The sequence below is a fragment of the uncultured Maricaulis sp. genome (genome assembly GCF_963975345.1).
Lineage (GTDB): Bacteria > Pseudomonadota > Alphaproteobacteria > Caulobacterales > Maricaulaceae > Maricaulis.
The window spans coordinates 57,672-115,342 of sequence record NZ_CAXBGE010000008.1 but is presented as its reverse complement, the minus strand read 5'-3'; the positions used below and the strand labels follow the sequence as shown (position 1 = coordinate 115,342).

45 protein-coding genes and 3 tRNA genes (2 of these 48 cut by a window edge) are annotated in these 57,671 nt (G+C 61.6%); 35 read left to right on the top strand and 13 right to left on the bottom strand.

Annotated features, from left to right (window positions below; all coding sequences use genetic code 11):
• Together AAC029_RS10260 and AAC029_RS10255 are read right to left on the bottom strand one after the other, a co-directional pair.
• Positions 1 to 1,250: the 5' portion of an NAD(P)/FAD-dependent oxidoreductase gene (locus tag AAC029_RS10260; RefSeq protein ID WP_339747157.1), read on the bottom strand. 100 nt of this gene lie to the left of the window's left edge; 1,250 of the gene's 1,350 nt are visible here — the first part of the coding sequence; its start codon is at positions 1,248 to 1,250; its stop codon lies beyond the left edge, outside the window.
• A gap of 111 nt (positions 1,251 to 1,361) precedes the next feature.
• Positions 1,362 to 1,715 (bottom strand): hypothetical protein, encoded by a 354-nt coding sequence (locus tag AAC029_RS10255; RefSeq protein WP_339747154.1) that lies wholly within the window; start codon positions 1,713 to 1,715, stop codon positions 1,362 to 1,364.
• Positions 1,716 to 1,790: 75 nt separating this feature from the next.
• Here AAC029_RS10255 and AAC029_RS10250 point away from each other — a divergent pair, with 75 nt between their 5' ends.
• Entirely contained in the window at positions 1,791 to 2,177 is a 387-nt protein-coding gene (locus AAC029_RS10250) for a helix-turn-helix domain-containing protein (RefSeq protein WP_339747151.1), read from the top strand.
• Positions 2,178 to 3,088: 911 nt separating this feature from the next.
• Here the strand turns inward: AAC029_RS10250 and parE are convergent.
• The 5 genes from parE to AAC029_RS10225 form a co-directional block, all read right to left on the bottom strand.
• Positions 3,089 to 5,104, bottom strand: coding sequence for a DNA topoisomerase IV subunit B (gene parE / locus AAC029_RS10245; RefSeq protein ID WP_339747148.1), 2,016 nt, complete (start codon positions 5,102 to 5,104; stop codon positions 3,089 to 3,091).
• Between the two features lie 38 nt (positions 5,105 to 5,142).
• Positions 5,143 to 5,745: a hypothetical protein gene (locus tag AAC029_RS10240; RefSeq protein ID WP_339747145.1), complete on the bottom strand. Its 603-nt coding sequence runs from the start codon at positions 5,743 to 5,745 to the stop codon at positions 5,143 to 5,145.
• A gap of 54 nt (positions 5,746 to 5,799) precedes the next feature.
• Positions 5,800 to 8,979 (bottom strand): autotransporter domain-containing protein, encoded by a 3,180-nt coding sequence (locus tag AAC029_RS10235; RefSeq protein ID WP_339747142.1) that lies wholly within the window; start codon positions 8,977 to 8,979, stop codon positions 5,800 to 5,802.
• Positions 8,980 to 9,145: 166 nt separating this feature from the next.
• A complete protein-coding gene (gene glnA / locus AAC029_RS10230; RefSeq protein ID WP_339747139.1) occupies positions 9,146 to 10,549 on the bottom strand; it encodes a type I glutamate--ammonia ligase in 1,404 nt (467 codons plus the stop codon).
• 42 nt (positions 10,550 to 10,591) lie between these two features.
• Positions 10,592 to 10,930 (bottom strand): P-II family nitrogen regulator, encoded by a 339-nt coding sequence (locus AAC029_RS10225; protein WP_339747136.1) that lies wholly within the window; start codon positions 10,928 to 10,930, stop codon positions 10,592 to 10,594.
• 88 nt (positions 10,931 to 11,018) lie between these two features.
• On the opposite strand from AAC029_RS10225, the gene AAC029_RS10220 reads away from it, so the two are divergent.
• From AAC029_RS10220 to AAC029_RS10210, 3 genes are all read left to right on the top strand, one after another.
• Complete coding sequence (locus AAC029_RS10220; RefSeq protein ID WP_339747134.1) at positions 11,019 to 12,578, top strand: NAD(P)H-hydrate dehydratase; 1,560 nt, start codon at positions 11,019 to 11,021, stop codon at positions 12,576 to 12,578.
• Positions 12,579 to 12,649: 71 nt separating this feature from the next.
• Positions 12,650 to 14,929 carry an NADP-dependent malic enzyme gene (locus AAC029_RS10215; protein WP_339747132.1) on the top strand — a complete coding sequence of 760 codons (2,280 nt, stop codon included), beginning with the start codon at positions 12,650 to 12,652 and terminating at the stop codon, positions 14,927 to 14,929.
• 88 nt (positions 14,930 to 15,017) lie between these two features.
• Complete coding sequence (locus AAC029_RS10210) at positions 15,018 to 16,436, top strand: MATE family efflux transporter (protein WP_339747130.1); 1,419 nt, start codon at positions 15,018 to 15,020, stop codon at positions 16,434 to 16,436.
• Here the strand turns inward: AAC029_RS10210 and AAC029_RS10205 are convergent.
• Positions 16,433 to 17,041 carry a methyltransferase domain-containing protein gene (locus AAC029_RS10205; protein WP_339747127.1) on the bottom strand — a complete coding sequence of 203 codons (609 nt, stop codon included), beginning with the start codon at positions 17,039 to 17,041 and terminating at the stop codon, positions 16,433 to 16,435. The two genes, AAC029_RS10210 and AAC029_RS10205, sit on opposite strands and share 4 nt — an antisense overlap.
• 118 nt (positions 17,042 to 17,159) lie before the next feature.
• Between AAC029_RS10205 and AAC029_RS10200 the strand changes: the two genes are divergently transcribed.
• From AAC029_RS10200 to AAC029_RS10160, 9 genes are all read left to right on the top strand, one after another.
• Positions 17,160 to 17,244 (top strand) — tRNA-Leu (locus AAC029_RS10200).
• 310 nt (positions 17,245 to 17,554) lie between these two features.
• Positions 17,555 to 19,084: a trigger factor gene (gene tig, locus AAC029_RS10195; RefSeq protein WP_339747124.1), complete on the top strand. Its 1,530-nt coding sequence runs from the start codon at positions 17,555 to 17,557 to the stop codon at positions 19,082 to 19,084.
• 187 nt (positions 19,085 to 19,271) lie between these two features.
• Positions 19,272 to 19,901, top strand: a complete 630-nt coding sequence (locus AAC029_RS10190) for an ATP-dependent Clp protease proteolytic subunit (RefSeq protein ID WP_339747122.1) — start codon at positions 19,272 to 19,274, stop codon at positions 19,899 to 19,901.
• A 155-nt stretch (positions 19,902 to 20,056) separates the two neighbouring features.
• A complete protein-coding gene (gene clpX, locus AAC029_RS10185; RefSeq protein ID WP_339747120.1) occupies positions 20,057 to 21,328 on the top strand; it encodes an ATP-dependent Clp protease ATP-binding subunit ClpX in 1,272 nt (423 codons plus the stop codon).
• A 145-nt stretch (positions 21,329 to 21,473) separates the two neighbouring features.
• Positions 21,474 to 23,876: an endopeptidase La gene (gene lon, locus AAC029_RS10180; protein WP_339747118.1), complete on the top strand. Its 2,403-nt coding sequence runs from the start codon at positions 21,474 to 21,476 to the stop codon at positions 23,874 to 23,876.
• A 283-nt stretch (positions 23,877 to 24,159) separates the two neighbouring features.
• Complete coding sequence (pheA, locus tag AAC029_RS10175) at positions 24,160 to 25,311, top strand: prephenate dehydratase (protein ID WP_339747115.1); 1,152 nt, start codon at positions 24,160 to 24,162, stop codon at positions 25,309 to 25,311.
• A gap of 90 nt (positions 25,312 to 25,401) precedes the next feature.
• Positions 25,402 to 25,477 (top strand) — tRNA-Val (locus AAC029_RS10170).
• Between the two features lie 382 nt (positions 25,478 to 25,859).
• Complete coding sequence (locus tag AAC029_RS10165; RefSeq protein WP_339747112.1) at positions 25,860 to 26,261, top strand: hypothetical protein; 402 nt, start codon at positions 25,860 to 25,862, stop codon at positions 26,259 to 26,261.
• 35 nt (positions 26,262 to 26,296) lie between these two features.
• A complete protein-coding gene (locus AAC029_RS10160; protein WP_339747110.1) occupies positions 26,297 to 27,058 on the top strand; it encodes a hypothetical protein in 762 nt (253 codons plus the stop codon).
• A gap of 32 nt (positions 27,059 to 27,090) precedes the next feature.
• Here AAC029_RS10160 and bioD read toward each other — a convergent pair whose 3' ends face one another.
• Complete coding sequence (gene bioD, locus AAC029_RS10155) at positions 27,091 to 27,741, bottom strand: dethiobiotin synthase (protein WP_339747107.1); 651 nt, start codon at positions 27,739 to 27,741, stop codon at positions 27,091 to 27,093.
• Positions 27,741 to 28,934, bottom strand: a complete 1,194-nt coding sequence (gene bioF / locus AAC029_RS10150; protein WP_339747105.1) for an 8-amino-7-oxononanoate synthase — start codon at positions 28,932 to 28,934, stop codon at positions 27,741 to 27,743. Before bioF ends, bioD begins: the two co-directional genes overlap by 1 nt.
• Before the next feature lie 44 nt (positions 28,935 to 28,978).
• Between bioF and AAC029_RS10145 the strand changes: the two genes are divergently transcribed.
• The 3 genes from AAC029_RS10145 to AAC029_RS10135 all read left to right on the top strand — a co-directional run bounded on the left by AAC029_RS10145 (position 28,979) and on the right by AAC029_RS10135 (position 30,950).
• Positions 28,979 to 30,262 carry an adenosylmethionine--8-amino-7-oxononanoate transaminase gene (locus tag AAC029_RS10145; protein WP_339747103.1) on the top strand — a complete coding sequence of 428 codons (1,284 nt, stop codon included), beginning with the start codon at positions 28,979 to 28,981 and terminating at the stop codon, positions 30,260 to 30,262.
• A 100-nt stretch (positions 30,263 to 30,362) separates the two neighbouring features.
• Positions 30,363 to 30,439 (top strand) — tRNA-Asp (locus tag AAC029_RS10140).
• A 25-nt stretch (positions 30,440 to 30,464) separates the two neighbouring features.
• On the top strand, positions 30,465 to 30,950 hold the full coding sequence (locus tag AAC029_RS10135; protein ID WP_339747101.1) for a hypothetical protein: 486 nt from the start codon (positions 30,465 to 30,467) through the stop codon (positions 30,948 to 30,950).
• 69 nt (positions 30,951 to 31,019) lie between these two features.
• Here AAC029_RS10135 and AAC029_RS10130 read toward each other — a convergent pair whose 3' ends face one another.
• Complete coding sequence (locus AAC029_RS10130) at positions 31,020 to 31,964, bottom strand: hypothetical protein (RefSeq protein ID WP_339747099.1); 945 nt, start codon at positions 31,962 to 31,964, stop codon at positions 31,020 to 31,022.
• 363 nt (positions 31,965 to 32,327) lie between these two features.
• Between AAC029_RS10130 and AAC029_RS10125 the strand changes: the two genes are divergently transcribed.
• Positions 32,328 to 34,145: a DEAD/DEAH box helicase gene (locus AAC029_RS10125; protein ID WP_339747097.1), complete on the top strand. Its 1,818-nt coding sequence runs from the start codon at positions 32,328 to 32,330 to the stop codon at positions 34,143 to 34,145.
• 87 nt (positions 34,146 to 34,232) lie between these two features.
• Here AAC029_RS10125 and AAC029_RS10120 read toward each other — a convergent pair whose 3' ends face one another.
• Positions 34,233 to 36,539: a patatin-like phospholipase family protein gene (locus AAC029_RS10120; protein WP_339747094.1), complete on the bottom strand. Its 2,307-nt coding sequence runs from the start codon at positions 36,537 to 36,539 to the stop codon at positions 34,233 to 34,235.
• 150 nt (positions 36,540 to 36,689) lie between these two features.
• Between AAC029_RS10120 and AAC029_RS10115 the strand changes: the two genes are divergently transcribed.
• The 3 genes from AAC029_RS10115 to AAC029_RS10105 all read left to right on the top strand — a co-directional run bounded on the left by AAC029_RS10115 (position 36,690) and on the right by AAC029_RS10105 (position 41,388).
• Positions 36,690 to 38,399, top strand: coding sequence for a carboxylesterase family protein (locus AAC029_RS10115; protein ID WP_339747091.1), 1,710 nt, complete (start codon positions 36,690 to 36,692; stop codon positions 38,397 to 38,399).
• 180 nt (positions 38,400 to 38,579) lie between these two features.
• The gene (locus AAC029_RS10110; protein ID WP_339747088.1) at positions 38,580 to 40,460 is read left to right on the top strand and encodes an EAL domain-containing protein; all 1,881 of its coding nucleotides are present in this window, start codon (positions 38,580 to 38,582) and stop codon (positions 40,458 to 40,460) included.
• A gap of 43 nt (positions 40,461 to 40,503) precedes the next feature.
• Positions 40,504 to 41,388: an alpha/beta hydrolase gene (locus AAC029_RS10105; RefSeq protein ID WP_339747085.1), complete on the top strand. Its 885-nt coding sequence runs from the start codon at positions 40,504 to 40,506 to the stop codon at positions 41,386 to 41,388.
• Here AAC029_RS10105 and AAC029_RS10100 read toward each other — a convergent pair.
• Positions 41,385 to 43,475 (bottom strand): TonB-dependent receptor, encoded by a 2,091-nt coding sequence (locus AAC029_RS10100; protein WP_339747081.1) that lies wholly within the window; start codon positions 43,473 to 43,475, stop codon positions 41,385 to 41,387. The genes AAC029_RS10105 and AAC029_RS10100 overlap by 4 nt on opposite strands.
• Before the next feature lie 449 nt (positions 43,476 to 43,924).
• On the opposite strand from AAC029_RS10100, the gene AAC029_RS10095 reads away from it, so the two are divergent.
• From AAC029_RS10095 to nuoN, 15 genes are all read left to right on the top strand, one after another.
• Positions 43,925 to 44,293, top strand: a complete 369-nt coding sequence (locus AAC029_RS10095; protein WP_339747078.1) for an NADH-quinone oxidoreductase subunit A — start codon at positions 43,925 to 43,927, stop codon at positions 44,291 to 44,293.
• 4 nt (positions 44,294 to 44,297) lie between these two features.
• Complete coding sequence (locus AAC029_RS10090) at positions 44,298 to 44,864, top strand: NADH-quinone oxidoreductase subunit B family protein (RefSeq protein WP_339747075.1); 567 nt, start codon at positions 44,298 to 44,300, stop codon at positions 44,862 to 44,864.
• A gap of 11 nt (positions 44,865 to 44,875) precedes the next feature.
• The gene (locus tag AAC029_RS10085) at positions 44,876 to 45,478 is read left to right on the top strand and encodes an NADH-quinone oxidoreductase subunit C (protein ID WP_339747072.1); all 603 of its coding nucleotides are present in this window, start codon (positions 44,876 to 44,878) and stop codon (positions 45,476 to 45,478) included.
• A gap of 3 nt (positions 45,479 to 45,481) precedes the next feature.
• Positions 45,482 to 46,684: an NADH-quinone oxidoreductase subunit D gene (locus tag AAC029_RS10080; protein ID WP_339747069.1), complete on the top strand. Its 1,203-nt coding sequence runs from the start codon at positions 45,482 to 45,484 to the stop codon at positions 46,682 to 46,684.
• Entirely contained in the window at positions 46,681 to 47,352 is a 672-nt protein-coding gene (gene nuoE / locus AAC029_RS10075) for an NADH-quinone oxidoreductase subunit NuoE (protein WP_339747067.1), read from the top strand. Before AAC029_RS10080 ends, nuoE begins: the two co-directional genes overlap by 4 nt.
• Positions 47,349 to 48,659 carry an NADH-quinone oxidoreductase subunit NuoF gene (gene nuoF / locus AAC029_RS10070; RefSeq protein ID WP_339747065.1) on the top strand — a complete coding sequence of 437 codons (1,311 nt, stop codon included), beginning with the start codon at positions 47,349 to 47,351 and terminating at the stop codon, positions 48,657 to 48,659. The genes nuoE and nuoF overlap by 4 nt, the downstream gene beginning before the upstream one ends.
• Positions 48,660 to 48,881: 222 nt before the next feature.
• Entirely contained in the window at positions 48,882 to 50,975 is a 2,094-nt protein-coding gene (gene nuoG / locus AAC029_RS10065) for an NADH-quinone oxidoreductase subunit NuoG (RefSeq protein WP_339747063.1), read from the top strand.
• A 14-nt stretch (positions 50,976 to 50,989) separates the two neighbouring features.
• Positions 50,990 to 51,490: a heme-binding protein gene (locus AAC029_RS10060; RefSeq protein WP_339747061.1), complete on the top strand. Its 501-nt coding sequence runs from the start codon at positions 50,990 to 50,992 to the stop codon at positions 51,488 to 51,490.
• Between the two features lie 4 nt (positions 51,491 to 51,494).
• Complete coding sequence (gene nuoH, locus AAC029_RS10055) at positions 51,495 to 52,574, top strand: NADH-quinone oxidoreductase subunit NuoH (protein WP_339747059.1); 1,080 nt, start codon at positions 51,495 to 51,497, stop codon at positions 52,572 to 52,574.
• 5 nt (positions 52,575 to 52,579) lie between these two features.
• Complete coding sequence (gene nuoI / locus AAC029_RS10050) at positions 52,580 to 53,068, top strand: NADH-quinone oxidoreductase subunit NuoI (protein WP_339747057.1); 489 nt, start codon at positions 52,580 to 52,582, stop codon at positions 53,066 to 53,068.
• Between the two features lie 42 nt (positions 53,069 to 53,110).
• On the top strand, positions 53,111 to 53,722 hold the full coding sequence (locus tag AAC029_RS10045; protein WP_339747054.1) for an NADH-quinone oxidoreductase subunit J: 612 nt from the start codon (positions 53,111 to 53,113) through the stop codon (positions 53,720 to 53,722).
• Positions 53,722 to 54,030 (top strand): NADH-quinone oxidoreductase subunit NuoK, encoded by a 309-nt coding sequence (nuoK, locus tag AAC029_RS10040; protein WP_339747324.1) that lies wholly within the window; start codon positions 53,722 to 53,724, stop codon positions 54,028 to 54,030. The genes AAC029_RS10045 and nuoK overlap by 1 nt, the downstream gene beginning before the upstream one ends.
• Positions 54,031 to 54,037: 7 nt before the next feature.
• Positions 54,038 to 56,134, top strand: a complete 2,097-nt coding sequence (nuoL, locus tag AAC029_RS10035) for an NADH-quinone oxidoreductase subunit L (RefSeq protein WP_339747052.1) — start codon at positions 54,038 to 54,040, stop codon at positions 56,132 to 56,134.
• A 1-nt stretch (position 56,135) separates the two neighbouring features.
• The gene (locus tag AAC029_RS10030) at positions 56,136 to 57,650 is read left to right on the top strand and encodes an NADH-quinone oxidoreductase subunit M (protein ID WP_339747050.1); all 1,515 of its coding nucleotides are present in this window, start codon (positions 56,136 to 56,138) and stop codon (positions 57,648 to 57,650) included.
• Between the two features lie 10 nt (positions 57,651 to 57,660).
• Positions 57,661 to 57,671: the beginning of an NADH-quinone oxidoreductase subunit NuoN gene (gene nuoN, locus AAC029_RS10025; RefSeq protein ID WP_339747048.1), read on the top strand. 1,432 nt of this gene lie beyond the right edge of the window; 11 of the gene's 1,443 nt are visible here — the first part of the coding sequence; it begins with the start codon at positions 57,661 to 57,663; its stop codon lies off the right edge, out of view.

Genomic DNA, 57,671 nt, shown 5'->3' with positions numbered 1-57,671 from the left:
AGGTTGATCTGCTCTTCGGCGCCGGGCCCGATCAGATGTGCGCCCAGAATCTTGCCGCTGCCCTTCTCGACCAGAATTTTGTAACCGGACCATTTCGCGCCGACCCGCATGGATGAATACCACCCGCTCGTGGTTTCGAACCGGGTCTCAAAATCCAGGCCTTTTTCCTGCGCTGCCGCCTCGGACAGGCCGACCATGGCCAGATTCGGCAGGGTGAAGACCACGCTCGGGATCGGTGGGTATGAAACGGCGCGCTCGTCCTTGCCGGCGAGCAGGTTCTTTCCGGCGATGCGGCCCTCATTGGCCGAGACCGGGGTCAGGTTGGGGCCACTATCGGCACAGTCTCCGGCGGCGAAGATCGCCGGGTTGGTGGTTCGCATATAGGCGCTGACCTTGATGCCGCGCCGCGAATAGTCGACGCCGGCGGCTTCAAGGTTCAAATCCTCGATGTTGGGGACCCGGCCGGTCGCATGCACGACGAGATCGCAAGCCACGGTTTGCCGGCCGGACGGTGTTTCATAATCCACTTCGAAAGCCGAGCCCGACTTTCGGATTTCAAGCACTTTGGCCGTCGTTTGCAGGTCGATCCCCAGTTCAGTGGTCGCTTCGACCAGCATCGCGACCAGGTCGGGATCGAAATTGCCCAGTGGGCGATCCATCATCTCCAGCACAGTGACTTCGGCGGCGCCGGCGCGCTTCGAGATATGGGCGAACTCCATTGCAATGAATCCGCCGCCAACGAAGACGATCCTGTCCGGACGTTCCGGAAGCTCGAGAAAATCGGTGCTGGTGATCAGATGCGCCTCGCCGGGAATATTCAGGGTCATCGGCCGGGCACCGGTCGCAATATGGAAATGCCGGGCGCGCAGCGTGTCGCCATTGATTTCGATGGTATCGGGGCCCGTGAAGCGGGCGGTGCCGTGCAGCGTGGTGATGCCGGCCTTTTTCAATCCGGCCTCGATCCGCGGCGGCATCGCATCGGTGAAGGTGCGCTTGAAAGCCATCATGTCTGGCCAATTGACCGAAACCTGCGCCTCCAGACCCTTGCCCGCCATATTGTGCGACCATTCGGCGCCTTCGGTTACGGCGATCAGCATCTTTTTCGGGTCGCACCCGCGCAGGGCACAGGTGCCGCCATAGGGAAGGGCGTCAAGGCTCGCCACCGTCCAGCCTGCGGCTGCAGCCATCCGGGCCACGCCATTGCCGCCGGTGCCGGCCCCGATCACGATCAGATCAAATTCCTTGGTCATTTTGTGGGTACTCCCGATGCGACGAAGACGGCGCGAATGCGCCAATTACTGTTGAAGATCTGTCTGGCAGGCGAGGGCGAGGTTGGCTGGCTTGCCCTGGCCTTGTTCATCTCAACCGCGAACCCATTGCAGCATTTGCAGCTCGTAATTCGGCAGCACGAATGCCGCCGCCAAAAAGACCGCACCGATACCCCACCAGATCCAGAAGGCCCGCGATGGACGCCCGCGCCAGAGCGCCAGGGTCGCCGACAGCGCCAATATTCCGGCGGCAGTCCAGACAAAATACGGTTGCCAACGCGCGAACCAGGCCAGGTGCGCGACCAGGCCGGTGGCGATACCCAGCTGCACGAGCAGGATCGGGATGACGCAGCATGACGCACCGATGAAGGCTGCGATGCCGCCAAGCGCGCCGCTACCGGAAAGCCAAGTCTGCAGACTGGGCGGGGAGGGATTGATCTTGGTCATGGCAGGAGTTTACTCTCTGTAGTCACTACAGGTGCAAGGGCGGATTCCGCCATGCCGATCACAAGGATGAGAGCCATGCTCAAACGCGGCGATGTCGCCCGTCAGCTCGACTGCAACATAGAAACCGTGCGCTATTACGAAGGCATCGGCCTGATCGAGCCGCCGCAGCGTACGCAAAGCGGTCACCGCATCTATGACGGCGATGATGTCGCGCGGCTGCGTTTTGTCTTGCGGCTGCGCGATTTGGGTTTTCCGTTAGAGGATATTCGTGCCCTGTTGGCGACCGTCAAGACCGGTGATTATGCCTGCGCCGACATCGCCGTCATCGCCGAACACCAACTCGCCGAGATACGTCGCAAGATCGTGGACCTGCGGCGCCTGGAGAAGACGCTGATGCGGATGACCGAGCAATGCCATCGCGGCGCCACGCCGGATTGCGCGATTATTGAGGCGTTGAGTTGAGGGGGTGGCTCCAACCTCCAACTCCCAAAAATACTACTTCCCCCGGACCTGTTCCGGGGCCCGCCGGAGCTTGGTTGAACTCGCACCGCCACCGAGGGGCAGACCCCGGAATTCGCTGCGCTCCTCCGGGGGAAGTGGGGTGTTTGATGTTGGCGTGGTGCGTAATTGCCCGCTTATCCCCCACATCTCCCAACTATCCCACGTCATCCTGACGCAAGTCAGGACCTCGACGTGACAGGTGCGGAGCCCGGTCTATCGAGGTCCTGACTTGCGTCAGGATGACGAATTTTGCGCGATCTTATCCCCACCCCCTCGGCCCCCGCCGCTTGGCCCATAATCCCCGCATCGGCTGCCGAGCGGGGCGTTTCTAGACCGTCTGGTGATGTGGTGGCCGTGCGATGCCTCGAGTGGACGGGAAATAACGGTCCCGGACCATGAAAGAGCGGACGAGAGAGACGGCGATCCTGGAGGCTCGCCCACTGACGGTGCCCAGACCCTGATCCCGGCCACGGCCGGACGGTAAAAGAGAAGGGTTTGAACGGGCGGATTGGCGCGACCGGGGGTGACGTCCCGACAGGGCCTTTCTACCCCTCGCGATGGTGGGGTGAGGCCAATTGGCCCACACGGTCGGCAGGCTTAGAAAGCGTTGGACAAGACAAGTCGCGGCGTCTGCAAAAACATCGCGTGCGGGAAGATCCGAAGGATCGGATTTTCACTCAAGCGCTTAATGAGACAAGGGTTCGACGGATCTTCCCGTGCATCCCGCCTGATCAATGCCCATCCCTCCAGCCGGAAACGGCGTGGAGATTGTCGTGCAACGGAAAAAGGGGACAGGTATATTTAACGCGCTCGCACCACGGTGCCCGATAGGCAAACCGCCGCGACTGCGCGTTAAATATACCTGTCCCCTTTTAGATATCGAGCGTGCTGATTTCAGGCGCATGTTCCTGGATATAGGCAAAGCGCAGTTCCGGCTTCTTGCCCATCAGGGTTTCCACCAGCGCCTCGACGGTCGGGATACCGCCCTCGGGGATGATGACTCGGGCGAGGGTCCGGACGCCAGGATCCATCGTGGTGGTCTTCAGCTGGGCCGGGGTCATTTCGCCGAGGCCCTTGAAGCGGCCGATATCGATCTTCGCAGAGCCCTTGAACTCGTCGCGCAGCAGCTGGTCACGATGAATTTCGTCGCGGGCATACAAGGTATGGCTGCCCTGGGTCAGGCGAAAGAGGGGTGGTTGGGCGAGGTAGAGCCGGCCGGCATGGATCAGCTCGGGCATGGCGGTGAAGAAGAAAGTGATTAGCAGGGCCGCGATATGGGCGCCGTCGACATCGGCATCGGTCATGATGACAATGCGCTGATAGCGCAAGTCTTCGAGCTTGAACTTGGAGCCAGTTTGACAGCCCAGCGCGAGCTGGAGATCGCTGATCTCCTGGTTGGCCGCGACCTTGTCGCTGGCCGAGGAGACGACATTGATGATTTTGCCGCGCAGGGGAAGGATGGCCTGCGTCTTGCGATTGCGGGCCTGTTTGGCCGAGCCGCCAGCGGAGTCACCCTCAACCAGGAAAAGCTCGGTCCCATCGGCATCGGCGCGCGAGCAATCGGCCAGCTTGCCGGGCAGGCGCAGGCGGCGCGAGGCGGATTGGCGCTTGACGGTCTTTTCCTTGCGGCGGCGCAGCCGGTCCTCGGCGCGTTCGATCGCCCATTCGACCAGCTTGGTGGCTTCCTTGGGCGAACCGGCGAGCCAGTGATCGAACTGGTCGCGCACGGCGGCCTCGACCAGCTTGGCCGCTTCCGGCGAGGCGAGGCGCTCCTTGGTCTGGCCCTGAAATTCCGGCTCGCTGATGAAGACGGAGACCAATGCGCCAGCGCCGCCGAGCACATCATCGGGTGTGATCAGCGCCGCCTTCTTGGCATTGGCATGGTCGGCATAGGCGCGCAGACCCTTGGTGATCGCAGCGCGGAAACCTTGTTCATGCGTGCCGCCCTGCGGGGTGGGAACGGTGTTGCAATAAGTCTGGCAAAAGCCGTCGGCCTCGCTGCCGAAACCATTATTCGACCAGGCCATCGCCCATTCGACGCCGCCGCTGCCATCGGAACGCTCGACCTTGCCGGTGAAGGCCTCGGTCGTGACGAGGGAGGACTTGCCGGTCATTTCGGTGAGCCGGTCAGCGAGGCCGCCGGGGAAGCACAGCAAGGTTTCGGCCGGGATGTCGCTGCCTTCGACCATCGATTCCGGGCAGCGCCACAGGATTTTGACGCCGCGGCGCAGAAACGCCTTGGAGCGTGCCATTGCATAAACGCGGGCCGGATTGACCCGCATCTTGTCGCCGAAAATTTCGGTGTCAGGCAGGAAGCGGATCTTGGTTCCGCGCCGATTGGCCGTGGCGCCGACCTTGACCAGCGGGCCGAGCGGCAGGCCGCGCGAATAATTCTGCGACCACAGGATTTTCTCCCGGGCCACTTCAACTTCGAGCACCGAGGACAGTGCATTGACGACCGAGATGCCGACGCCGTGCAGGCCGCCGGACGTCTTGTACGCCTTGTCAGAGAATTTGCCGCCCGCGTGCAGGATGGTCAGCACGACTTCCAGCGCGGACTTGTCGGGGAATTTCGGATGCGGATCGACCGGGATGCCGCGGCCATTATCGGTGACGGTGATATAACCGTCCTCGTCGAGGGCCACTTCGATCCGGTCGGCCCAGCCGGCGACGGCTTCGTCCATCGAATTGTCGAGCACTTCGGCGAACAAATGGTGATAGGCGCGCTCATCGGTGCCGCCGATATACATGCCGGGGCGGCGGCGCACAGCCTCCAGCCCTTCGAGCACCTCGATCTGGGCCGCGGAATAGCCGGCCGGTGGCGTCGCATCAGGGATGGGCGCAGGCGAGGCGGAAAACAGGTCGGATTGCGAGCTTGGTGATGACATCGGGTCAACATGCCCGAGTCGGCAGCGCTAGGGGAGATTCAAAACAGCCAAAAGCGGTGGGAAAGTCGCCGCCTGCAGCCATCGATCTGGGTTTGATAGCGCGTGGCATCGCGCGCCACGTCGGCGGCAACATTTACCAGCCAGCGCTTGGAGCGATAGCTGCCGCGATTAAACCCGCCATGGCCTTCATGATAGGAGAGATAAAGGTCGCGAGCATTGTCCGAGGGAATGCCGGACAATTGCCGGCTTTTGGATGCATACCAACCGACGAAATCGACCGCATCGCCGAAATTATTGCGGTTGGCGCCGCCGCGCCCGGTGTCCTCGCGATACCAGTCCCAGGTCTGGTCGAGTGCCTGGGCATAGCCATAGGCGCTGGAAGGGCGACTACCCGGAATGATCCCGAACAGGCGATTGCGAGCCGGCCGGGCATGGGCGTTGAAACTGGATTCGCGCTTGAGGATCGCCAGCTGCACGCCGGGCGGCACGCCCCAACGGCGCTCGGTGCGCTGGATCGCCCGCCACCAGGCGCGATTGTCTTCGAGGATCAGGCAGGCATCGGCGGTCTGTGCCGGCGGCGGCGTCGCGCAGGCTGACAGGCTGGCCAGGGCCAGACAGAGGAGGAGGCCGGCGCGTTTCATGCCGGCCAGTCTGGCGGAGTAGGGTTAATGTAGTCTTGCAGGCATACGGCGCGGTTAGAACACCATCCGCATGACGAGCCGCGCTGTGTGACGGATGAAGTCCTGGCGCAGATCGGCATCATAATCGAGCGAGAACACCGAATAGCCCGAGCCGGCGGAAACGCCGAAGCCGAAGATGAAACCTGTCCCTGGCATTTGTTGCGAGCGCAGGGTGAAGGTGGTGTCGTAATTGACAAACTGCGCGTCGGTCTGTGTTGCCGCGCTGGTGAATTCATTGCGGAAACCGGCCTGGATATGCGGTGCCCACCAGCTGTCATTGGAGGTGAAACGGGCCCCGGCCGTCAGCATCGCTGTCGCTGAAAAACTTGTGGAATCACGATTAGAGACAATCAGGTCGACTCCGGAACCGCCGCCGGTCTCGGTGTAGCCGCTCTCATAGAGTCCGAGATAATCGACCGAAACGGACGGGCGCAGGAAATAGTTTCCGGTGGTGAAGTCCCGGCCGGCGCGCGCCGAACCAGCAAGGTGATAGCCATTCCAAGACGCGGACGGCGAGGCGTCAAAGGCACCGATCAGAACGCGACGATTATGTTCGAAACTGTCAAAGCCGGCAGCGGCATAGACATCGAGATCAACACCGCCCATCCGCGATGCCGTGTAGACGCCGAGCTGGCCGGAAACTGCAGACATCGGTTGGTCGAAACCATCGACCTCCGAAATTTCACTGGCCGAGCCAACGAAATTGACACCGGCCGCATAGAAGGGACCGAAGGGTTGGTCGAAGCCGACCGCGATGCCGATACCATGGCCGCGATAACCTGGACCGAAAGAGGTGCCGGCGCGGTCGGCATAATAGCCAAATTCCTGAACCCACAGCCCGCCAGTATCGTCCGGGCTGCGGCGTACGGCGTCGAGTCGGTTGGCCAAGGCGCCAACGGCGCTGTCATTGGTGGCGAGCGCAAACTGGATCGCGCTGGCAGCATATTCTGGCAATAATTGATCATAGGCTTGGAAAAAGTCGCGCTGGGTCGTCAGCGAGGCCATCGCTGCGCCGAGCTCGGCATTGTCCTGCCAAGTGGCATAGGTCGCCTCATAGGCGCTCGCTTGCCCAGCATTCATCCCCAGCTGCTCGGCGGTGCGCCGTTGCAGCGTCAAGGTCAGGGTGTTGGAATCGTTCGGGTCGAAATTGAGCGCCGCCTCGTAGAGATAGGGGGCCGTGGTGTCTTGCAGAACGCTAAGCGCTTCCTCGATTACCAGGCTGTCGGCGGTCAGGATGACATAGGAAGCGCCTTCGCCAATCAGATTGGTCAGGGTTGAGGTGATCCGTGATCCAGCCTCGAACGTGACCGTGCCTGTCGCATCGACGTGCGCGGCAATATCGAGATCATGGTCAACTTGGAAGCGCAAGACGGCACCGTCGCCAAAGCGGGCTTCGCGGATGGTCGTATTGGTCGCGGAACCCAGTGACAGGGTCGCGTTATCGACACTGATTGCCAAATCGCCGTCTGAATCGCTCAAGGCACCTGAAACGGTGCTCCCGCCGCTGACGATCAGCCGGTCGGCACCGTTACCGAAACTGAGAGCACCCGTCACCGTTCCAGATTCGACTTGAAGCGTATCGTCACCACTTCCGAACAGGACGTCACCGATGATCGACACGGTGTCCGTTTCGGCGGCATTGGCACGGCGATACTGCCGCACCGTGGTATCGGTTGTCGCGTGCGAGAGATCGAGGGCGACAGTTTCGTAAGCGGTCGGGTCGGCTGAAGTCGGCGCCGCATAGAGGGTGGAAATGATGCCGGAGTTGACCACGGATGTCAGGCTTCCGGACAAATCCCGAACCGCGACTGCGCTGGCGCCTGCCAGTGCGTTGGCGAAAATCAGGTTCTCATTGACGAGCGAGGGCATGGAAGCCCCGGATTCGATCAAAAGTCCGCGTGCGACAGCAGCGGTGCCAAAGGCTGAGGCGCGGATATCACCGACATTGCTGAACACCGGAATAATCGCTCCCGACCCAAGACTGACCGAAGTCGCGGTCGCAGCAGCTCCGGGAATGCCATAGGCGACAGAATCAATCAGACCGTCATTGAGCAAGCCGCCAGACAGTGTCGCGGTCGTGCCGGCGCCACCCTCAACCCGGATCGACGTCGCATCAATGCCGTCCAAATCGCCGCTCGATGACACAGTGCCCCGAATAACGAAGCTGTATCCCAGATGTTGGGCTGCCTGGCTTTCATCGACATCAACGGTGTCGGGGTTGTCAGCAATGGCCGGGATCACGACTTCGCCGAGAACGATATCGCTGGCTCCGGCAAGGATGTGAACCGCCGGCGCATCGCCGCGAACGTTAATCTGTGCGTTGGCAACGCCTGGCGTGTCAGTCGTCGGGCCGGCAATGTAGAGACCGCCAGCGGCGCTGCCGCTAAGTCGGAAGGCCGAGCCGCCGAGGCGCAGATCGTCGGCATCGAGCTGCAATAAATATTCCGCTGAAGGGCGCGCGATGAAGCGATAGCCGGTGGTGATAATATTGCCCGTCAGCGAAATGGCGCCGCCGACATCGCCGGCGACGGAAACGCCAACGGTGGCTTCGCCCGTGCCATTGACCGTGCCCCCGATCGTCAGGTCGCCGGAAATATCGCTCTGGATGTCGAATGCTGCCGACCGATCACCGGTGACGCTGACGCGACCGGAGGAAACAATCGAGCCGTCAATGCCCGTCAGTACGCGAATGCCCGCCGAATCATTGCCCCGCACGATGATTTGGTTCGTGCTTGAAAGCAGGATGTCGCCCGTAAACACGGCCGCGCCATCTACCAGAATGGCAACCCGGTTGCCGCCGATCGCGCCAGGACCATCGAGATCCCCATCATTGTCGGCATCGGTTGGCGAGGTCGCACTGAGGACCTGAATTTGGCTGGTACTGGTGAAGCTTCCGGTATTGCCGCCGACGATGTGGACGCCGACGCCCCCATCGGTATCGGTGGTGACGGAGACGACACCGCCTTGGGTAATCGAATTATCGCTATCGAGTGTCACCGCAGCTGTGCCGACCGTTGTCCGTGTCACCCGGCCGGAACTGGTGATGACGATATTGTCGGCTCCGCCGCCAGTGCCCGAGGTCGAGGTGGCTATAGGGTCGGTGATTTCCGTGGTTACTTCGCGATCTGCGAAGGCGGCAGGGGCAGCAACGGTCAGCGATACAAGGGCGCTGGCGAACATAAAACGGCGACGCATACCGACTCCTGATGATTACGACCGAACAAAGTCCGGCAAACTTGTCGAGATTTGTAGCGAATGCAAAGCGCGCCGTCGACCGTTCTGGATGTCTAAACGCATACAAACACGGCCGGGATCGCTCCCGGCCGTGCTGCATTGAAGGTCCTGAGGGGCAAATTTCCGCCTAGCAGGAGTAATACATGTCGAATTCGACCGGGTGCGGGTGCATTTCCAAACGCAGCACTTCTTCCATTTTCAACGCGATATAGGAATCGATCTGGTCGTCATCCATGACGCCGCCCTTCTTGAGGAAGTCGCGGTCGGCATCGAGCGATTCGAGGGCCTCGCGCAGCGAGCGACAAACGGTCGGTATGCCCTGGAGTTCCTGCGGTGGCAGGTCGTAGAGGTCCTTGTCCATCGGATCACCCGGATCGATCCGGTTCTCGATCCCGTCCAGACCGGCCATCAGAAGGGCCGCGAAAGTCAGGTAGGGATTGCCGGCCGGATCGGGGAAGCGGGTTTCCAGACGCTTGGCCTTGGGGGAATTCACCCAGGGGATCCGGATCGAGGCCGACCGGTTGCGGGCCGAATAAGCGAGCAGGACTGGCGCTTCATAGCCCGGCACCAGGCGCTTATAGCTATTCGTGCTGGCATTGGCGAAGGCGTTGATAGCGCGAGCGTGTTTGATGACGCCGCCGATATAGTGAAGGCAGGTTTCCGACAGATCGGCATAGCGGTCGCCGGCGAAGACCGGATTGCCATTCTTCCAGATCGACTGGTGCACATGCATGCCGGTGCCATTATCATTCCACATCGGCTTGGGCATGAAAGTGGCGGTCTTGCCATAGGCATGGGCGACCATTTTGACGGTGTATTTATACATCTGCATGCGGTCGGCCATTGTCGTCAGCGTATCGAATTTCATGCCGAGTTCGTGCTGGGCCGGGGCAACTTCGTGATGGTGTTTCTCCGGCTTGAGACCAAGGTCTTCCATCACCGACAGCATCTCGGTGCGCATATCCTGGCAGGTATCGACCGGATTGACCGGGAAGTAGCCACCCTTGGGCCCTGGGCGGTGACCCATATTGCCACCTTCATAGCGGCGGCCGGAGTTTTGCGACATTTCTTCGCTATCAATCGAATAGCTCGTCTCGGCTTGGCCAGCCGTGTAGCGCACATCGTCGAAGATGAAGAATTCTGCTTCCGGGCCGACATAGGCGGTGTCGCCAATCCCGGTTGAGGTCAGGAAAGCCTCGGCCTTCTTGGCTGTGGTGCGCGGATCGCGATTATAGGCATTGCCGGTACCCGGCTCGAGAATGTCGCAGAGCAGGATCATCGTCGGCTGCTGGTAGAACGGGTCCATGAACATTGCGCTTGGGTCGGGCTTGAGCACCATGTCGGACTCATTGATCGCCTTCCAGCCGGCGATCGAGGAGCCATCGAACATCACGCCATCTTCGAAGAAGTCCTCGTTCACTTCGGAACGGTCGAAGGTGACGTGCTGCAGCTTGCCGCGCGGATCGGTGAAGCGCAGATCGACATATTTGATGTCTTCATCATGCAGTTTCTTGAGAATTTCGTTGGACATGGACCGGGCTCCGGATTTGCTGGGCGGCAGTGGTGGGTGGGTTTAAAGCGCGTCGAGACCGGTTTCGCCGGTCCTGATGCGGATGACACGTTCGACGGGGCTGACGAAAATCTTGCCATCGCCGATGCGGCCTGTCTGCGCCGCGGTCTGGATCGCCTCGATGGCGGCTTCGACACGGTCGGCGGGGAGCACGAGCTCGATCTTGATCTTGGGCAGGAAGTCGACAACATATTCCGCGCCGCGATAGAGCTCGGTATGGCCCTTCTGGCGGCCAAAGCCTTTGGCTTCGATCACGGTCAGGCCTTGGACACCGATTTCCTGCAGCGCTTCCTTCACGTCATCAAGCTTGAACGGTTTGATGATGGCTTCGATTTTCTTCATGGCCGACTCCGACGTCTTGGGGTGACGCTAGTGATGCGCTTGTGCGTTACAAGAGGCAAATGATCCGGGATAGGGTTCGCGCTCACAAATGCCCCACAATCGGGCAGCTGTGCTGCACAATGGAGCGATGATGCCACTCGACGTGCTCAAGACGGCCGACAGCGCGGCCTGCGACCGCCATGCCGAGGCGGCCGGCGTGTCGGGTCTCAGCTTGATGGAAGCTGCTGGTTCAGCGGTCGCCCAAGCGATTCTGTCGCGTTGGGCCAAGCGCCCGACGGTGATTCTGTGCGGGCCCGGCAAGAATGGCGGCGATGGCCTGGTTTGCGGCCGGATCCTGCGCCAGGCCGGCTGGTCGGTGCGGATCGCTCTGCTGGGCGATCCGGGGCGGATGAAGGGCGATGCAGCGGCCGCGCTGGCCCTTTGGGACGGGCCGGTTGAGCGCATGAGTGCTACCTCGCCGGGCGAGGCTGAACTCGTCGTTGATGCCATATTCGGCGCCGGTTTGAGCCGCCCGCTCGACGGCGTCACGGCTGAACTTGCTGCCGTCCTCGTCGTTCGCGCAATTCCAGTGATCGCCGTTGATTTACCCAGTGGCGTTTGTGGCGATCGGCCCGCACCGGACGGCATCACCGTCCGCGCCGATCTCACCGTGAGCTTCCATTGCCGCAAGCCGTCGCATTGCCTGGAGCCGGCTGCCTCGCTTTGCGGCGAACTCGTGATTGCCGATATCGGTATTCCTGCCGGATGGCGCGATGTTGTGACTCCGATTGCACAGCTAAACGCGCCGGCCTTGTGGCAGGCGGCGCTGCCGGTCCCGCAAGCGGGTACCCACAAGCATCAACGCGGCCGGCTGGTGGTGTTTTCCGGCGGTGCGTCTTCGACCGGCGCCGCGCGGTTGGCGGCCATCGCCGGGCTGCGCGCTGGTGCCGGCTTGGTGACGCTGGCCAGCCCGCCTGCGGCCCTTTTGGTCAATGCGAGTGCGTCGACGGCGGTGATGGTGAAGCGCTGGGATGCCGAGGCGGATACGGGCGAATTCCTCGTTGGGTTGCGGGCCGACGCCGGCCTAATCGGCCCGGCGGCCGGGATGGGCGAGACCACGCGGCGCGCTGTCAGCGAGGCGCTCACCGGGCCAGCGCCAATGGTGCTCGACGCTGACGCCCTGACGAGCTTCGAATCCGATCCGCAGGCCCTGTTCGCGCAATTGCGCCCCATCGATGTGATTACACCTCATGCCGGCGAGTTCGAGCGGCTCTTTCCCGGACTGCTGACCGCTTCGGTCAACCGGATCGAGGCGACCGCCGAAGCGGCCCGGCAGGCGGGCTGCGTGGTTTTGCTCAAGGGCGCCGACACCGTGATTGCAATAACGGGGCAGACGCCGGTCATCAATCGTCATGCCAGCCCGGCCCTGGCGACGGCGGGGAGCGGCGATGTGCTCGCTGGCCTGATTGGCGGTCTGATGGCGCAGACCGTGCCCGCCTTTCAGGCGGCTTGCGCGGCGTCCTGGTTGCATGGCGATGCCGGGCAGCGTCTCGGCCAGGGTCTGATTGCCGAGGATATCCCCGACGCGCTGCCGCAGGTGTTGCAGGCCTTGGCGGAGCGAGCTGCGCGCGAACGGGCTCTGGCCCGTCTGGGGCGTCCGGATCGATAATACAGATCGCGGGCTTGGCGCGAGCGGCGGCTCAGGTCATGTTCGTGTCACGCTTGCCACAAGGTTGACCCATGTCGTCAGATACGCCCTACAGCGCCGACAGCCAGCTCGATATCGACGCCCTGATATTCCACCTCAAGCCGACCCCGGGCAAGCTGGCCATTGCCGCGACCAAGCCGATGTCGACCCAGCGCGATCTGGCTCTGGCCTACTCGCCAGGCGTTGCGGCTCCCGTCCGCGCTATCGCGGCCGACCCTGAAGCGGTTTATGACTATACCTCCAAGGGCAATATGGTCGCGGTCGTAACGAACGGCACCGCGATCCTCGGGCTTGGAAATCTCGGCCCGCGCGCGTCCAAGCCGGTGATGGAAGGCAAGGCGATCCTGTTCAAGCGCTTTGCCGATATCGACGCCGTCGACATTGAGATCGACTATACCGATCCGGAAGAATTCATCGCTTGTGTGCGCGGCTTTGGCGACACGTTTGGCGGTATCAATCTGGAAGATATCAAATCGCCGGAATGCTTCGAGATCGAACGCCGCTTGCGCGAGATGCTCGATATTCCGGTATTCCACGACGACCAGCACGGCACGGCGATCATCGCCACGGCCGGTCTGATCAATGCCTGCGACATTACCGGGCGCAAGCTGGAGGACATCAAAGTCGTCCTCTGCGGCGCCGGCGCAGCAGGGCTGTCAGTGCTCGAACTGATCGAATCCATCGGGGTTCGCAAGGAAAACACCATCGTCGTTGATATCGAAGGCGTGGTTTATGAGGGCCGCGAGGGGCTGCATGAACGCCTCGCGAAACACGCCTGCAAAACCAAAGCGCGCACGCTCGCCGAGGCGGCGGTCGGGGCTGATGTCCTGCTCGGCCTGTCGGCGGCCGGCGTCTTCACCAAGGAGATCATCGCCAGTCTGGCGCCGAATCCGATCGTTTTCGCGATGGCCAATCCAACCCCGGAAATCACTCCGGAAGAGGTCAAGTCGGTACGCGATGATGTGATCATGGCGACGGGCCGGTCGGACTATCCCAACCAGGTCAATAATGTCCTCGGCTTCCCCTACATCTTTCGCGGCGCGCTGGACGTGCGGGCCCGCACCATCAACGAAGAAATGAAGATCGCCGCAGCCCGGGCCCTCGCTGCCCTCGCCCGTGAGGACGTGCCCGACGAGGTCGCGCTCGCTTATAAGGGTGAGCGTTTGCAATACGGGCGCAATTATATCATCCCGTCGCCCTTCGATCCGCGCCTGATTTCCTGGGTCCCGCCCTTTGTCGCCAAGGCGGCGGTTGATAGCGGCGTCGCACGACTGCCCTTCGATGAGGGCGTCAACTACACCCATACGCTGGCGCGGCGGCTCGATCCGACGGCAGCCCTGCAGCAGCGCGTCGCCGCCTCGATCCGAGCCGACCAGAAGACGATTGTCTTCGCTGAAGGTGAGGAGCCGTCAGTGATCCGCGCCGCCCATGCCTTCCAGTCCCAGGGGCTGGGCAGGGCGATCCTGGTGGCGCGCGAGGGTGTCGCGCTGGCCAATATGCGCGAACTGGGGATTCCAACCGGCACGCTGGAAATCTGCAATGCGCGCCTGTCGGAGCAGAATTCGGACTATGCCGATTTCCTCTACAAGCGCCTGCAGCGCAAAGGCTATCTGCGCCGCGACGTGCAGCGTTTGGTCAATAATGACCGCAATGTCTTTTCTGCCTGCATGCTGAAAATGGGCCAGGCCGACGGCATGGTCACCGGCGTGACGCGGCATTCGAATGTGGTGATGCGTGACGTCAAACTGGCGCTGGATTCTGTCGAGGGTGGGCGCGCCGTCGGTATCGCCGCCGCTGTGTCGCGCGGTCGCACACTGATCATCGGCGATATCAGCGTGACCGAATTTCCCGATGCCCGGGCACTGGCAGAAATCGGCATCGCGACGGCAAACGCCGCGCGCCGCTTTGGACTGACGCCCCACGTGGCGTTTTTGTCTTATTCCAGTTTCGGCAACCCGCCGGGCGAGCGTTCGGAGAAGATGCAGGACGCTGTCGCCATTCTCGACGAGCTTGGCGTCGATTTTGAATATGAAGGCGAAATGGCAGCCGATATTGCGCTCGATCCCGGTCACCATGTTCTCTATCCCTTCTCGCGTCTGAGCGAGCCGGCCAATGTTCTGATCATGCCGGCGGTTCATTCGGCCTCGATTGCGGTGCGTTTGTTGAAAGCCGCCGGCGGTGCGACAGTGATTGGTCCGATGCTGGTCGGGCTGGAAAAGCCGGTCCAGATCGCCCGGCTCGGTGCCTCGGTGACTGACATCGTCAACCTCGCCAGCATCGCCGCCTACGATCTCAACAAAGCCACCGCATAGCCGTCATTCACGACGACGTGACGTCAATGCAGTGCAGATTTCTCCGAAACTCGCTATCTAATCGCCGACGCGTGGACAAGGATTGAGCATGGCCGGACGGACCGCACACGACATGACGCAGGGGCCGGTGTTCGGCCATGTGCTGCGCATGCTCGTGCCAATGAGCTTCGGCATTCTCGCCATGATGCTGGTCGGCGTGGTGGACACTTATTGGGTCGGAACCCTGGGCACGGCACAGCAGGCTGCGGTGCAGATGAGTTTTCCCGTCACCATGCTGGTGATGAGTGTCTCTATTGGGCTGGGGGCGGGCGCCGTCTCGGCCGTTTCGCGCGCTGCCGGACGCAAGGATTCCAGCTCGATTCCACGTATCGCCACCGATGCGATGACGCTATCGCTCTTGTCGGTCGGAGCCGTGTCGGCATTGGGGATATTATTCGTTGAGCCGATTTTTCATCTCCTCGGCGCCAGCGAAACCATGCTGCCCTATGTGGTTGAATATATGACGGTCTGGTTTGGCGGCATTGTGCTGATCGTTGGACCAATGGTGGCGAGCAATATCCTGCGGGCGCTGGGCAATGCCATTATTCCCAGCCTGATGATGATCGCCGCAGCGGTGTTCAATCTGATCCTGGACCCGATCTTCATTCTCGACGATGTGTTCGGTCTCTTCCCCGGGCTCGGCTGGGGTGTGTCCGGTGCGGCACTGGCGACAGTGGCATCCAATGCGCTGACTTTCGCCATGGTTGGCTGGTATCTGGTGTTCAAGGAAAAACTGATCGATTTCGGCTGGGCCGATCTGGGTGAGGTCTGGCACCATTGGGGCGAGATTGCGCGGGTCGGGCTTCCGGCCAGCATCTCCAATGTTTTTAACCCGATTGCCCTAACCGTCGCGATGAGCGGACTGGCGATGGCACGCTTTGGCGATGCTGCGGTGGCGGCACTCGGCGTGGCCGGCCGAATCGAGGCCTTTGCGATTGTGCCGTTGTTTGCGCTCTCCGCCAGCATCGGTGCCGTGACCGGTCAGAATGGAGGCGCCCGTCGGCTCGACCGGGTGCGTGAGGCATTCCGCTCAAGCTTCCTGTTCTGCATCGGCTGGAGTCTCGCCATGGCGATCGTGCTGTGGCTGTGCGCCGGGCTGATCGCCGCTGCCTTCCTGCCCAGCGAGGCGGGCCAGGCGACGGCAGTATTCTACTGGCGCCTGGTGCCGCTGACGGTGGCCGGTTATGGCATCACCATTGCCGCCAGCGCCGGCTTCAATGGCCTCGGCCGTCCCGGCCACGGCATGGCCATCACCGCCGGCCGGGCACTGGGTTTGATGGTGCCGGGTGTATTGGCTGGAGCCATTCTGCTCGACGCGCCATCAGGTGTGATCTGGGGCGTGGCCTTTGCCAATATCGTCTCTGGGACAGTGGCGGGTCTCTACGTTATGACCCGGGCGCCGATGACCGCCAAGCATGGCAAGGCGCGGAAATCGGCGGGTCAGCCGGCCAGCGAGAACGCCAGCTAGCGCCGCACCAGCACGCCGGCCAGTTCCGGCTTGCCGCTCAGTGAAGGGTGCGGCCAGGCGGTGAAGTCGCTGTCGGCTGGCCAGATCCAGCGCTGTGCCGGAAAGAGTTCGCGCATCGCAGGCAGGGCGCAGCCATAGGGCGGCCCGCCCGGCACGTCCTTTTGCATGAACAAAGCGAGCAAATGCCCGCCCGGCTTCAGCCAGTCACACAGCGCGGTTTCATAATCACAGCGCAGGCGCGGCGGGATCGCGCACAGGAAGGTCTGCTCATAGACCCGGTCATAGGGCGCGTCGGGACGGTGAGCGAGGACATCGCCCTCGAGTAAGGTCGCGTCAAACCCGGTCGAATCGAGATGTTGGCGCTGAAAGGCGAGGGCGGTTGATGACAGATCGGCGCCGGTGACATCCAGCCCATGCGCGGCGAGGAAGCCCAGTTCCGGCGAGCGGCCACACCCGGGAATGATGACGCGTTGTCCGGGCGTCAGCTCGCCGGCTTTTGCCCAAGCCAGCATGGCCGGATGCAGGTCGGGCCGCTCCCACGGCGTTTCATTGGCGGCAAAGCGGGTTTCCCAATTAAAGCCGCTACGTTCGTTTTCCTCGGCCATTCAGTGTGATCCTCTCCAGCTCCTGCTCGCCGCGAGTGTGCCGCAACTGCGCACGCCGTGACACAGGAAATCCCGGTTGCGCCATATGCGCCTGCATGTCATCACCGCGCCGCTATATGCGGGTATGGCGGAATTGGTAGACGCGCGTGGTTTAGGTCCACGTTCTTTACGGAGTGGGGGTTCAAGTCCCTCTACCCGCACCAGCCTTCGCTCGCTGCGCGAGCTTCGGCTGGGCAGGCCCACCCTAAAACCGAGCGAAGGCTGTCCCGCCGTAGCCTTGGTGGAGGCGGACCGGTTGGATTGATCACAACTCTTTGCCCCGCTGCGCTCTAAGACCTTGCCATCGGGAACCCCCAAATCCCCTAATTTCCGCGCACCAATCTGCCATTCCAGCACCCAACTGCGCCTGCAAGCCGCTTCGCAGCGTTGCGCGTCCTGAATCGGCATGACATAACGCGCGCTCGAATTTGATGGCGGATTTGTCCGCCTCCACAGCAATGCCAGGGCTAACCCATGAACGTCACCGAGAAAGCCGTTGAAGGCTTGAGCCGCACTTATGAGATCGTCTTCGCTGCAGACGATCTGCAAGCTCGCCTGGACGCAAAGATCCAGGAGATTCGTCCTGAAGTCCGCTTGAAGGGCTTTCGTCCTGGCAAGGTGCCGACCAGCCATATCCGTCGCATGTTCGGCGAATCGATCATGGGTGATCTGCTCAACGAGCTGGTGCCGTCCACCACGCAGAAGACTTTGGACGAGCGCAAGCTGCGCCCAGCTTCGCAGCCAGAAATCAATGTCGTCAGCGATGCCAAGGCCGTCACCTCCGGCAAGTCCGATTTCGTGTTCGAGATCAGCCTGGAAGTGATGCCCGATTTCGATCCGGCTGACCCGTCCAAGATCAAGATCACCCGCCCGGTGATCGACGTCTCCGACGCTGAAGTCGACGAAGCCCTGGTCAAGCTGGCCGATGAGAGCCGCGAATTCGGCCCGAAAAAGGGTAAAGCTGCCAAGGCCGAGAATGGCGATATCGTCGTGATCGATTTCGTCGGCAAAATTGACGGCGTCGCCTTTGAAGGCGGTTCGGCCGAAGACAGCCGCGTCGGTCTTGGCGATGGCGCCTTCATCCCCGGCTTCGAAGAACAGCTCGTCGGTGCCAAAACTGGCGAAGCGCGCACCGTTACCGTGACCTTCCCGGCCGAGTATCAGGCCAAGCACCTGGCCGGCAAAGAGGCCATCTTTGATGTCACCGTGAAAGCCGTCGAGGCGCCCCAGGATTCCAAGATTGATGACGAGCTGGCCAAGCGCCTCGGCCTGTCCGATCTGGATGGTCTGAAGGATGCGCTGAAGAAGCGTTTCGTGGGCGAGCATGCCGCCCAGTCACGCCTGAAGGTCAAACGCATCGTGCTCGACCAGCTCGACGAAGCGCATGATTTCGATCTGCCTCCGAAAATGGTTGAAGCCGAGTTCGAGAATATCTGGCGCGAAGTCGCTCACGCGATCGAACACGGTCATCTCGAAGACGATGACAAGGACAAGAGCGAAGACGAGTTGAAAGCCGAATATCGCGGCATCGCCGAGCGCCGCGTGCGCCTTGGTCTGGTGCTGGCCGAGATCGGCAATCGCAACAAGCTCGACGTCACCCAGGAAGAATTGTCCCGCGCGATCAACCAGGAAGCGATGCGCTATCCGGGTCAGGAACGCCAGGTCGTCGAATTCTACCAGAAGAATCCTGGCGCTGTCGCTCAGGTGCGCGCGCCGATCTATGAGGAAAAAGTCGTCGACTACATCCTCGAGCTCGCTGATGTCACCGAAGTCAAAGTGACCAAGGAAGTGCTCTACGCCGAAGATGAAGAGCTGCCGGCTGCCAAGCCAGCGGGCAAGAAGGCTGCGGCCAAGAAAAAGCCAGCCGCCAAAGCCAAGCCAGCCGCCAAAAAAGACGCAAAGCCTGAGGCCAAGAAAGCAGCGGCTCCCAAGGCCGCGGCGGCGCCGAAAGCGGCTGCCAAGCCAGCGGCGAAGAAGAAGCCGGCGGCCAAGAAAGACGCCTGATCATTCGGGGCCATTGATGAAAAAGACGCCGGTGTGGTTTCGCACCGGCGTTTTTTTTGCCCGGATCATCGCACATCGCGCTGCAGCCTGCGTCTTGCGCGCATCGGCAACGCCCGCAATAGTTCAACCTCGTGCGTGACGAGAATCGTCCCTATCTAATAAAGGGCGATGGCCCAAGGAGCTTGATATGCAGAATCCCGAGGATGTGATGATGAATCTGGTTCCGATGGTGGTGGAGCAGACCAGCCGGGGCGAACGCGCCTTCGACATCTACTCCCGCCTGCTCAAGGAACGGATCATTTTCATCACCGGTCCGATTGAGGATCACATGGCCAGCCTGATCGTGGCCCAATTGCTTTTCCTCGAATCCGAGCACCCGAAAAAAGAAATCTCGATCTACATCAATTCGCCCGGCGGTGTTGTCTCTGCAGGCTTGGCGATCTACGACACCATGCAATATATCCGCAGCCCGGTCTCGACGATGTGTATGGGCATGGCGGCCTCGATGGGCTCGCTTCTGCTGACCGCCGGTCATCCGGAAATGCGCTATGCGACGCCGAATGCGCGCATCATGGTTCACCAGCCTTCCGGCGGATTTCGGGGCCAGGCCTCGGATATCGAGCGTCACGCCGCCGATATTCAGAAAATCAAACGCCGGTTGAACGAAATTTACGTAAAGCACACCGGTCGCACGTATGAAGAGATCGAACAGGCGCTCGACCGCGATAATTTCATGTCGGCGGATGAGGGCAAGGAGTTCGGATTGGTTGACCATGTTTATGCCAAGCGGATCGACCCGGACAATCCTGAGACGTAATCAGGTCTGAAACTGCGGAGTGGCCTGATACAGACTGTGGCGATATGCTCGAATAAGCAGAGGCGGAAACCTTTCGCTAAAGTTCGGCCTTGATGTTGCAGGATCGAATGAAATGCGGGTATCGCTAAGATGCCCGAACTTGAAATGGAGCGGACATGAGTAAGACAACCGGCGGCGACGCTGAGTCCAAGAACACGCTGTACTGCTCCTTCTGTGGCAAGAGCCAGCATGAGGTTCGCAAGCTGATCGCAGGACCGACGGTCTTCATCTGCGATGAGTGCGTTGAACTGTGCATGGACATCATCCGCGAAGAGAACAAATCCTCCCTGGTCAAATCCAAGGAGGGTGTGCCCCCGCCCAAGGAAATCTACGAAGTCCTCAATGATTATGTGATCGGCCAGTCGCATGCAAAGCGCGTGCTCGCTGTTGCGGTCCACAATCATTACAAGCGGCTCAACCATGCCAGCCAGAATTCCGATGTCGAGCTGGCCAAGTCCAACATCCTGCTGATCGGTCCGACCGGTTGCGGCAAGACCCTGTTGGCCCAGACTCTGGCGCGCATCCTCGATGTGCCCTTCACGATGGCCGATGCCACGACACTCACCGAGGCCGGTTATGTCGGCGAGGATGTCGAGAACATCGTCCTCAAATTGCTTCAGTCCGCCGATTACAATGTCGAGCGGGCCCAGCGCGGCATTGTCTATATCGATGAGATCGACAAGATCTCGCGCAAATCCGACAATCCATCCATCACCCGTGACGTTTCGGGTGAGGGCGTGCAGCAGGCTTTGCTGAAGATCATGGAAGGCACAGTTGCCTCCGTGCCGCCGCAGGGCGGGCGCAAGCATCCGCAGCAGGAATTCCTGCAGGTCGACACCACCAATATCCTGTTCGTCGTCGGCGGTGCCTTCTCCGGTCTGGACAAGGTGATCTCGCAGCGCGGCCAAGGCTCCTCAATCGGCTTCGGTGCCGATGTGCGCGAGCCTGATGTCCGCCGCACTGGCGATATCCTGCGCATGGTTGAACCGGACGATTTGCTGCGTTTCGGCCTGATCCCGGAATTCGTTGGCCGTCTGCCGGTCATCGCGACGCTCGAGGATCTCGACGAGGGCGCCCTGGTCCAGATCCTGACCGAACCGAAGAACGCGCTGGTGAAGCAGTATCAGCGCCTGTTTGACATGGAAGGCGTTGGCCTGACCTTCACCGAGGATGCGCTGAAACAGGTGGCCAAACGCGCCATCCTGCGCAAAACCGGCGCACGCGGCCTGCGTTCGATCATGGAAGGCATTCTGCTGGAAACCATGTTTGATCTGCCCGGCATGGATGGGGTCGAAGAGATCGTCGTCAATGCCGAAGTGGTGGAAGGCAATGCCAAGCCGCTGCTGATCTATGCCGAACGCAAAGACGATAAACGCACGGGTGCTTGACGTCGCCGCCTCGCATCGCCACCTGTTGGCATGAGAGGCGGCCACCCGGCCGTCAATAGATTTCCCCCGCTTGCGCCGGGCCAGATCGAGTCATGATCATCGTCAGGTCTCGACGCATCGGCCCCTTGGTGCGCATGGAGCATACATGTCCAAAATGAAGACACTTCCCCTTCTGCCGCTGCGCGACATCGTCGTGTTCCCGCACATGATCGTTCCGCTCTTCGTCGGGCGTGAAAAATCGGTCAAGGCGCTGGAAGAAGTCATGCGCGCTGACAAGCAGATCCTGCTGGCGACCCAACGCACGGCCGGCGATGACGAGCCTGCCAATACGGCCATCCACGCCACCGGCGTCATCGCTTCAGTGCTGCAATTGCTCAAATTGCCAGACGGGACAGTCAAGGTTCTGGTTGAGGGCGGCGTGCGCGTCGAAATCACCGGCTATACTGATAATGAGATCTTCTACGAGGCGATGTGCGAGCCCATCGTTGAAGAGACTGGCGACCCGTCCGAGCTGGAAGCGCTAATGCGCACCGTTGCCGCCAAATTCGACGATTACGTCAAGCTCAACAAGAAAGTTCCACCCGAGGCGCTCGCCTCGCTGGCCCAGATCAGCGATCCGGCCAAGCTGTCGGATTCGATCGCCGCGCATCTCGCCGTCAAGATCGATGAGAAGCAGGCGCTGCTGGAACAACCCGATGCGGCGCGCCGGCTTGAGCGTATTCTCGGACTGATGGAAGGCGAAATTGGCGTTCTTCAGGTTGAGAAGAAAATCCGCAGCCGTGTCAAACGGCAGATGGAAAAGACCCAGCGCGAATATTATCTCAATGAGCAGATGAAGGCGATCCAGCGCGAGCTGGGTGAGGGCGATGACAGCCGCGAGGAACTCGCCGAGCTGGAAGACCGCCTCGCCGAAGCCAAGCTCTCGAAAGAAGCGCGCACCAAGGCCGATGCCGAGTTCAAGAAACTGCGGCAGATGAGCCCGATGTCGGCGGAAGCCACCGTCGTGCGCAATTATCTCGACTGGATACTGGCGCTGCCCTGGGGCAAGCGCAAACGTCTCAAAAACGATCTGACCCGCGCCGAAGAAGTGCTCGAAGCCGATCATTACGGCCTCGAAAAGGTCAAGGAACGCATCCTCGAGCATCTCGCCGTCCAGGCGCGCACCAAGAAAATGCGTGGGCCCATCCTGTGCCTTGTCGGTCCTCCGGGCGTCGGCAAGACCTCGCTCGGCCGTTCGATTGCCAAGGCGACGGGGCGCGATTTCGTGCGCATGTCGCTCGGCGGCGTGCGTGATGAAGCGGAAATCCGTGGTCACCGCCGCACCTATATCGGCTCGATGCCGGGCCGGATCATCCAGTCGATGAAGAAGATCAAGTCGAGCAATCCGCTCTTCCTGCTCGACGAAATCGACAAGCTCGGCGCCGATTATCGCGGTGATCCGTCGGCGGCTCTGCTTGAGGTGCTCGATCCGGAACAGAATGCGACGTTCAACGACCATTATCTCGAGGTCGATTATGACCTGTCCGATATCATGTTCGTGACGACCGCCAACACGCTCAACCTGCCGCAACCGCTTCTCGACCGGATGGAAGTCATCCGCATCGCCGGTTATACCGAAGATGAAAAGCTCGAGATCGCCAAGCGTCACCTGATCCCCAAGCAGATGGTCAATCACGCGCTGACGCCAAGCGACTGGTCGCTGGCCGATGACGCCGTGCGCGATCTGGTCCGCTATTACGCTCATGAAGCCGGCGTGCGTAATCTCGAACGCGAGATTGCAAATCTGGCCCGTAAATCAGTGCGCCGCCTGCAAGGTGGCAAGGTCGAGCGGGTTGATATCACGGCGGAAAACCTCGGCGAATTCGCCGGCGTGCGCAAATACCGTTTCGGCGAATCCGAGCGCGAGGATCGTGTTGGTCTCGTCACCGGCTTGGCTTGGACGGAAGCCGGCGGCGATCTGTTGCAGATCGAAGCGGTCAAAATGCCCGGTCGCGGCAAGATGACGGTGACCGGCAATCTGCGCGATGTGATGAAGGAATCGATCTCGGCGGCGAATTCATTCGTGCAGTCGCGGGCGCCTTCGATGGGCATCCGGCCAACCGTGTTCCGCACTACCGACATCCATGTCCACGTCCCCGAAGGCGCAACGCCCAAGGACGGCCCGTCGGCCGGTGTTGGCATGATGACGGCGATTGTTTCGGTGCTGACCGGCATTCCGGTGCGCAAGGATCTGGCGATGACGGGTGAGATCACCCTGCGTGGCCATGTCCTGCCGATCGGCGGCCTGAAAGAGAAACTGCTGGCGGCCCTGCGCGGCGGCGTCAAGACGGTGTTGATCCCGAAGGAAAACGAGAAGGATCTCGTGGAAATTCCGGACAATGTGAAACAGGGTCTGGAAATCATCCCGGTGGAAACCGCCGATGAAGTTCTGGCCCGCGCCCTGACCCAGCCGGTCGAAGCGGTCGAGTGGACCGATGCCGATGCGGCTGCACTTGCCGGGATGGCGACCGCAACGCCCGATGGCGGCGAGGCTCAGCTCGCGCATTAAGCCGTCAAAGGCTGGCATCGAATTGGAATTGGAAGGCCGGGATCGATGATCCCGGCCTTTTTCGTGCATAAAATATGCGCCATCGCGGTTCTGCGCCATTGACGCCGGGCAGACAGCGCCGCACAGTCCACCCATGACTTGTGCAGCGCTCTATTTTGCCGGCTATTTTATCAACGCAACCATTTTGGGGGCGGTGGCCGGCTAGCGCGCGCGACAAGCAGCGAGTTTCCGAGGCCTCCCCCAAAAGGGGAGGCCTTTTTCGTTTTCACAAAAGAGGCAGGCCATGTCTGATCAAGTTTCACGCGATGATATCCGAACATCGATTTCGCAGATCGACCGCGAGCTCGTAGATGCCATCGCCCGACGCACGGCCCTTGTTGAGGCGATCGTCGACGAAAAAGTCCGTTCCGGTCTGCCGGTGCGGGACCGCGAGCGCGAGCAGGCGGTGTTGCGCCAGGCCGTCGAGCGCGCCAAGGCCCAGGGGATTTCCGGGGAATTGGTCGAGCAGATCTTCCACGCCCTGTTCGACAATTCAGTCCGGCTGCAACGCACCCGTTTCGACTCGATGCGCGATGCCGATCTCAATGAGGCTAGCGTCGCCTATCTCGGCGGGCCGGGCAGCTACAGCCATATCGCGGCCCAGAAGATTTTCGCGCGCCGCAATGCCAATGTGGTGCCGTCACCGAAGCGCGATTTCATCTCGATTTTCCGCGCCGTCGAGACCGGCGACGTCGATTACGGCGTCGTGCCGATCGAGAACACCACGACCGGATCAATCAATGAAGTGTTCGACATCCTGCTGGAGGGCCGCACCAAAATCGCTGGCGAATTCATGCTACGTGTCGATCACTGCCTGATCGGCAAGGCCTCGGGCTCGGGCCGCATCAATCGTGTCTTCGGTCACCCGCAGGCGTTGGCGCAATCGCGCCGCTACCTGGCCGGTCATCCCGAGATCGAAACCCATATGTCGTCCAGCACGACGCGGGCGCTTGAACGCCTGCTGGAGGAAGATGACACCGCCGCCGCCATTGGCGGTGAGGATGCCGCGAAGCTGTTCGGCTTTGATGTGCTGGCGCACGGGGTTGGCGATCACGAACAGAACATCACCCGTTTCATTGTGCTGGCCCGTGACAGCAAGCTGCCGGCACGCGGGGTCGAGTGCAAGACATCGCTGATGTTCACCACCCGCGACGATCCTGGCGCTTTGGTCGATGCGCTGACAGGGTTTCGCGATAATGGGATCAATCTGGTGAAACTGGAATCGCGCCCGATTGCCGGCAATCCTTGGGAGGAAATGTTCATCATGGATGTCGAGGGCCATCTCGACGATCCCAAGCTGCGCGACAGCCTCAAAACACTCGAAGCCCATACTCGCGAAATCAAAATACTCGGCTGTTATGCCGCCGACCGGATCGACCGGGTGAAGGTGGATTGAGTCTCGCAGTAGTCTTGGCTTGCGTTCGAGGCCATGGACAGACTAGAAAGCGCCTCCAGATCGGCTAAGGTCGATGTGTCCTGATGGATCGGGCGGTTAGCTCAGCTGGGAGAGCATCTCGTTTACACCGAGAGGGTCGGCGGTTCGAGCCCGTCACCGCCCACCAGCCTTCGCTGCGAAGTAGCGAAGGCTGCCCCGCCGAAGCCCGAAGGGCGAAGGAGGGCCGCTCGCCATCTCGCAGCTACGGCTGGGCGAGCCCCAAATGTTCCACTCCTGAGTCGTAAGTGCTAGCGCCGAAGCCCGAAGGGCGAAGGAGGGCCGCTCGCCATCTCGCAGCTACGGCTGGGCGAGCCCCAAATGTTCCACTCCTGAGTCGTAAGTGCTAGCGCCGAAGCCCGAAGGGCGAAGGAGGGCCGCTCGCCATCTCGCAGCTACGGTCGGGCGACCCGGCGCACGTCCATGACGGAATGGATACCTGATCCGCTTGGTGCAATCCGCTATGGTTGCTCCGGGTCACGCGCCTTGCCGACCCAAACCGGAGCGCCTTGATGAGACAGTTCCTTCTCGCCATCGTCCTGATCGCTATGCCGGTCGCTGCCTTCAGCGGCTTCATGATCTGGCAGGCCAAGGCGAGCCACACGGTGGACGCGCCGGCGGCCAATCTGGGTGATCTTTCGGCTTTTCGTATCATCGTCACCGATGTGCAGGCTCTCGCCGCCGGTGGCGATCTCGCAGCCGCGAAAACCCGCATCCGTGATTTCGAGCTCGCTTGGGATGATAATGAAACCGGCTTGAAGCCGATCAATCCCGCCGAATGGCATGCCATTGACGATGCCGCCGATGCGGCCCTGTCCGCGCTGCGGGTTTCAGCGCCAGAGCCGGTCCGCGTCAACGAAACGCTGTCCGCTCTGAAAACGAGCTTGCAAAACCGCGCGCCGGTGACGCCATGATGGCTGCGAACCCATTCGCCCAAGGAACCAAGCCGATGCCGACATCGCGGACGCCGATCAACCGCGTACCCCAGGTCACTGTTGAATTCTGGCTTATCAAACTGATGGCCGTCACCATGGGCGAAACGGCGGCCGATTTTCTGGCGGTCAATCTTGGTCTCGGGCTGACGGCGACCTCATTGCTGATGGCTTCGATTTTGGCCGGAGCCCTGGTTTTGCAATTTGCCCAGAAGCGCTATGTTCCTTGGGCCTATTGGCTGGCGGTCGTGCTGATCAGCATTGTCGGCACACTGGTGACCGACAATCTTGTCGACAATCTCGGCGTCTCGCTGCTGACCACGACGATTGTCTTCACAGTGGCGCTGGCGGCAACTTTCGCCGTCTGGTTCGCCTACGAGAAAACCCTGTCCATCCACGCCATTTTCACCGCCAAGCGCGAGGCTTTTTATTGGCTGGCGATCCTCTTCACCTTTGCCCTTGGAACGGCGGCGGGCGATCTGGTGGCCGAGCAATTCGGTCTGGGTTATCTCGCCACGGGTGTCCTGTTCGGGATGATCATCGCCTCGCTGGCGATCGGATATTTCTTCCTCGGCCTGGATGCGATCCTTGGCTTCTGGCTGGTCTATATCTTCACTCGCCCGCTCGGGGCCTCTTTCGGCGACCTTCTGTCCCAGCCGGCCCAATATGGCGGCCTCGGTCTGGGCACGACCATTACCAGTCTGGTGTTTCTCGGCACGATCATCGCGATTATCGCTTGGTTGACCGTGGGGCGTCGTGGCGCGGTGACAGCACCATAGTCGCTGATATCTGCGTAAAATCCGGTTGAATTTCAGTCACGATCAAGGATATCGAGCAAGGCCGATGGATCGGTATTGTTGAACACCCGCACACCCGCCCGTGGCGCGTAGCGGGCAATCGCTTGCGCCGTCTCGGCGGCGCTGACCGGGCCGGGCGCCATTTCATTCACGATAACGGTGCACCGGCCATCCAGCGCGCGTAGCGCCGTCAGCGTGTGTGAGATGGTGCCGAGATAATTGCCCGCGATGAGGATGGGGCGGGCGTCGAGCTCGCGGATCAGGTCGAGATTGAGACCGTCCTCGGCGATCGGCGACATCACGCCGCCAGCGCCCTCGATCAAGGTTGGGTCCGCCGGGTCGAGATGGTCGAGACACCATTTGACGACGCTTGCCAGCCGCAGTTCACGGTTTTCCAGGCGTGCCGCCATGTCCGGCGAGATCGCGGCCTTGAAACGCCAGGGCGTCATCGCCTGCACGGTCTCGGCGCTCAAGGTCTGGCCATTGGCGCGTAGCAGGCGGATCGTGTCGGTCACCGAGACGGCATCGGGATCGAAGCCGGAGGCGACCGGTTTCAGGACGCGGGCGGTTCGACCAGCCTCGCGCAGAGCGCCGAGCAGGGCACACAGCACATGTGTCTTGCCGATATCGGTGCCGGTGCCGGTGATGAAGAAGGGCCGCCGCATTATTCCGCCGCCTCAATGCTGGGTGCCCAAGCCGCGACGAGGCTGGCCAGCCGGTCGATATCGGCTTCCTCATGGGCAGCTGAAAAGGTTATCCGCAAGCGGGCCGTGCCGCGTGGCACCGTCGGTGGCCGGATCGCCGTGACCAGAAAGCCTTCCGCCCTCAGCCGCGCCGAGGCCTCGAGTGCCGCGCTGGCGCTGCCCAGAATGACCGGTACGATCGGCGAGACCGGTTCGGGCAGGCCGGCGGCAGCGCAGAAGCGGCGCGCAAGCAGGGTCGGACGTTCGCACAATGCCGTATCGCTTTCGATCAGGTCGAGCGCCTTGAGGGCGGCGGCAATGCTCGCCGGCGCGGGCGCGGTGGTGAAGACGAGCGGCCGGGCGCGGGTGCGCAACAGCTCGCACACGGCATGCGAGGCACACAGATAGCCGCCATAACTGCCGAGCGCCTTGGATAGCGTCCCCATCTGCAACGGCGCTTGGGCGGGCGGGGTGAAAGCATGGGCCGAGCCACGCCCTTTGGCGACAACACCGACGCCGTGGGCATCATCGACCAGCGTCCAAGCGTTGTGATGATCAGCCAGCGCCAGCAGGCCAGGCAGCGGCGCCAGATCACCATCCATCGAGAAGACACCGTCGGTCATGATCATGGCTCGGCGGGAATCGGGGCGCATTCCGGTCAGCTTGGCCTCGAGATCGGTGAGATCATTGTGACGGAATGTCTCGACCCGAGCGCGCGAGAGCTGGGCCCCGGCAAACAGGCAGGCATGGGAGAGTTCATCAATCAGGATCAGATCGCCGGAACCTAGCAAAGCCGGCGCGATTGCCAGATTGGCCAGATAGCCGGAGCCGAACACAATGCAGTCTTCGCTGCCCTTGAAGCGGGCCAGGCGCGCTTCCAGTTCAAACAGGAGCGGGTGGCCGCCGGTGACCAAGCGCGAAGCGCCAGAGCCGGTGCCATAGCGCGCTGTCGCGGCTTGGGCGGCAGCGATCATGTCGGGATGGCGGGTCAGGCCGAGATAATCATTGGAGCAGAAATTGAGCAGCATCTGCCCATCTTGCTCAACACGCACGGCATCGATCCCGTCGCTCACCACGATGCGGCGGCGCAGCTGGCTGCGCTCGAGCCCGGCCAGTTTGGTAGCAGCGAAGGCGTCGAGCGTTGCGGAGGCGGGCAGGGTGTGGCGCGATGTCATCTCAGCCCTGTCGCACAGAATTCAGGCCTGCTAAAGCCCCACGGATGAAAACATCGCTCCCCGACACCGCCAGCCAACATCTCTGGCGACCCTATACACAGATGAAAATGACGCCAGCGGCTCTGCCCGTCATCTCCGCAGAAGGCGTGCGTCTGCGCCTCGCCGACGGCCGCGAGCTGATCGATGGCATCTCGTCCTGGTGGACGGTGTGTCATGGCTATCGCCATCCTCATATTATCGAGGCGGTGAAGGCCCAGCTCGATCTTGTGCCGCACGTCATGCTCGGCGGGCTGACGCATGATCCGGCGGAGCGTCTGGCGGCCCGGTTGGCGGCGCTGGCGCCGGGCGATCTCAATCACGTCTTCTTTTGCGAATCCGGCTCGGTCTCGGTCGAGATCGCGATGAAGATGGCGATCCAGTACTGGATCAACCAGGGCGTTACCGGCCGCACCCGGTTCGTCGCTTTTCGCGGCGGCTATCATGGCGACACTATCGCGACCATGTCGGTCTGTGACCCCGATGAGGGCATGCATTCACTCTTCGCCGGCTCGCTGCCGCAACAGATTATCGCCGACCTGCCAGTTGACGCCGCCTCGACGACGCGCTTTGAGGCCTTGCTTGACGCCCATGCTGGTGAGATCGCCGGCGTCATGACCGAGCCGCTGGTGCAGGGCGCGGGGGGGATGAAGTTTCATTCAGCCGAAACGCTGCAGGCGATGCGTACCGCCTGTGATGCGCGCGGCCTGCCCCTGATCTTCGACGAGATCATGACCGGTTTTGGCCGTCTCGGTACAATGTTCGCGGCGGAAAAAGCCGGCGTGACGCCCGATATCATGACGGTCTCGAAGGCCCTGACCGGGGGAACGCTGCCGCTGGCGGCGGCCATCGCTTCAAGCCGTATTTTCAACGCCTTCTGGAGCGATGACGCCTCGGCCGCGCTGATGCACGGCCCCACCTATATGGGCAATCCGGCCGCCTGCGCCGCGGCCAATGCCTCGCTCGACCTGTTCGAGCGCGAGCCGCGACTGCAGCAAGTCGCGGCGATCGAGCGCGCCTTCGCCCGGCTTCTCCCGCCAGCGCGCACGATCCCCGGCGTCGTCGATGTGCGCTGGCAAGGTGCCATCGGGGTGATCGAGATGGTCGGTCTGCCGGAGCTTGATTCGCTGAAGGCGGGCTTTGTCGAGGCCGGAATCTGGGTGCGTCCGTTTAACAATATCATTTATCTGATGCCGCCCTTCGTGATCGGCGCCAGTGACTTGGAAACGCTGACAAACACCACTCTTGCTGTGACACGGCGCTGGGCCGAGCGGCATTTCACGGGCACTTGAAGCAGGTGCTGCGTTCGCGCTGTGCAGCCTGCCCAAAGGCGCTTGACCGGGCGACAGCGAAACCTTAGACAAACGCCTCTCGCCGAGGCGGGAACACCAAGCGGGTGTAGCTCAGTTGGTTAGAGCGCCGGCCTGTCACGCCGGAGGTCGCGGGTTCGAGTCCCGTCACTCGCGCCATTTTCTGTTCTCGAGGATTTCGAGCGTGAAAATGGTCCTGGATACGAAGACGGCCGCCCCATGGGGCGGCCGTTTCGCGTTGCGGCGCGGCGGGCGGGTTGATCGACTGAAGCGAGCACGCCAAGAACGAAAAGTCATGAGGAATCAAAGAAGAGTGGTTGTGATGCGTGGTTTTGGAGTTGTCCCGGTGTCGTTGATTGCGGCCGTTTCCCTCGCAGTCCTGACGCAGGCGGCCTCGGCGCAGCCCGGTTCCGGGAGGCAGCTTGAGGCCGATATCCAGGCCGCCACTAACCAGTCGGCTGAGGACCAGGTGCGGGTCATGGACCCGAACCAGCAAGCCTGGGTCCTCGTGCCGCGGAGCGTTGCTCAAACAAAGGGCGGAACAAGTTATCCGGACAATGCCTTGCCCGAAGGCTACCCGACGGGCAGCACCTTCATGTCGATGATCGATGCCTTTGCCGAGAGTGACGCGGGCGAGAAAGTGCCGAACACGGGCGTTCAGTCGTTCTGACCGGTGAGGCGGGTGCGCGCGCGCCTTTGATCCCCATTTCGCCCTGTGAGCCGCCGACGGCCGACGCGGTCAATCCCAGCTATCGCGTTCGGCATCGGCGATATCGGCGAGCTGGTCGACGCCGGCCGCGGCGATGCGTGCGCGGCGGATGCCCTGCTGAGCGCGGTTGTTTAGCGACGGGTCGAGTTCCATCACCCGGTAATAATAGTTTTCCGCCGCATTCGTATCGCCCACCAGTTCCGAGCAAATCCCCAGATTGAGGAGGAGGCCGGCGCTGTTGGGCTCTGCGGGCTCCAGCGCTGACCATTGCTGGCAAGCATCGTAAGCGGCATCGTTCTGGGCCAGATCGGTAGCCTGTTCGAAGGTGGGCCGGCTGGCCTCGCTGACCGTATCGGAATTGGTGAAGAACGAGGCTGTGAATTGCTGATTGTGCGGCGCCACGTCGAGCAGGACCGCGCCGGCAATGCCCTGGGCCGCTTCATATTCCAGCTGGTCGTAGGTGCGGCCTCTTTCCTGGCCCGGGCACCAGCTGTCCTGGGCGCGATTGCGATGATCGCGGGAGTAGACGATGTGGCCGCTGCGGGCATCGATCAGTTCGACCTGGGCAGCGAGGTCGATCGAGTAGCGTGTACAGGTGACTTGGCGATTGACACGGGAGGCACACAAGTCATCGCCGGATCGCACGCAGACAGATTGCGTGGTCTCGTAATATTCCTCATTGCTGCGGGCATCGATCATGCGACCGCCATAGAGGCCATCGGCCCGCCTTTGGTCACGAACGGTGGTGAAGAAGAGGCGGCCATCGAGTGTGTGCCGGCTGAGACGGGTTTCGAGGGCGTCGCGCACGGCGATCCCGCCGTGCCCCTGGAGGTCGCCGACATAGACCGTGCGCAGCAGCGGCGCGTCTGGAAAGCGCGCCGGGACGACGACCGACACCGGGACGGTGGTGGCGCACCCGGCCAGCAAAAACGTCAGGGCGATGGTTAAATTGCGGCGTGTGGACGTGACAGGCATTGGTTCCCCCCGAGGTTTCCGGCAGAAGGTTAATGGATAAATTGGGCAAGGCAATGCTGGATCCGCCAATCCGGACGCTAGGGAAGGCCGTGACCGCGTCTGCTGCAATTGCGAAATGACTTGCTGTGGCGCCCTATCCGTGGGAGAGGGCGCTCAACACACCGTGCGTAGATGATGTCGATCTCATCGACGGTGTGCGTTGGCGAGATTAACTGCGTATCGATCCCAGCCAAACCAGACGTGCCGCTTGCGGCACACCGACATGGCGGCTGTTCTACGCAAGCTTCCTCGATGCAAACACGGCGTCGTACGCGGCGGGCCCTTGGCCCGCGCGGCGGATGCCTATTATGAAAGCGTGCCCCCTTGACCAAATTTACCGACCTCGGCCTGTCCGAGCCCATTCTTCGCGCCCTCAGCTCGGAGGGCTATGAAAGCCCAACCCCGATCCAGGCCGAATTCATTCCCGAAATGCTGGCGGGCCGCGATCTCGTTGGTGTTGCCCAGACCGGGACCGGCAAGACCGCCGCCTTCCTGCTGCCCATCCTCAATGGCTTGGCCGCTGCGGGCGGGCCTGTTGAGCCGAAATGCTGCCGAGCCCTGATCTTGACGCCAACGCGTGAACTGGCGGCGCAGATCGAACAGGCGATCCGAACCTATGGCCGTCATGTGCGCTTCTCGGTCGCCCTCGTGGTTGGCGGTTCGAAACCCTTCCCGCAGATCCGCGCTTTGTCGCGCGGCGTCGATATCGTTGTCGCGACGCCAGGCCGGCTGGTCGACCACATGGAATCCGGCGCGATCAAGCTCAATCAAACCAAAACCCTGGTGCTCGACGAAGCCGATCAGATGCTCGATCTCGGCTTTCTGCCCGCCGTCCGCGAGATTTCGGCAAAGCTCAATTTCAACCGCCAGACCGTGCTGACCTCGGCGACCATGCCCAAGCAGATCCGCGCCCTGATCAAGGATTTGCTCAAAGATCCGAAGCACATTTCGGTCGCCGGTCAGGCCCAGCCGATCGAGTTGATCGATCAACGGGTGATCCTGTGTAATCGCGAGTCGAAACGCTCGCTCCTGCTCGACATCCTCGCGGCGCAGGATATGACGCGCGGCATCGTCTTCACCCGCACCAAGCGCGGCGCTGATCGGGTGCATGAACATCTGATCAAATACGGGCTGAACGCCAAGGCGATCCATGGCGACAAGACGCAAGGCGACCGTACGCGGGCGCTGGAAGGCTTCCGCCGCGGCAAGATCAAAATTCTCGTGGCCACTGATGTTGCGGCGCGTGGTATCGATGTCGATGACATCTCCCACGTCGTCAATTACGAGCTGCCCAACGTGCCGGAAGCCTATGTCCACCGCATCGGCCGCACGGCGCGGGCCGGCAAGAGCGGTGTCGCGATCTCGCTCGTTGACAGCTCGGAGAAGCATTATCTGCGCGAGATCGAACACCTGATCGGCACTGATATCCCCAAACGCGGCGCTGGCCATGTTGTCGAGCTCGAGGGCGATGAGGCCGACGCGGCGATCGTGAGCAAGCCGCGCGTCAAACCGGTCAAGCGGGCTTTCCAAGTCCAGAGCGTGGCCCGGGATGGCGACACAGCCAAGCGGACCCAATCACGTCCGGCACCACGCGGCAAACCGGCCGGCGCGGCGCGCGATGGCGATGATTTCAAGCGCCGCGACGCACGGCCAGCCAAGCCCGGTTACACCAAGTCTGGTTCAGACAAACCCGGAACCGGCAAGTCTGGTTATGCCGGTCGTGATGGAGCAGCGCGCAGTGATGCGCGTCCGGGTTCGCGTGGCAAACCGGCCGCAGGCGCCCGCGATGGCGATGAATTCAAGCGCCGCGACACTCGTCCTACCAAGCCTGCTCATGGCGGACGCGATGGTGAGACCCGCAGTGAGGGCCGTCCGGCCCAGCGCGGCAAGCCTGCCGGCGCGGCCCGGGATGGCGACAATTTCAAGCGTCGCGAGACACGCCCAGCCAAGCCTGCTTACCCGGCCCGCGATGGTGAGACGCGCGGCAATGCCCGTCCGGCCGCCCATAGCAAACCGTCCGGCCCGACCAGGGATGGTGGCAAGTCGAAGTTCAAGGGCGGTGACCGTTCCAAGGGCACAGCCTCGAAAGGCGGCGAAGGCAAGATATTCAAGCCGCGTCGCCCCGGCAGCCGACCGGCCTGATCCGGATCGCTTGAACCTTGTTCCAAGCGCAAGACCGGCCACCTCTCGGGGTGGCCGGTCCTGTATCCGGTTGCGGTTGGCCTCGCCTTAGAACGGCCGTCCGAGGAAGATGTAGAGCGATTGCCGGTCCCGGTCCGATCGGCCATAGGCCAGATAGACCGGGCCCAACAAAGTGTCGGCCGAGACAAAGACACTGCCGGCCAGGGTGATGTCGGAGCTGCTGGCTAGATCCGGGTCAGCCCAGACATTGCCGCCCTCAAGCGAGACGCCGGCATAGAGCGGGACGCCGAAGGCCTGGGCATTGGCCCGATTCAGCCGCCGTCGGTAGACGAGCCGTCCGAGCGCATACGCCTCGCCGGCGAGTTCCTCCTGCTTGTAGCCTGACAGGCTGAACAGGCCGCCAATCCGGAATAGCGATTCGATCGGCACGGTGCCTGACAGGCTGGAGGCGGCGTCAAGCTGTCCAATCAACGTATCGGAGCCGCGCGACCAGACCTGCATCGCATGGGCTTCCAGGGTCTCGAAATCGGCGCTGGCACCCAGCGACTCGCGGGCCACGGACCAGCGCGATGACAGGCGTATGCCCTGGGTCGGGAAGAAGGCACTGTCCAGCGTGTCCAACCCGGCGGAGAGATTGAATTGGCCGATATTAATCTCAAGGGTGTCTGGACTGGCAAAACCATCCTGCAACCGCGCTTCGCCGCTACCGCGCTGATAGCCAAGCCGGACTTCAGCCGGAAAATCGAATTGCCAGCCTGCATCGAGCTGAAGCTCGGCGAAGTCGGCGCGGTAGGTTCCGGTGCGAAAACCATCCTCGCGATAGCGCGGCACATTGCGGACCTCAAAATTGATGCGCGGGGCCAGGAAGATGTGTTGCGATGTGTCGAACAATTTGAACATTTCTGCTGACAAACCAAAACGGTCGCCGAACATGGCATCAATGCGGATCTCCGAGCCGAAACGGTCCAGCGGCAATGACCGGTATTCCAGCGAAATTATATATTCGCCATTGCCGTCGAAATCATTTTCCAGCGCCAATCCAGCCCGCAGATTGGCGACGCCGCCGGGCCGTGCGGTTGCGTCGATCACCAGGGCGGTATTCGTCCCCCGCTGACGCAATTCATAGGAAACGCGTTCGAAGGCGCCCAGCCCGTATATTTCGGCGAGATCTTCGGCCAGCCCCTCTACATTGAGGGTTTCGCCGGTGGCCTGGTGGACATGTTCCAGCAAGACAGAATCGCTCAGTCTCGACGTGTTCTCGACCAGGATTTCATCGATCCGGGGTAGGGGGGGGGACACCAGATGGGTGTGGTTGGTCGCTAACCTCTCCAGGCGATCAAAAGCGGCGTCAGCGGCAAGGGTGCCGGCCGCAATCAGCTCGGCGCCGCGCGAGAAATCTCCCGTTGTCAGCGTGCCTTGGTCGATCTGGATCAAAATATCCTGCGGCCCCAGCAAGGCCAGCTGCGCCGTCTCGTTGGAACGCACCAGAAGCGTCATTGACTGGGCCATCAGATCGACGCCGGTGCGCAATTCTTCCGCTGTCTGCAGCCGGCCCTGAACGGCGACGACAATGATGATGTCGGCACCCATTTCCTGGGCAGTGTCGACGGGAATATTCTTGCTCAAGCCGCCATCGACCAGCAGGTGGCCGTCGATTTCGCCGGGCGGCAGCACGCCGGGCACCGCCATCGAGGCCCGCATCGCCATGGCCAGATCACCATCCTTCAGGCTGACCGGCTCGCCGGTGACAATATCCGTTGCGATGGCGCGGAATGGGATTGGCATGTCGTCAAACGAACCGCGACCTGGATTTAGCACCAGATTGCGCAGGGCGAGATTGAGGGTCTGATCGTTGATGAAGGCGCGCGGCAGGCGCAGGCCCTCACGATCAACGCTGAAGCGCAATTCGGCCGGGAAACGCTCCTCTTCGCGCCGACGGCGATAGGATTGCGAGCGGCGCGGGGCATCGCCGCTGAAAATGCGTTGCCAGTCGAGCCCGAGCACGGCGGCTTCCAGCTGGTCGGCGGAATAGCCCGTGGCATAAAGCCCGCCGACGACGGCGCCCATCGACGTGCCAACGATCAAATCGGGCTGCACACCAGCGCGCTCCAAGGTTCGGATCGCGCCGATATGGGCAATGCCCAGCGCGCCGCCACCTGAGAGGACGAGCGCGATGCGGGGGTGGTTGCACGGCGCTGGTGCCGGGTTGCAGCGTGTCCAGCGATCCGGTTCGGTGACCGGCGGCGGCAGCGTCATCAGCCCGTCCGCATAATTGGTGGCCGGCGGTTCGGTGGCATCGGGGGTCTGGGCCATTGCGGTGCCAGCGCTGGCCAGGATCAGGCAGGCACTCAGCAGCAGCTGGAAGCGGCGTCCGCATTCAATTATCATGACCATGTCCACATATTTTCCGTATGACGACGATGCCGCGTTGTCCGTGTTTGTACCACAGGATTGCGAGGTCGAGGCTTCGTTGACGCGTTCGCGTCTTGCCCTCGGCCGCGATAGACCGCACCATTCCGGCGAAGTTGTGGCTTGGGGGTCGATATGCGTCTGTTTTTGATAATAATTCTGGGCTTGGTTTTGACCGCTTGCGGACAAACGGTGCAGCAGTCCTTCGTGCCGTCCCCGGAGCCGTCGACCCTGCGGGTGACCGAACAGGGCGAGGTGATGGGTTTTCGCAGCGCGCGCGGCGCCGAGGTTTGGCGCGGCTTGGCCTTTGCCACTCCACCAGTTGGCGATCTGCGTTGGCGTGCTCCACGTTCGGCGCTGCGCCATGACGGCGTGTTTGAGGCTCTGGCCTCGCCTGATCGCTGCGTCCAGATCACCAATGGGTATGATGCCGGTCTGGAGCCCGATCAGCTGATCGGCAGCGAGGATTGTCTCTATCTCGACATCTACGCCCCGCCCGGCGCGAGTGAACGCGATTTGCCGGTGATGGTGTTCATCCATGGCGGCGCCAATACTTGGGGCTATGCCGGCCAGTATGATGCCTCGCAACTGGCGCTCGACCAGGATGTGATCGTGGTGGTGATCCAATACCGGCTCGGCCCGCTCGGCTGGTTCGCCCATCCGGCCTTGCGCGGCGACGCCGAGCTGCCGGAAGACGCGGCCGCGAACTTCGCCCTGCTCGACCAGATTGCGGCTCTCAAATGGGTGCGTGACAACATTGCGGTGTTTGGCGGGGATACGCAGAGGGTGACGGTTTTCGGGGAGAGCGCCGGGGCGCAAAATGTGCTGGCGCTGATGGCCTCACCACTGGCCGACGGGCTGTTCCAGCGCGCAATCTCCGAAAGCGGCACGATGCGTAGCGTTTCTTTAGCGCGCGCCGAGGGCTCGCAGCCCTTACCCGTCAGCGCCTTGAACGAGGTCGCCGGCCTGGATGCTGCCGCCCGCTTCGCCGGTGCCAATGCGCCGGCCAGCGTCTTACGCTCGGCGCCGCTTGCGGATGTTTTCGCCGCCTATGGCGATGCAGACATGCCGCGCGTGATCGAAGATGGCGTCACGCTGATGGCTGGCGGTATGCGCGCCGCCTTTGCCGATCCGGCACGCGATTTCGTGCCCCTGATCACCGGCAGCAATCGCGATGAAAGCCGGCTTTATCTCGTCTTCAATCCGGAATTCACCAAGACAACATTCGGCGTCATCCGCACACGCCGAGATCCGGCCCGTTATGAAGCCAATGGTAATTTCGGAGCTCGGCTGTGGCGGCTCGACGGCGTCGACGATGCGGCCAACAGCCTGACAGCATCGGGCCATACCCAAGTCTGGGCCTATCGCTTTGATTGGGACGAGGGCGGCACGCTGCTCTTTACCGACACAGGCGCTTTGCTCGGGGCCGCTCACACGATGGAATTGCCCTTCGTCTTCAATAATTTTTCCATCCTCTATGGCGATATCGGCAAGGTGTTGTTCACAGACGCCAATGCCGATGGCCGCCAGGTCGTTGCCGATGCGATGGGCGCCTATTGGGGCGCGTTCGCCCGTGCTGGCGATCCCAATGCGGGTAATGAGGACCGGCTCGACTGGCCGGTCTGGCAGGCGGGCGGGCGCCTGATGCGGTTCGACACGCCAGACGGCGGCGGTCCGGAAATTCTCACCGGTGAGGATGATTGGGTGAGCCTGACGGCCGCCATTCAAGCCGAACCAGCCTTGACCCAGGGGGACCGGTGCGTATTGGCGGGAATTGCGGTGATGCGCGATCCTTTGCCCGGGCAGGCACTCCAGCGCGATTTCGGTTGCGAGGCAACGGAGTGACGTCGCCACAGCAGGCAGGCGGGCGGGCTGGAAGGGTGAGCCAAAAATTAGGCACCTGTTAGGCTGAGTTTAACAGGCTTGCACCAAAATAGTCTCTTGATTGCCGGATGGCAGCTCCCCGGAGTGCGCGCATTGAAACTGTTTGGTGTCGTCAAAGACAGAGTGACCCGAGCCGAGTTGATGGTCACCTACCGCCCGATCCTGCGCGGGGCGGGTTATGCCGGGATATTCTATTTCACCGTTAATGGTCTGATGAAGCTCTTCCTTTCCGGCGCGCCGGAAGCGAATATCCTCGGGTTTGTCTCCTTGGGTTTCGCAGCATTCTGCGCGCTGATCTGGTGGCTCGCAAAACGGGTGAAGACCCATTCGGGGCTCGAGTTGTGCGGTTTGGCCTTGTGTTCGAGCTTGATCGTCAATGTCTCGATCCACATGTCGATTACGTTCGAGCAGGAAAACATGGCCTATTTCGTGTTGGTCATGCCGGTTTGTGCGTGCGTGAACGTAACGCGGCGCGCGTTTGCTGTCGGAATGCTGGGCAGTTTTTTCGCCCTATTGTGGTTTGTTTCCCAAAACATTCCGTCTCACCTAACAGATTATATTTCGGTGGGTGCCGCGGGCATTCTCGTGTCGCTTGGCGTTTCGGTTCTGGTCCGCGACTCGATCATCAATGCTGTCCGCGCCCAGATTGCCGCCAATGATGAACGCGAACGCGCCGTCAACCTGGCCACCCAGGATCCGTTGACGGTTCTGCCCAATCGACGCAGTTTTTTCCAAGCTCTTGAAGATCGCGATCAGCGGCTGCACCAGAGCTGTGAGGGCTTTGTGCTCGGCTTGATCGATCTGGACGGGTTCAAGCCGGTCAACGACACTTATGGCCATGCAGCCGGGGACCAGCTTCTGCGAGAGGTCGGCCGCCGGCTGGGAGACGCCGTGCCGGACGGGGCGCTGATTGCCCGCTTGGGCGGCGATGAATTCGCGGTCCTCGCCGACCTGCCCGGACCGGGCAAGTCCGTTGACCGCTTCGGCAACCAGATCACACGCAGTCTTGGCCGCCCTTATGAAGTTGAGGGCAATGTCGCGGATGTCGGCGCTTCCATGGGCTTGCTGGTTTGCGATGAGGCTGGACCCAGCCAGAAACAGATGATGGAACGCGCCGACCATGCGCTCTATGTCGCCAAGCGCAGCCGGCGCGGCGGGGCCGTGGTGTTTTCGGCCCATCATGAATCCGACCTGTTGAGCCTGGGCCGCGTCGAGCAGGCCTTGCGCGAATCTGATCTGGACACGGAGCTGTCGCTGCTGTTCCAGCCACAATATGATCTGCACGAGCGCCGGGTCGTTGGCTTCGAGGCGCTGGCCCGGTGGACCAGTCCGAGCTTGGGCGTGGTGATGCCGGATCTTTTCATTCCGGCCGCGGAACGCGCCTGTGTGATGCGACCGATCACCCAGATATTGCTGGCCAAGACGCTTGTCGCACTTGAGCGCCTACCCCAACCGCTTCGAATATCCTTCAATCTCTCGGTTCACGATCTGATGTCACCGGCCGCCGTGGAGCACATCCTCACCCAGGTGCGCGAAAGCGGCGTCGATCCGGCCCGGCTCGAGTTTGAGATTGCCGAAACCGCTCTGGCTGTGGACTTCAACATGGCGCGGACGGCGATCACCAATCTGCGCCAGGCCGGCTGTTCGGTTTCGCTCGATGATTTCGGCGTCGGTTATACCAATGTCAGCCATCTGCAGCAGTTGTCGATCAGCAAGCTGAAAGTGGATCGCAGCTTCATCGCGCCTCTGCTCGACGACGAATCGGCGGCGCAACTGGTGCGGACGCTGATCAATCTTGCCCGCTCGCTTGATCTGGAATGTGTGCTTGAGGGCGTTGAGAGTTTTGAGCAGCTGTCCCTGCTGGACGCCTTCAATGCCCGCTATGTCCAAGGTTATCTGATCGCTCGTCCGATGTCGGTGGAGCGGATCGAGACCTATCTCGCGGCGGTGGAGGCTGGCGAGACCGATTTTACTTCGCTGCCGCCCGCTGCGTCGGCTGTGCCCAAAGCCCACAAGGCGTGATCGCCGATGCGGCACACACCGGATTGGTCGCGCAGGTGTCCGCATGAGCCGTCCCGAACCGAGGCCGGAACTTCGATCCTATCGCCTTGATCTGGGGGTGATTTCGGCGCGCGTCTGGCCCAATCCCGGCGCGCCACTCCTGATTTTCGCTCAGGCCACAGGATTTTGCGCCTCCGCCTATGACCGCATGCTCGCGCCGCTGTCTGACCGCTTCGAGATCGTCGCGCCGGACCTGCGCGGCCACGGACGCACATCTCTGCCTGCCGACCCGGCCAAGCATCGCAGCTGGGATATCTATGCCAGCGATCTGCTCGCCCTGTGTGCGCAATTGCCGGAGCCGCCGCAGCTGATGGCAGGCCATTCGATGGGAGCGATATGTGTCCTGCTGGCCGCCAGCGAGATGCAGACCGCACCGGTCCTCGCTCTGGTCGAACCTGTGGTCATGCCGTTGGGCGTCAACCTTGCGGCACGCTGGCCCTGGGGCAATCTGATGAAGGGGCGGGTCGGGCTGGCTGGCAAGGCCCGCCGGCGTGCCAATGGCTGGCCTGACCGGGCCGCCGCCCTGGAGCGGTACAGCCGTCACAGGGCCTTCGCCGCCTGGGCGCCGGGCGTGTTGGAAGATTATCTCGCTGACGGGCTGGCCGAGGACGAAAGCGGCGTCCACCTGGCATGCGACCCGCAATGGGAGGCGGCCGTTTACGAGGCCCAGGGGCATGACGTGCTGCGTGCGGCGCGCCAGGTCGGTGGTCGTGCCCATGTTCTCAAAGCCGAGCATGGCTCGACTGTTTTAAACCCGGTGGGGCTCACCCGGCGCGGGATCAGCATTGAGCGGATCGAGGGCGTCACCCATCTGGCGCCGATGGAGGCACCGCAGCGGGTGACGGCCTGGATCTCGCGGATTGCCGGTCTGGCAGGCGGGTCCGCCTAGAAGGTCCGTCTGGCGGTGGCGATGATATAGCCGCCCAGATCCTGTTGCTGGAACTCGCGCCCGCTGACGATATTGTCGGCGCGGGAGCCGGTGTAGAAGGTGCGTTCGCGCTCGCGGACCGAAGGCAGGAAGTCGCCCCAGGTCAGCCGCAGGGTCATGCCGTCAATCGCCGTGGTTTCGATCCAGGCATCGACTTGAGGTGATCCATAAGTCCAGACCATCGACTGGTCATAACGGAACGCGTCCTCATTGCCCTGATTGTAATAGCCCCAGCCCCACGCCAATTTCTGTTCGGTGAAATTCTGACGGAAATCCATGCTTAACCGCCAGTCTTCATTGCCCATATAGCGGCGGGTTTCGCCGGTGGTCGGATCGGTGACCTGTGAATCGCGCAACATGCCGGAGACATCCAGCCGCGCGCCGGACAGACCAATGCGGTCCAGTGGAATCGCGGCCTCAACGAACAGATAGGTCCGTTGGCCATTGCCGATATTGCCCGGCGCGTCGAAGGTCGCAGTCGTCACCGGCGTGGTGGTGGAGTCGACCACCACGGTGACCGGCCGCAGATCATTGACGTCCTCGGCACGTTCATGCGTCAGCGTGATCGTCAAACTGGCTTCCGGCCCCCAACGGCGCTCCCACGCTACGCTGCCGCGCCAGACTTTCGAGGGCACCAGTTCGGGATTGCCGATCACGACCTGGCTCTCGGTCGGGCTGACTTCGCTGGCGAATTGGCCAAAGGAAAGCTGGCTGACCTCGCGTTCCAGCGAAACCGTCCATTGCGTTTCGGCGGTCTGGTCCCAGGTCAGGGTGATGGACGGTTTGGGATAGTCGAAGCTGCGCGAACGCTGGGCATCGCCGGTCTGCTCGATGGTGGAATGTTCCAACCGGAAGCCGGATTCGACCGTCACGGCCTCGCTGGCCTGCCAGACATGCGACACGAAGAGCTCGCTGCGCTGTTCCTCGACGCGGGTATTGGCAACCGGCAGGGGCACGGCGACCGGCCCGGTGCCGGTGTCTTCCATAATCTCCAGCCCGCTTTCGAGATAGTTCAGCGCAGTTTCAGCCCCGATTTCGAGCGAATGGTGATCATTGACCTCCCAGGTCAGCGTGCCTCGCAGGGCGCGCTCGCCGTCATCGACAGTGCTGGCATAATAGCTGGTGCTGCCGCTCCCGGTGGCCGGAGTGAAGGTGAAGGCATCATCGCTGCTATAGGTGTCGTCGCGATTGAGAAAAACCAATTGTCCGGACAGGCTCTCGGTGAACGGGCGCTCATAAGTCGCCGTGCCTTCCAACGACGTGCCGTGGCTGTCTGTGGTGTAGAGCTCGACCCGGTCCAGGGCGCCGCCCGGCAGGGCGGCGAGCGAACGGTCCCGCTCGACCCCGTCGGTGACGCCGCCATTGAGCGACAGGCTCAGCCGTGATTCATCATCGAAGCGCGTGGTGAGGCTGGCATTGAAGCGTGGCGACGTGCTCAGACGCGAGGTGCGCTCGCTGCGGGTTTCGATCAGGGCGCCGGCACCGTCCTGAAGGTATTCGTCACGCAATAAGGGGGCGCCGTTTTGGGTAAACTCACCACCGACGGTCAGGCGCGTATTGCCCATATCCCAGCTGGTCGATGCGATCACCTCCGGCGTGATCAGGCCGCTGCCAACCCAGTAATCTGCGCTGACCTCCAGCGTAGATGAAACCCCGGCATCCTCGGCCAGCACCACATTGATGACGCGGGTCTGGCCGCGCATATCGACACCCGCGACGACCTGGCGAATCAGCTCGACCCGCTCGACGGATGCGACGGGAATGCGTTGCAGGATTTGCTGGATTGATTCCGATTTCGTGCTCTGGCGCTCGCCGTCGATCAGCACATTGGCGAAGGTGTCGGCCAAGCCGCGCACCTGGGCCCCGTTATCGATTGAGAAGCCCGGCACTTGCGCGATCATGTCAAGCGCCGTGACGGGGCTGTAGGCGTCAAAATACCCCGGCGCATAGGTCAGCACGGCACCGTCCTGCGACGCTTCCTGTGCGGCCGCGTGAAGTGGCATGGCGATGCATAGCGCGGCCGTTGCCGCGAAAAGCTTGAGTCTCACAGATGTCCCTCTCGTGTCGTTGCCAAGCACCGCCAGTCCCAACCGCCCCATTTCCCCGGGATGCGGTCGCGGCACCTGTCCAACATGGCGGCGAGCTTGCCATGCCCGTTCTGCCGCCATCCCTACGCCGCGCTTACATTCCCGTTAGGTGCTTACATTCCCGTTAGAAATTGGGCGGTGCTTGCTGGAGCAGGCGAGGCTTGGCCAGCATATTGATCGACCCCAACTGCGACCCGCTCGCAACTGCCGGGCATTGCTGTCCTTTTTCCCCGCAATCACTGAAATTATGCCGCCTTTTGCCCTTGCCCCTGAGGCCAGTGCGATCTAGCTTCCGCGCCAAATCGGGCGGGGGGCTCTCGCGGTGTTTTGATTCGTCTGTTTGGCGTTGCAACACTGGCACCTCGGTAGATACCGGCCCGGTATCGGACGCAATCTGGCGAGGCCTGGCGATGGACGCGTTGCTGCTCGACTACCTGCCTATCATGATTTTCTTCGGCATCGCGGCCGTGCTGGGCATTGGCTTTATGGCTGCGGCCTTTGTCATCGCACCGTCAAATCCGGATCCGGAAAAAGTCTCGACTTACGAGTGCGGCTTCAACGCCTTCGACGATGCGCGCATGACGTTCGACGTCCGCTTCTACCTCGTTGCCATCCTGTTCATCATTTTCGACCTCGAAGTCGCTTTCCTCTTCCCGTGGGCGGTATCCCTGCGCGAGAGTTTGGGGCAGTTCGAATTCTGGTCGATGATGGTCTTTCTCACCGTGCTCACGATCGGCTTTATTTACGAGCTGAAAAAGGGCGCGCTGGATTGGGAATGAAGCCATGACCTCTGATCTCACTCCTCCCGCTGGCATGGCCGGCCGCGCTGCGGTCCCCGGCTATGATCCCAAGGCGCATGACCCGTTTTTCGATGGTGTCTCCGATCAGCTCGCCGACAAGGGCTTTGTGGTCGCTGCGGCCGATGATCTCGTCACCTGGGCGCGCACTGGCTCGCTGATGTGGATGACTTTCGGTCTGGCCTGCTGCGCTGTTGAAATGATGCAGGCTTCGATGCCGCGCTATGATGTCGAGCGTTTCGGCTTCGCCCCCCGCGCCAGCCCGCGCCAGTCTGACGTGATGATCGTTGCCGGTACCTTGACCAACAAGATGGCGCCCGCCTTGCGCAAGGTCTACGACCAGATGCCCGAGCCGCGCTATGTGATTTCAATGGGTTCGTGCGCGAATGGCGGCGGGTATTATCACTACTCATACGCCGTCGTGCGCGGTTGTGACCGCATCGTGCCGGTCGACATTTATGTGCCCGGCTGCCCGCCCACCGCAGAAGCTCTCGTGTACGGAATTCTGCAATTGCAGAAGAAGATCCGCCGCGAAGGCTCGATCGAGCGCTAGGAGAGGACGAGATGAGCGAAGCCCTCACGACGCTTGGCGAGCATATCGCTGCGGCCCAGGACTCGGCGGTCAAGAGCTGGGACATCAGTTTCGGCGATCTGACGATCCATATCCATCGCGACCGCATCACCGACGTGCTGCGCTATCTGCGCGACGATCCGGCCTGCCGCTTCACGACGCTGATCGATCTGTGCGGCGTGGATTATCCGCAGCGCGCCGAGCGCTTCGATGTCGTCTATCACCTGCTCTCGATGCACCAGAACCAGCGCGTGCGCGTCAAGCTCACCACCGATGCCGAAACGTCGGTGGCCAGCGTTGCCGAACTCTTCCCGGTCGCCGACTGGTTCGAGCGCGAAGCCTTCGACATGTATGGCGTCACCTTCTCCAACCACCCGGATCTGCGCCGTATCCTCACCGATTACGGTTTCGAGGGGCATCCCCTGCGCAAGGATTTCCCGCTCTCCGGTTATGTCGAAGTACGCTGGGACGACGAGCAAAAGCGCGTTGTTTACGAGCCGGTTGAACTGGTCCAGGCCTATCGCGATTTCGATTTCATGAGCCCGTGGGAGGGTGCCAAATACATCCTTCCCGGCGACGAGAAAGCGGAGGGCTAGGCCATGGCTGACGACGCAATCACCAACGCCCCACGCAATTTCACGATCAATTTCGGACCGCAACACCCGGCCGCCCACGGCGTGCTGCGCCTGGTGCTCGAGCTCGATGGCGAGGTCGTTGAGCGGGTCGATCCGCATATCGGCCTTTTGCATCGCGGCACCGAGAAGCTGCTGGAACACAAGACCTATCTCCAGGGTATCGGCTATTTCGACCGGCTCGACTATGTCGCGCCGATGAATCAGGAACATGCGTTCTGCATGGCCATCGAAAAGCTCGCCGGGATCTCCGTGCCCAGGCGCGGCGAATTTGTCCGGGTTCTGTATTGCGAGATTGGCCGCATTCTCAACCACCTGCTCAATGTCACGACGCAGGCGATGGATGTTGGCGCATTGACGCCGCCGCTCTGGGGTTTCGAAGAGCGCGAAAAGCTGATGATCTTCTATGAGCGCGCATCGGGCAGCCGTATGCACGCGCATTATTTCCGCCCCGGCGGTGTGCATCAGGATCTGCCACCGGCGTTGATCGCTGACATCCGCGCCTGGTGCGATCAATTCCCTGAAAAGCTCGACGATATCGAAATCCTGCTGACGGAAAACCGTATTTTCAAACAGCGCAATGTCGATATCGGCGTTGTCACCAAGGAAGACGTGCTCGCTTGGGGCTTCTCGGGCGTGATGGTGCGCGGTTCTGGCCTGGCTTGGGATTTGCGCCGCTCGCAGCCCTATTCAGTCTATGACGAACTCGATTTCCTCGTCCCGGTTGGCAAGAATGGCGATTGCTATGATCGCTATCTGTGCCGGCTGGAAGAGATGCGCGAGAGCGCCAAGATCATGATCCAGTGCTGCGACTGGCTGGCGAAGCCGGAAAACCAGGGCGAAGTCCTGGCCGTCGACAGCAAATTCTCGCCGCCGCGCCGGGCCGAGATGAAGCGCTCGATGGAAGCGCTGATCCAGCACTTCAAGCTCTATACCGAGGGCGTGAAGGTGGAAGCGGGCGAATGCTATGTCGCCGTCGAAGCGCCCAAGGGCGAGTTTGGCGTCTACCTCGTCTCCGATGGCACCAACAAACCCTACCGCGTCAAGATCCGCGCGCCCGGCTTTGCCCATCTCGCGGCGATGGATTTCATGAATAGGGGCCACATGCTGGCCGATGTCTCGGCGATCATCGGATCGCTCGATGTGGTGTTCGGGGAGATCGACCGATGAGCGTTCGCCGGCTCGCCAAGGAACAACCTGCCAACTTCACCTTCAACGCGAAGAGTGAGGCAGAAATTGCGTTCTGGCTTGGAAAATATCCTGAAACGCGCAAGGCTTCGGCCGTCATTCCTCTGCTCTGGATTGCCCAGAAGCAGGAAGGTTGGGTCTCCGAGCCGGCCCTGCGCGTCGTCGCGGATCGGCTGGAAATGCCCTATATCCGCGTCTACGAAGTCGTCACTTTCTACACCATGTACAACCTGGCTCCGGTCGGCGAACACCTGATCCAGGTCTGCGGCACGACACCGTGCATGCTTCGCGGCTCGGACGAGCTGATCAAGGTGTGCAAATCGCGCATCGGCGAGGCCGGCACGGTTTCGGCCGATGGCAAGTTTACCTGGACCGAAGTGGAATGCATGGGCGCCTGCGCCAATGCGCCCATGTTCCAGCTCGCCAATGCTGACGGCGATCATTACGTGGAAGACCTGGACGGCCCCAAGCTGGAGCAGATCCTCGACGATCTCGCCGCCGGCAAACAGATCAAATACGGCCCGCACTCCGATCGCACCGCCTCGGAGCCCCATGGCACCAAGGTTTTGACCGATCCGAGCCTCTATGACGGCTCGCGCGCCAAAAAGATCAAACTGCCCAATACCGGAAAAGCGGAGGCCAAATCATGACCCAGCTTCTCCAGGACAAGGACCGGATCTTCACCAATCTGTTCGGACACCATGATGCCGGGCTGGCAGGCGCAAAGCAGCGCGGCTGCTGGAATGGCACCAAGGAGATCATCGAGCAGGGCGGCGGCTGGATCATCGACAACATGAAAGCGTCGGGCCTGCGCGGCCGCGGCGGCGCCGGTTTCCCGACCGGTCTGAAATGGTCCTTCATGCCCAAGGAAGTGGGCGCCCGCCCGCATTATCTCGTCGTCAATGCGGATGAGTCCGAGCCGGGCACCTGCAAGGATCGCGAGATCATGCGCCATGATCCACATCTGCTGATCGAAGGCTGCCTGATCGCTTCGTTCGCGATGCAGGCGCACGAGTGCTACATTTACCTGCGCGGCGAATACGTCACCGAGCGTTTGGCGCTCGAGAAAGCCGTCAAGGAGGCCTATGAGGCCAAGCTGATCGGCGACAAGAACATCCATGGCTGGCCGTTCCACGTCTATATCCATCACGGCGCCGGCGCCTATATCTGCGGCGAAGAGACGGCACTGCTCGAAAGCCTGGAAGGCAAAAAAGGCCAGCCGCGCATGAAGCCGCCATTCCCGGCCAATGCTGGCCTGTATGGCTGCCCGACCACGGTCAACAATGTCGAATCCATCGCCGTGGCCGGCACGATCCTGCGCCGCGGTGCCGAATGGTTCGCCAGCTTCGGGCGTGAGCGCAATGTCGGCACCAAGATCTTCTCGATCTCCGGCCATGTGAACAAGCCGTGCAATGTCGAAGAAGCAATGTCGATCCCCATGCGGACCCTGATCGAGACCCATGCCGGCGGCGTGCGCGGCGGCTGGGACAATCTCAAGGCCGTCATCCCGGGCGGCTCGTCGGTCTCGCTGCTGCCAAAAGATATTTGCGACGACGTCCTGATGGATTTCGATGCCCTGCAGGCTCACAAGTCGGGCCTCGGCACCGCAGCCGTCATCGTGATGGACAAGTCGACCGACGTCGTCAAAGCGATCGCGCGGATCTCTTACTTTTACCGCCATGAAAGCTGCGGCCAGTGCACGCCGTGCCGCGAAGGTACGGGCTGGATGTGGCGCGTGTTGGAACGCATGTCGCGCGGCGAAAGCGAGATCTCCGAGATCGACATGCTGCTCGACGTCGCCGGCCAAGTGGAAGGTCACACGATCTGCGCGCTGGGCGATGCTGCCGCTTGGCCAGTCCAGGGCCTGATCCGCCATTTCCGTGGCGAAATCGAATCCCGCATCAATAATTATCGCGCCGGCAAGCCGGTCTTCGTCTCACAAGTCGCGGCGGAGTAGGGCGGGATGTCAGACTCACCAATCTTCTTTTCCGTCAAGACAATATCCGGCGAGCCACGTTTGCTTCGCGTAGACCGCGTGATCGAGCTTCGCCCACGAAAGGGTCGCGGCTCGCTCCTGCACTATAAGCAGGGCGAAGGGGTTTGGAGCTCTGGCTCCTGGTATGAATTGAAGAATTCGTTTGACGAAATCGAACAGCTTTTGAACGGGCACGGATAGATCATGAGCGAAGATCTCCGCAAGATCATTATCGACGGCCAGGAAATCGAAGTTCCGACTTCCTATACGCTGTTGCAGGCCGCCGAGACCGCCGGGCGCGAGATTCCGCGTTTCTGCTATCACGAGCGCCTGTCGGTGGCCGGCAATTGCCGCATGTGTCTGGTCGAGCTGGTCGGAGCGCCGAAGCCGGCCGCTTCGTGCGCCATGCAGGTCAAGGATATGCGCGGCGGGCCGAATGGTGAGCCGCCGGCGATGAATACGCTCTCGCCCATGGTCAAGAAGGCGCGCGAGGGGGTGATGGAGTTTCTCCTGATCAACCACCCGCTCGATTGCCCGATCTGCGACCAGGGCGGTGAATGCGATCTGCAGGACCAGTCGATTGCCTATGGCCGCACCGGTTCGCGCTTTCCTGAAAACAAGCGCGCCGTCGAAGACAAATATATGGGCCCGATCGTCGCGACCGAGATGACGCGCTGCATCCAGTGCACGCGCTGCGTCCGCTTCGTCACTGAAGTGGCCGGCGTGCCCGAGATCGGCATGATTGGCCGCGGTGAAGATGCCGAGATCACCACCTATCTGGAAAAGGCGATCACCTCGGAGCTCTCCGGCAATGTGATTGATCTCTGCCCGGTCGGTGCTTTGACCTCCAAGCCCTACGCTTTCAATGCCCGCCCCTGGGAGCTCGAAAAGACCGAGACCATTGATGTGATGGACGCGGTCGGCTCGAGCATTCGCGTCGATGCGCGCGGACCTGCGGTTTTGCGGATTCTCCCACGCGTCCATGAGGGCGTGAATGAGGAATGGATTTCCGACAAGACGCGCTATGCGTGGGAAGGCCTCGGCCGCCAGCGCCTCGACAAGCCCTATGTCCGCGAAGCCGGCAAGCTGCGCGCCATCGATTGGCCCGAAGCCCTGACGATTGCGGCTGAGAAGCTGTTGGGCGACGCCTCGAAGATCGGCGCCATCGCCGGCGATCTCTGCTCGGTCGAAGAAATGAAGGCCGCCAAGGACCTGTTCGATGCCCTCGGTGTCGTCTCCTATGATTGCCGTCAGGACGGATCGAAACTCAATTCCGGCAATCGCCAGGATTATCTCTTCAACACCACCATTGCCGGTATCGAAGAGGCCGACGCGATCCTGATCATCGGTGCCAATCCGCGCATCGAAGCGACCATGGTCAATGCGCGCATCCGCAAGACCTGGGTCCATAACGACACCCAGGTCGGCCTGATCGGTGCGCCGGTTGATCTGACCTATCCTTATGAGCATGTCGGCACCTCTGCCGCCGATCTCGCCGGACTGGCCAAAAAGCGGTCCGGCTTCATCAAGACGCTGAAAGACGCCAAGCGTCCGATGATCATTCTCGGCTCGGCCGCGCTGGCTGGCGCTGACGGGGCGCAAGTCCTGCGCGCGGCCGGTGAACTGGCTGCCGCCATTGGTGCTGTGAGTGCCGACTGGAACGGCTTCAACGTGCTGCACACCGCCGCCAGCCGCGTCGGTGGTCTCGATCTCGGCTTCGTGCCGGGCAAGGGTGGTCATGACGTCGCCGGCATGCAGTCGGCCAAGATGGACACCATCGTGCTGCTGGGCGCTGACGAGCTCGACATGGCCAGCTTCGGCAAGGCCTTCGTGATCTATCTCGGCAGCCATGGCGATGCCGGTGCCCACCGCGCCGATCTGATCCTGCCCGGCGCCGCCTGGACCGAGCAGGACGGGATTTTCGTCAATACCGAGGGCCGGGTTCAGCTCGCCTCGCGCGCCGTCTTCCCGAAAGGCGATGCGAAGGAAAACTGGGCCATTTTCCGCGCCCTGTCCGAGCGGCTCGGCAAGACCTTGCCCTATGACAATCTGGCGCAATTGCGCCGCAAACTGTTCGCCAGCCACGCCGTCTTCGCCGGGATCGATTATGCCCCGGGGGCTGACGATGCGGCCGATTTCGACGTCGCCAAGATCGGCGCCGATGGCGCGGTCACCTCGGGCGATTTCGGTGTCGCGGTGACGGATTTCTACTTTACCAACCCGATTGTCCGGGCCTCGAAGACGCTGGCGGAATGTTCCGCTCTCGCGCGCGGGCCGGCCAAGGTGGCGGCAGAATGAGACAGGGGCGCAGCATGAGCTTTCGCAAGACAGTCCTGAGCCTGGCCGTACTCGGTCTTGGTCTCGCCGTGCCTGCCGCGTCTGCACAGACGGCGCGTTCGGGCCTGGATGCGGCCTCGGCCAGTGCTATCGTCGCTGGTTGTCAGGCTTGGTCGGGCGAGCACAATGTACCGATGACCGTCGCCGTGTTTGACCAGTCGGCCAATCTCCAGGCGCTGCTGCGCATGGACGGCGCTATCCCGGTCTCGCTCAATGTTGCCCAGTTGAAAGGGCGCACGGCCGCCGGCGTTGGCGAAAGCACGGCCAATCTCGCCGCGCAAGCGATTGAAGAGCCTGCGATCTATCAGGTGCCGGGCATGTCGGTGCTGCAGGGCGGTGTGCCTATCTTCACCGCGGATGGCGTGTTGCTCGGCGGCGTCGGTGCGTCAGGCGGCAGCGGGGCCGATGACGAGGCTTGCGCGATGGCGGGCGTTGAAGCGGCCGGGTTGGCCTATAACCGGGGCGGGGCGGAGTAGAGGCATGGCTGATTTCATCACCCAATTCGGCTTCTGGGGCGGCCTCGGCATGGCGGTGCTGCAGATCCTCGGCTTCACCATCGTGCTGCTGATCTCGCTGGCCTTCCTGCTGCTGATGGACCGCAAGGTCTGGGCGGCGGTGCAGATGCGCAAGGGCCCGAACGTGGTCGGCGCCTTTGGCCTGCTGCAATCCTTCGCCGATTTCTTCAAATTCGTGTTCAAGGAAATCGTCATTCCGGCTGGCGTTGATCGGCCGCTCTATCTGTTGGCGCCGCTGTTGACGCTGATCCTCGCCTTTGCGACCTGGGCCGTGGTGCCGGTGGCGCCGGGCTGGGTGATCTCCGACCTCAATGTCGGCATTCTCTACCTGCTCGCCATGTCCTCGCTGGGCGTTTACGGCGTCATCATTGGCGGTTGGGCTTCCAACTCGAAATATCCCTTCCTCGCCGCCCTGCGTTCGGCGGCCCAGATGGTCTCCTATGAAGTCTCGATCGGCTTCGTGATCGTCACCGTGCTGCTGTTTGCCGGCTCGATGAATCTGACCGTGATCGTCGAAGCCCAGTCGGGCGGATTCTGGAACTGGAATGTGCTGGCCGGGCGCGCCCTGTTTGAACACGGCTGGCCGATGTTCCTGGTGATGATCCCGATGACGGTGATCTTCTTCATTTCGGCGCTGGCGGAAACCAACCGGCCGCCCTTCGATCTGGCGGAAGCGGAATCGGAACTCGTGGCTGGCTATCAGACCGAATATTCCTCAACGCCCTATCTGCTGTTCATGATCGGCGAGTATCTCAACATCGTTCTGATGTGTGCGATGACGACGATCCTGTTCTTTGGCGGCTGGAACCCGCCGATCGAGCTGGATACCAGCGCCTGGCCCTACATGGTCTCGCACCTGTGGTTCTTCTTCTGGTTCGCGATCAAGGTCGTGTTCTTCTTCTTCATGTTCGCCATGGTGAAGGCCATCGTGCCGCGCTATCGCTATGACCAGCTGATGCGGCTGGGCTGGAAAATCTTCCTGCCGACCGTGCTGGCCGCCGTCGCGCTGGTTGGGGCCTACATCACCTTCGGGGCACAGGGATAATCGTCATGGGCCGTATCGAACAAACTGTACGCGGTGTCCTGTTGATGGATATTTGGGCCGCTTTCTACGTCGGGATGAAGTATTTCTTCCGCAAGAAGGCGACGCTCAACTATCCCTTCGAAAAGGGACCGCTCAGCCCGCGTTTTCGCGGTCAGCACGCGCTGCGCCGCTATGCCAATGGCGAAGAGCGCTGCATTGCCTGCAAGCTGTGCGAAGCGATCTGCCCGGCCCAGGCCATCACGATCGAAGCGGAACCGCGCGAGGACGGCTCGCGCCGCACCACGCGTTACGACATCGACATGACCAAGTGCATCTATTGCGGCTATTGCCAGGAAGCCTGCCCGGTCGACGCCATCGTCGAAGGGCCGAATTTCGAATACGCCGTCGAGACGCGCGAAGAACTGTATTACGACAAGGCAAAACTGCTCGCCAACGGTGATCGCTGGGAACGGGAAATTGCCAAGAATCTGGAACTCGACGCGCCGTATCGCTGATACGGCCGTTATCTGAGAAGCAAGAGAACGGAAGAGGGCGCTATGCTCGCAACACTGGCCTTCTGGGCCTTTTCCGGAGTGCTGATATCGTCGGCCTTTATGGTCGTGATCGCGCGCAATCCGGTCAGGTCGGTCTTATTCCTGATCCTCGCCTTCTTCTCGGCGGCGGGCCTTTTCGTCCTGCTCGGGGCGGAATTCCTCGCCATGTTGCTGGTCGTTGTCTATGTCGGCGCGGTCGCGGTCTTGTTCCTGTTCGTGATCATGATGCTCGACGTCAATTACACCGAGCTGAAGCAGGGCTTTTTGAGCTATCTGCCGCTTGGCGCGATTGTAGCGCTGATCCTCGCCGGTGAGCTGGTGATGATCGCCCTGACCTGGCAGACCTCGCCGCAAGCGCAATCGCTGCGCGCCGCCGCGACGCCGGATGGCATGTCCAATATCGAAGCGCTCGGGCAGATTCTGTATGATGATTACATCTTCTTCTTCCAGACCTCGGCCCTGGTTCTGCTGGTCGCCATGATCGGCGCCATCGTGCTGACCCTGCGGCACAAGTCCGGCGTCAAGCGCCAGAATGTGACGGCCCAGGTTGGCCGCCGCGCCGAAGAAGCCGTCGAATTGCTCGACATCAAACCAGGACAGGGGATTGGCGAATGATCGATATCGGTCTGGGACATTATCTCGCCGTCGCGGCGATCCTGTTCACGATTGGCGTGTTCGGGATTTTCGTGAACCGCAAGAACGTCATCGTCGTCTTGATGTCAGTCGAGCTGATCCTGCTGGCGGTGAATGTGAACCTGGTGGCGTTTTCCAGCTTCCTCGGTGATCTCACCGGGCAGGTCTTCGCCCTGTTTGTGCTGACCGTGGCTGCGGCCGAGGCCGCCGTCGGTCTCGCCATTCTCGTCGTCTACTTCCGCAACCGGGGTGATATCTCGGTTGAGGGCGCCAATCTGATGAAGGGCTAAGGGGATTATGGCAGAACTCATCGTCTTCGGGCCGCTGTTCGCTGCGGCCTTCGCGGTCCTGCTGGGCAATTATGTCGGGCATCGCTTTGCCCAGATCGTCACGACCGGCTTTGTCGTGCTCTCGGCCCTGTTATCGATCCTGAATTTCTTCGACGTCGCCTATGGCGGCAATACCCAGACCATTCAGCTGGCGACCTGGATGTCGGTTGGCGCTTTCGACGTCAGCTGGGCGATCAAGCTCGACACGCTGTCCTCGGTGATGCTGGTCGTGGTCACCAGCGTTGCCTCGCTGGTCCATATCTACTCCTGGGGCTATATGGCGCACGACCCGCACCGGGCGCGCTTCTTCGGCTATCTCTCGCTCTTCACCTTCGCCATGCTGGCGCTGGTCACCGCCGACAATTTCCTGCAGCTCTTCTTCGGCTGGGAAGGCGTTGGTCTCGCCTCCTATCTGCTGATCGGTTTCTGGTACAAGAAGAAGTCGGCCAATGACGCCGCGATCAAGGCCTTCGTCACCAACCGGGTTGGCGATTTCGGCTTTGCCATCGGCATTATGGCGCTCTTCCTCGTGTTCGGTTCGGTCGGCTTTGACGATGTGTTCAGCCAGGTCGGCGATCACGCCACCACCACGCTCGCCTTTGCCGGCATGGACCTCCCGGCCATCGAGCTGATCGCCTTCCTGCTGTTTATCGGCGCGATGGGTAAATCGGCGCAATTCTTCCTGCACGTCTGGCTGCCCGACGCGATGGAGGGCCCGACGCCCGTTTCCGCGCTGATCCACGCCGCCACCATGGTCACCGCCGGCGTCTTCCTGGTCTGCCGCTGTTTCCCGATTTTCGAAGCGGCACCGAACGCCTCCGCCTTCATTACCGTGATCGGGGCGCTGACGGCCTTCTTCGCCGCGACCGTCGGTCTGGCCCAGAATGACATCAAGCGCGTCATCGCCTATTCGACCTGTTCACAGCTGGGCTACATGTTCTTCGCCGCCGGGCTTGGCCTGTATGGCGCTGCCATGTTCCACCTGTTCACGCACGCCTTCTTCAAGGCGCTGCTCTTCCTCGGATCCGGCTCGGTCATCCACGGCCTGCACGATGAGCAGGACATGCGAAAAATGGGCGGGCTCTACAAGATGATGCCCGCGACATGGATCATGATGCTGGTCGGCACACTCGCCCTGACCGGGGTCGGCCTGCCATTTGCGACCCTCGGGGTCGGCTTCCTGCCGGATCTCGGCTTTGCCGGCTTCTTCTCCAAGGATGCGATCATCGAAGGGGCCTATATGGCCGGCCAGCAGGGCATCGCCTTCGGCACGCTCGCCTTCTGGGTCGGCGTTATCGCGGCGCTGCTGACCAGCTTCTATTCCTGGCGCCTGATCTTCATGACCTTCAACGGCACCTTCCGCGGTGACAAGCACACCTTCGATCACGCCCATGATCCGCCTTGGTCGATGATGGGGGCGCTGGTCGTGCTGGCGATCGGTGCGATCTTCGCCGGCGGCCTGATGAAGAATGATTTCATCGGCTCCAATTCGGCGCATTTCTGGAATGAAAGCCTGCCCGGAGCCGTCCATGGACCGGCTGTGGCCGGAGCCGATGGCGATGGCCATGCCGAGCTGGCAGCGATCAGTGAGGCAGTAGTCGTTGAACAGTCAGCTAACGCGCATCCAGCAGCAGCTGAGGGAGAGGCTCACGCGTCCGGTGAAGAACATCCACCGGTTTGGGTCATCCTGGCGCCGTTTGTTGTTACCCTGATTGGCTTTTTGGCCGCGATCTATGCCTATCTGATCAATGTCGGCATGGGCGCCCGCATCGCCGCGCGTGGCGGTCCGATCCACTCGCTTCTCTACAATAAATGGTATGTCGACGAGATTTACCATTTCATTTTCGTGCGAGGTGTCAAAGGCTTGGGCGATGTGTGCTGGAAGTTCTTCGATGTCCGTGTGATCGATGGATTTGGTCCAAACGGCTTTGCCGGCATGGCCTTTGCCGCCGCCAAGCGCCTGTCCAAGGGCCAGACCGGTTTTCTCTATCACTACGCATTCGTGATGCTGATTGGCGTTCTCGGGTTGACCCTGTGGATTCTCGCCACCTCAGGAGGCCAATAGCATGTTTTCCGAGCTCGATGCCTTCCTGTCGATACTGACCTTTACGCCCGCTATCGGTGCTGTAATCATTGCTGTTTTCCGGTTCGCCTCGCGTCCGGAAGACCAGGCTTTGATCGACCGGAATTCGCGTCTCGTCGCCCTGGTGACGACCCTCGTCACCTTGGCATTCGCCGTCGTGATGATGTTCGAATTCGACCCGGCAGTGAGCGGCTTCCAATTCGTGCATGAGGTTGTTTGGCTTGAACAAATCGGCATGGGCTATCGCATGGGCGTTGACGGCATCTCGGTGCTGTTCGTGCTTTTGACGGCCTTCCTGATGCCGATCTGTATCCTCGCCTCGGGCGCGATCGAAAAGCGCGTCGCCGATTACATGATCGCCTTCCTGCTGCTGGAAACCATGATCCTCGGCGTGTTCAGCGCGCTCGATCTCGTTGTCTTCTATGTGTTTTTCGAAGGCGGCCTGATCCCGATGTTCCTGATCATCGGCGTCTGGGGCGGCCAGAACCGGGTCTATGCCGCGTTCAAATTCTTCCTCTACACCCTGCTCGGCTCGGTGCTGATGCTGGTGGCGATGATCTATATGTTCATGCAGGCTGGCACGACCGACATCACCGTCCTGCTCGAAACCAGCTTTTCACCGCAAGCCCAGACTTGGCTCTGGCTGGCCTTCTTCGCCTCGTTTGCGGTCAAGATGCCCATGTGGCCGGTGCATACCTGGCTGCCCGATGCCCACGTTCAGGCTCCGACCGCCGGCTCGGTCATTCTGGCCGGTGTGCTATTGAAAATGGGCGGTTACGGCTTTTTGCGCTTCTCGCTGCCGATGTTCCCCAATGCCACGGCCTATTTTGCCCCGATGGTGTTTGTCCTCTCCCTGATCGCGATCATATATACTTCCCTGGTCGCTTTCCGTCAGACGGACCTGAAGAAGCTGATCGCCTATTCCTCCGTCGCGCATATGGGATTTGTGACACTGGGCCTGTTCTCGATGAATATGCTCGGCGTACAGGGCGCGATCTTCCAGATGATCTCGCACGGTTTCATCTCCTCAGCGCTCTTCCTGTGCGTCGGCGTGATCTATGACCGAATGCATACCCGCGAAATCGCCTTCTATGGCGGTGTCGTTCACAAGATGCCGGTCTATGCGGCGATCTTCGGTCTGTTCGTGATGGCGAATGTCGGCTTGCCGGGCACATCCGGATTCATCGGCGAAATCATGACGATGATCGGTGGCTACCAGTATGCCTGGTGGGTCGGTGCCGGCGCCGCGGTCGGGATTATCCTGTCGGCGGTTTACATGCTGACCGTCTATCGCGACGTCGTTTTTGGCGAGATCACCAATCCGAAAATCGACACGATGACCGATCTCAACCGCACGGAATGGATCATCTTCGTGCCGCTGATCATCATGACGCTTCTGCTCGGCGTCAGTTCGACCTTGGTGACCGATATCACGGCCGCGTCGGTCGATGCGCTGATTTCCAACTTTGATGCGGCCATCGCCGCAACGGCTCAGTGAGAGGCCTGACATGACCGCGGA

Coding starts and splice junctions, on each gene's coding strand:
- bioF (WP_339747105.1), bottom strand. CDS start 28,934: ATGACATCGCGCCACACCCTGCCCGCCTCCGCAACGCTCGACGCCTTC.
- AAC029_RS10165 (WP_339747112.1), top strand. CDS start 25,860: ATGAGACAGTTCCTTCTCGCCATCGTCCTGATCGCTATGCCGGTCGCT.
- AAC029_RS10145 (WP_339747103.1), top strand. CDS start 28,979: ATGAAAACATCGCTCCCCGACACCGCCAGCCAACATCTCTGGCGACCC.
- lon (WP_339747118.1), top strand. CDS start 21,474: ATGTCCAAAATGAAGACACTTCCCCTTCTGCCGCTGCGCGACATCGTC.
- nuoE (WP_339747067.1), top strand. CDS start 46,681: ATGAGCGTTCGCCGGCTCGCCAAGGAACAACCTGCCAACTTCACCTTC.
- parE (WP_339747148.1), bottom strand. CDS start 5,104: ATGTCATCACCAAGCTCGCAATCCGACCTGTTTTCCGCCTCGCCTGCG.
- AAC029_RS10130 (WP_339747099.1), bottom strand. CDS start 31,964: ATGCCTGTCACGTCCACACGCCGCAATTTAACCATCGCCCTGACGTTT.
- pheA (WP_339747115.1), top strand. CDS start 24,160: ATGTCTGATCAAGTTTCACGCGATGATATCCGAACATCGATTTCGCAG.
- AAC029_RS10045 (WP_339747054.1), top strand. CDS start 53,111: ATGCTCGCAACACTGGCCTTCTGGGCCTTTTCCGGAGTGCTGATATCG.
- nuoG (WP_339747063.1), top strand. CDS start 48,882: ATGAGCGAAGATCTCCGCAAGATCATTATCGACGGCCAGGAAATCGAA.
- AAC029_RS10205 (WP_339747127.1), bottom strand. CDS start 17,041: ATGGCCGAGGAAAACGAACGTAGCGGCTTTAATTGGGAAACCCGCTTT.
- clpX (WP_339747120.1), top strand. CDS start 20,057: ATGAGTAAGACAACCGGCGGCGACGCTGAGTCCAAGAACACGCTGTAC.
- AAC029_RS10225 (WP_339747136.1), bottom strand. CDS start 10,930: ATGAAGAAAATCGAAGCCATCATCAAACCGTTCAAGCTTGATGACGTG.
- AAC029_RS10255 (WP_339747154.1), bottom strand. CDS start 1,715: ATGACCAAGATCAATCCCTCCCCGCCCAGTCTGCAGACTTGGCTTTCC.
- AAC029_RS10240 (WP_339747145.1), bottom strand. CDS start 5,745: ATGAAACGCGCCGGCCTCCTCCTCTGTCTGGCCCTGGCCAGCCTGTCA.
- AAC029_RS10190 (WP_339747122.1), top strand. CDS start 19,272: ATGCAGAATCCCGAGGATGTGATGATGAATCTGGTTCCGATGGTGGTG.
- AAC029_RS10210 (WP_339747130.1), top strand. CDS start 15,018: ATGGCCGGACGGACCGCACACGACATGACGCAGGGGCCGGTGTTCGGC.
- AAC029_RS10115 (WP_339747091.1), top strand. CDS start 36,690: ATGCGTCTGTTTTTGATAATAATTCTGGGCTTGGTTTTGACCGCTTGC.
- AAC029_RS10060 (WP_339747061.1), top strand. CDS start 50,990: ATGAGCTTTCGCAAGACAGTCCTGAGCCTGGCCGTACTCGGTCTTGGT.
- AAC029_RS10095 (WP_339747078.1), top strand. CDS start 43,925: ATGGACGCGTTGCTGCTCGACTACCTGCCTATCATGATTTTCTTCGGC.
- AAC029_RS10030 (WP_339747050.1), top strand. CDS start 56,136: ATGTTTTCCGAGCTCGATGCCTTCCTGTCGATACTGACCTTTACGCCC.
- AAC029_RS10080 (WP_339747069.1), top strand. CDS start 45,482: ATGGCTGACGACGCAATCACCAACGCCCCACGCAATTTCACGATCAAT.
- AAC029_RS10215 (WP_339747132.1), top strand. CDS start 12,650: ATGTCGTCAGATACGCCCTACAGCGCCGACAGCCAGCTCGATATCGAC.
- AAC029_RS10085 (WP_339747072.1), top strand. CDS start 44,876: ATGAGCGAAGCCCTCACGACGCTTGGCGAGCATATCGCTGCGGCCCAG.
- nuoH (WP_339747059.1), top strand. CDS start 51,495: ATGGCTGATTTCATCACCCAATTCGGCTTCTGGGGCGGCCTCGGCATG.
- AAC029_RS10220 (WP_339747134.1), top strand. CDS start 11,019: ATGCCCCACAATCGGGCAGCTGTGCTGCACAATGGAGCGATGATGCCA.
- AAC029_RS10160 (WP_339747110.1), top strand. CDS start 26,297: ATGCCGACATCGCGGACGCCGATCAACCGCGTACCCCAGGTCACTGTT.
- nuoI (WP_339747057.1), top strand. CDS start 52,580: ATGGGCCGTATCGAACAAACTGTACGCGGTGTCCTGTTGATGGATATT.
- nuoL (WP_339747052.1), top strand. CDS start 54,038: ATGGCAGAACTCATCGTCTTCGGGCCGCTGTTCGCTGCGGCCTTCGCG.
- AAC029_RS10110 (WP_339747088.1), top strand. CDS start 38,580: ATGGTCACCTACCGCCCGATCCTGCGCGGGGCGGGTTATGCCGGGATA.
- AAC029_RS10120 (WP_339747094.1), bottom strand. CDS start 36,539: ATGGTCATGATAATTGAATGCGGACGCCGCTTCCAGCTGCTGCTGAGT.
- AAC029_RS10105 (WP_339747085.1), top strand. CDS start 40,504: ATGAGCCGTCCCGAACCGAGGCCGGAACTTCGATCCTATCGCCTTGAT.
- nuoF (WP_339747065.1), top strand. CDS start 47,349: ATGACCCAGCTTCTCCAGGACAAGGACCGGATCTTCACCAATCTGTTC.
- glnA (WP_339747139.1), bottom strand. CDS start 10,549: ATGTCCAACGAAATTCTCAAGAAACTGCATGATGAAGACATCAAATAT.
- bioD (WP_339747107.1), bottom strand. CDS start 27,741: ATGCGGCGGCCCTTCTTCATCACCGGCACCGGCACCGATATCGGCAAG.
- AAC029_RS10250 (WP_339747151.1), top strand. CDS start 1,791: ATGCTCAAACGCGGCGATGTCGCCCGTCAGCTCGACTGCAACATAGAA.
- AAC029_RS10235 (WP_339747142.1), bottom strand. CDS start 8,979: ATGCGTCGCCGTTTTATGTTCGCCAGCGCCCTTGTATCGCTGACCGTT.
- AAC029_RS10090 (WP_339747075.1), top strand. CDS start 44,298: ATGACCTCTGATCTCACTCCTCCCGCTGGCATGGCCGGCCGCGCTGCG.
- tig (WP_339747124.1), top strand. CDS start 17,555: ATGAACGTCACCGAGAAAGCCGTTGAAGGCTTGAGCCGCACTTATGAG.